The sequence below is a fragment of the Paeniglutamicibacter sp. ZC-3 genome (assembly GCF_025847175.2).
Lineage (GTDB): Bacteria > Actinomycetota > Actinomycetes > Actinomycetales > Micrococcaceae > Paeniglutamicibacter > Paeniglutamicibacter sulfureus.
In genome coordinates, this window is the sequence record NZ_JAOYTG010000018.1 from 1 (window position 1) to 57671 (window position 57671).

Genomic DNA, 57671 nt, shown 5'->3' on the forward strand with positions numbered 1-57671 from the left:
ATCGCGGACGGGTACGAGAAGCGGAGCCTAATCATCACGACAAACCTGGAGTTTTCGAGGTGGGGAACGGTGTTCGGCGATGACAACATGGCTGCCGCCGTCATCGATCGGTTGGTGCACCACGGGAGGCTGCTGCAGTTCCGCGGCGAGTCCTATCGGGTCAAGAATGCGCTCATGAAATAGGCCAAACGCCAACATGGCAGGAAATTGAGCCCAGGTGGCCTGATTCTAATCGCTTTAATGGCCGACTTAAAGTTGACGAAACACAGGAACGCGTTGGTCTGGCGCTGGGGATGCACCGCACCCCGCAGTTTTGTATAGGAGCCCATGGCCTCCCTGGCCCCATTCTGGAAGGGTACGAGACGGGTCTTTCCGCACTTAGATTCCCGGATCAGCAACGCTCAACAACCCAATCAGCGATTTGTATGTTGCCGCAGGCAGCCGCGGACCCAGTGCAAACCGAGACTGGGCCATCAACCCCGCGACGTACCGGGCCGAGTAGATGTAGGGAGGGTGCCACCGTCCCCGATGCGGGAGCAACCGACAGGAGGGACCCCCGTGCATCGGCTGGAGGGCAGGCACACCTGAGCACGTCCACGACGAGGTCAGGCCGAATAGGTTTTCGGGGGCTGGTTCGATCAGGAATACTTTCCTAGGTCCCGCGTGTCCGATGTCCGCGTTCCGTCGCAGGAACCCACCAACTTCTCCACCTCGGTGGCGTCAGTGAAACGGGCAGGCCGGCATCCCTCCATCCTGCGACCGACGACACTGAAATCGCCAGATCCAGCTCTGCCAGGTGGAGCAAGAGCGAACGAACCTCGGCCACGCGTCCGCGCGCGGAACCCAAACTCACCCGCCCGCTCTCGAGCAGCATGAACGCTGCCACGTCCGACCTCCGCAGGGCGGACGGTTGTGTCGAGGAACCGCCGCGCCAAATTGGCGTATCGAAGTATGGTCATTTCCGAGAGATCACGCTCAGCAGCCAGCCAGTGCCGATAACCCCGCAAGAAGGCTTTAGGGGCTGATGGCGGCTTGACGAGTGCGGCCGGGAGCACGTCCTGCTCGCGTAGGAAAGCCATCAGCAATGTGTAAACGCTCCGGTGCTTTTTCTGTCGATACCCGGCATCGTGCCGCTACTCATCGAGGGGTTCCACCCTGCGCTCGTTGAAGTCAGAGACCGTCAATCCCTCCAAGACAAGCCAGTTACCAACATTGCCAACCACCTTCAACATGCCCCCGGTCGTCCCAGGCGTGTAGCCCAACGACGACAGTCGTGATTCGAACTCCAAGATATTGGGCACCATCCGTCCCGGTTTCCGCCGCGTACCCACCATGATCCTGCCCTCCGTTCCGGACACCTTGTTCCTTGGAAAGCAGCATCAACCCCACCACGGGACCATGTCGATGGACGCCAGCGGTTTCCATCCCGTTTCTCATGTGGGCAAGGGTCGAGTCCGACGTTCCGTGAAGGGTATCGGCATAATCCCGACCTCGGCACAGGGCGATGACGTTCAACTGGTTCTTGGTCAGTGACGCGAGCTCCTTGTCCAGACGGTCCTCCTCCTTGGCAAGGCGCAGTATCACCACCAACGCGGAGGTGGTGAAGAACCTCGCCTGGATGCCCTGCCGGCACTCGGCGGCCACCAGTTCGGTGGCCATGTGCGTTTTATCCCGTGCCCATGTCTGCGTAAAGGAACCGGTCTTGGACTCTTTCGATGAAGTCCAGGGATTCCAAGGGATGGCCTCAGTAGTCCTCGGGGAACCTGACGTTGCTGTAGTCGAACCCGGTGAGGACTTTCATGGCCGGCAGCAGTGCGGCCTTCAGCAGTTCTTGCCGCCCCGATTCGCGTTCGGACACCAACACCCCGTGTAGGTAGTCACTTTGCTTCGGGGCGCCCTTCTCGGCCCATTCGGTCAGGACTGTGTCGGTGAGCGAGGCATGCTTGCCGGCCTCGAGCAGGTATTGGACGGTGATCGATCCATGCGGTTTCTCTGGTGGTCATATTCAGGGTGGAGAAGGTGTCGTAGAAGCTCAAGTCCACCTTGGCGGGACAGCATGGCCATGTCCAATTCGTGCCCATGCGCGATCAGGGTGTGGGCGGCCTTTATCGCGACCTTGAACCCGGTGGTCCCGGGCGCGGCATCCACCGCGTTGAACAACCATCGCCGGTCGGTGGCGGTGGTTTTGTCCAACCAGTCACGCCGGGTCGGTGACCAGAGTCCGCAACGGCGAATGGGCTCAGTTACCGGGCTTGATCACCAGCATCAGGACCAGGGACGCGGGGACGAAGATCGTCTCGGTGTGCTTCCCGAAGGCGCGCGGGCAGGTGCAGACCAGTGAGGAATGCTTGTCAAGAATCTGTACCACGTCGTGCCCGAGCACCACGGTGTTTTGGGGAAAGCTGGGGAGAGGCGCAATGGCTGAATAATCTGCTCGGAGTGCATGCGGGATCTTACTTCGGTACGGTTTCACGTGAAACATCTAGTTCCTATCGTTTGAGAAGGGAATCGAGACCTGGCCAAGATGTTGAGTGTTTCACGTGAAACACTCCGTAAGCGCGTAAGGCACCAACCGTGATCTACGGAGGCTGGCCGTGTTTGTTTCACGTGAAACAGTGCCCATGCCGCCCAACCTAGGGTCGAATCGTTCAGGATGAAACGGTCGGTATGCCGATCCCCGACCGCAGTAGATCACGGTCGTCGCGCGACTGGGGGAGCGGCGCACAGGAGCGCAGAAGCCGCGTACGCGCAGCTTCGGGGGAGTGGCGGCGCATGCAAGGCGCCTCGAACGGTAAGCCCTCCATTGTTGCAGTGACCCGCACGCGCCCAACGGATAATGAATTCGAACTAGCCCACGGCTTCAAGCCTGTCCAAACGGTACTACTGGCATGCTGAACATGGAGGGATGAGGGGCAGGATCGAAGGCCTTTCCCATGAAGGATCGATAAATGTAACCCAATCCTGTTCATCCCGTGGTGTGCATGAACCATCATGGATATGAGCGACATGCGGCCCGGGAGCCACACACCGGGGACAACGGTCGCTCATGACAGATGCCTGATGACCAATCGGCATCCGGGTTGGTTCGCGGAGATGCGAATGCGCCGGTCAAGATCATCCGTCACCGCCTGATTTCCTGTCGGGCGAAAATCGCGGGCAGTCACAAACTGCATGCACATGACCGGCGACCATCCAAGGCTCACATGCAAACTTGCCTCGCGAACTCAACGTCGAGGTGCCGTCGCTCGGGACAAATCACGCTTGATTAGAACGGAGAAAGAATTGCACACGCCGCACCGCCCGCTGGATACTCGACGGTGGGGTATCGCAGAGAGATTTGGTGGCTGCTTGGTGACGATTCATGGACGTCCTGAGCGTTGAGCGAATTTTGGTGATGAATATCTGACTCTAAGAGAGTCACCAATATTGCCGTTCAGAGCCACCAATTGCGCCTTGGAAGGCGTCAATACTGCGCGTGGGGACCATCCCGGGGAAACGGGAATAGTCTTCATGGGAACCGCTTTGCCGTCGACTTGGAGCAGGCCCTGCGAAATGAGTGAGTCGGTCCGGCCTCGACCGATTGCCCCGATTGCTCAGGACAACATGCTGCTGGGCACCGCGAAGCTCTGGAAATGCACTGCGGACTCCATTCTGCCGCCGATCCGCGGGCTGTTGCCGGAGCGCGCTACAGGGAAGGGGCTCTGCCTGCGGATCGAGTCTTGGGACCGCCGCTGCGGCTCAACCTCGCCGGTGCTCTGCAGGCAGTATCCGTAGAATGGCTACCGCCATCGACTCGGCTTCGGCGGCCACGCCGAAGCGAACATGGACCGGACCATTATCAACACCATCTGTAGCGAAACCGGAACGTACAACTTGCGCGAGAAGATCGATGCCGTCCAGGCCGGCGAGGAACCGTTGGAGGCCGGTGGCAATATCCGGTGGCTCTCAAACCTCCGGATATTCAGTCGACGTCGAACAGGCACGGCGGATGCTCTCCGCCAAGAGGTCTCACGGCTCCCCGCCCAAGAACATCGAGGGGTTGGGAACCGATGGGGAGCTGACAACGGCAAGCCTGGAACGGATGCGACCATTGAATTGCTCAGTCGGTGGATCGTGCACGCGCGTGCGTTGAACAACGAGGCATCGTCAGACCCAACACGAACCAAGCCTGAAGCCACGGATTCACTGTCGCGCAAAGGAAAACGTCTGCGTCAATCCTGGATATGGCGGGGCAGTGTGTGGGTGACGAGCTGCAGACCAGCGGTCCGTGAACTTCACGGACGGTCGGATTTGATCGGGCGTGTTGCCCGAACAGGGGCAAGTGTTTCGGCGCGGACTGACAGCGTTCCGTCATTGTTGCTGTTCGCGAAGCTTGAGGCTGCAAGCAAATGGCTGAGGTGTCGACAAGCCGGAGGCCATCTATGGCAGGTGTGTAGATCCTAGTGAGTTACGGAAACTAAAACCGGGCATCGATGCCGAGTCGAACAGGATCGACTACGTTTTCTAGGTAAACAAACAATTTCAATTGTATATGGACAGCACTTGTTCCAGAGCGTATCCATTGTCGTTCGATCGGGAGACGGACCCGAGGTAGGGCTTAAAAAAGCTCGGTGCATCCGGCCCGTGGGGCGGATGCACCGAGCTGGTGGATTCGAGGGCGCGTATTAGAGGTACGCGGCGAATTCCTTTTCCAGGACCGGCTTTGGCTTGGCGCCGATGGAGGTCGCGACATGTTCGCCGCCCTGGAAGACGTAGACGGCGGGGATGCTGGTGATCCCGTACTTGGCGGCGATGGCCGGGTTGTCATCGACGTTGACCTTGACCACGTCGACCTTCTCGGCGTGCTCGGCCGCGATCTGCTCGAGGATCGGGGTCAGCTGGCGGCAGGGGCCGCACCATTCGGCCCAGAAGTCCACGATGACGGGCTTGGCGGCCTCGAGGACATCGGCCTGGAACGTTGCGTCGGTGACGTCTTTGGTCTGGCTCATGGCCTGCACCTTTCGTTAAGGATTTCTTCCCAGTGCTTGGGAAGGGGATCTAGTTGGAGACGGAAACCGCTGCCGGGGTCGCGGCGTTGGAGTGGACGTCTGCGAGGTAGTGCTCGACGTCCAGGGCCGCGGCGCAGCCGGAGCCGGCGGCGGTGATGGCCTGGCGGTAAGAGGAATCGATGACGTCTCCTGCGGCGAAGACGCCGGGGAGGCTGGTCTTGGAGGTGCGGCCTTCGACGGCGATGGTTCCTTCGGCCGTGAGGGTCAGTACGTCCTTGACCAGGTCGGTGCGTGGGTCGTTGCCGATGGCTACGAACATGCCGGTGACCGGGACGTCCTGGCGGGCGTCGGTCTTGAGGTTGCGCAGCGTCATGCCGGTGACCTTCTGCTCGCCGGTGATGCCAACGACCTCGGAGTCCCAGATGAATTCGATCTTCGGGTGGGCCAGGGCGCGATCGGCCATGATCTTGGAGGCGCGCAGGGTATCGCGGCGGTGGACCACGGTGACCTTGGAGGCAAACTTGGTCAGGAAGAGTGCTTCTTCCATGGCCGAGTCGCCGCCGCCGATTACGGCGATTTCCTGTTCGCGGAAGAAGAAGCCGTCGCAGGTCGCGCACCAGGAGACGCCGTGTCCGGAAAGGCGCTTCTCGTCGGGCAGGCCGATCTCGCGGTAGGCCGAGCCGGTGGAGAGGATCACGGCGTGGGCGCGGTACACGGTGCCGTCGCCCAGGGTGACGACCTTGACGTCGCCGGCCAGATCGACGGCGGTGACGTCGTCGAAGAGGATCTCGGCACCGAAACGCTCGGCCTGCTTCTGCATGTTGTCCATGAGGTCCGGACCCATGATGCCCTCGGGGAAGCCGGGGAAGTTTTCCACGTCGGTGGTGTTCATGAGCTCGCCGCCGGCGGTCACCGAGCCGGCGATGACCAGGGGCTGCAGGTTCGCACGTGCCGTGTAAACGGCCGCGGTGTAGCCGGCGGGGCCCGAACCGATGATGATGACGTTGCGGATGGCGTCTTGTGCTTCTGTGGCCACGGGTCGGTGAACCTTTCATGAGTGCGGCCTGGTTCAAACACGCCGCGGGTAAGGGGGACTGTCCTGCATAACAGCCAATGCAGTGTTGGTATTCCCGGCCGGGTGGGGCTAGGAGACGCGGAACTCGCCGATTTGCAGGCCGTACGGGCGGGAGGCGTTGCCGCCCGAGGCGCGGCGCGGCAGTTCGGTGACGTTAAGGAACACGTATTGCCCCTTGGCAGCTGCACCGTTCTCGCCGCTGACCGGGACGCTTACAGTCGGTCCGGTGAAGGAACCGCTGGAAACCATCTTGGCATCGGAAAGGTCGTCTGTTTCACCGACGCGGATTTCGAAGGATCCACCGGTGCCGTTCAGACCCTCAAGCTGGATTTCCGTGACGTCGGAAACTTCTTCCAGCTCCGCGATGAGCACCATGTTCGATGCAAGTCCGCCGAACTGGGGGGACGTGTAGGAGTATGACCTGTAGAGGCTTGCCGGGTTGCCGTCGATCGCCTTGGAAAGGGTGCTGTCCGTCTCCGCGTTGAGGTCCTGGTTGCCAGGCACCATGCGCGAGAGGTCGGCGACCACGGGCTCGACAGGGGCGGCGCTCGGAGATTCCGAGGCCGGCTCGCTGCCGCCGCTGGTATCGGGGGCACTTTGCGTGGGGGAGTCGCTGGCCACGGGTTCGGGCGCGCGGCCGCCCAATGCGTTGAAGGCGAAGACGACGGCCAAGACCAGCACTGCACACAGCAACGCACCCACGAGCAGGCGCGTGGTCTTCTTTCGGCCTTCACCAGCTTCCTCGTCCTCGTCCTCGTCCTCGTAGTCCTCTTGCAGCGGCTCCGAGTACGACTGGGCTGCGACGGGGAAGCTGGAGGCCACGCGCTGGCCCGATTCGTCGACGTTGATACCACGGGACTTCTGCGCCGCTGCAAGGGCGGCAGCGGACGTCACGACGGGTTCCTCGGTGTGGTCAGTGGTTTCCATCCGAGTGACCTTGGGAGCAGGCTGGCCGACGGGCGGTGCCGTGGGCGCCGGGGGAGTGGTGGGGGTGGCCTGCGTCGCGGCAGGGGTTTCGCGTGGCGCGGGGGTCGGGGAGGAAGCCGCCGGGGCAGGGGCGGAGGGAGAGGACGCCGAAACGGCAGGAGCCTGCTCGGTGCTCGAACCCACCGATGCAGCGGGCAGAACCGGGGGGACCGACGGCGGGGTCTGCTTGCCGCGGCCGAAGCGGCCCTTGATGCTGTTTAGTTTCTCGTTGAGGCTGATTTCCGGCAGCCGGTCGAGCATGGATGGACGCTGCTCTTCCTGGGTGCGCTGGTCCTCGTAGTATTCGGCGTCGTCTTCGTAGCGTGCCGGCTCCTTTGAGCGGGTCACGCCGAAGATCTCGGTCCCCAGGGTGTCGGTGTAGAACGGCTCGACGTAGGGGGCATCGACCTGGACCACCAGATCCAGAAGGTCTGCGGGCTCCGCAAGGTTTGTCACCAGGTAGGTGTTGCCCTCGGAAATTCCCAGGTCCAGGACCTGGACCGCGGCATAGCGTTCGCCGGTGGCAATTTCGCGCGCGCTCGTGGCCAGCTGCGAGGCATTGGCCGTTGAACCGACCAGGATGCTGACAGGCCGGTTGAGCACCTGATCGATGCCACTGAGGACCTGGTCTCCGTCGGCTGAGGTCAAAACCAATTCGGTGACCTGGTAGCGGCCGCCAAGCATGGCGCCGGCGTCGATGGGCTGCGACACGATTCCCTCCCGGGATTACTTTGCGTTGCCGGCACCCTCGTGGGTGCCCCGTTCCATGTTACCGGGATGGGGACGGGATTTCTCGAAGTCCCAAGCCGAAGCCGGGGGCGCGCCGAGTCTCCCGAACCCGCCAGTTGCTCCGATTACCGCCGCAGTGAAGGGATTCGGCGGGCCAGCGGACCCAGGAAATCATCTAGCTCCTCCGAGCGCATCAGGCGCAGCAAAATGATGTAGACCAGGGCCATGACGGACCCGACGACGACAATCGAGACGACCGCGGCACCGATGGAACTCCAAGCAAATCCCCAGTCGTAGCCGCCCAGCAGCCACAGCACCACAGCCCCCACGGCACCGGAAATGGTGGCCATCATGCCGATGCGGATATACGCGGTCGCGACCCTGGCGCTGCCGTAGTCGCCATAGCGGCGGACGATCAGGAAGTGCGCGATCACCGCGGAGAGCACATTGGTGGCACCGTAGATCAGCGCCACGGCCCGGGCGATGTCCGTTGTAGGCAGGACCTGCACCGCGACGAAGGCCAATGCGACGGTGAGGCTGGCGACAACGGTCTGGATCAGCATGGGGGTCTTGGTGTCTTCCTCGGCGAAGAAGACACGGATCATGAAGAAGTGAATGGACTTGAATGGCAGCCCGAGCGTCGTGAGAAGCAACAACTGGCCGATGGCGGCGCCCTGCAACATCGCGGTGGAGGAGCTGCCGGCAAACAGCCGGCCCAACGGCCCGGCGAGCACGATGAAGGCCACCGAGGCGAAGACGATCGGAACCGCGCTGGTGCGCAGCCCGCGAGAGAGCAGTGGCGCTATGTCCTCGCGGCGTTTCTCATGGAAGGCCTTGGTGAACTCGTTGAAGAGCATTGTGGCCAAGGTGAGGGCAAAGATGGAGTGTGGCAGCACGGTGATCAGCTGGGAGGTGTTCAAGGCGTATTCGCCCGGAACCGTAGCCCCGCCGTCGGGCAGCAACAGACGTGCCGGAGCCGCAGCCGAGACGAACTTGGAGTTGATCAGTGAGGCGATGTTGCCCACCATCATCGACCCCAGCGTCCAGGCGGCCAGCTTGCCCACGTGCCGCAGGCCCATGCCGCGCCAGGAGAAATCCGGGCGCAAGTTCAGTCCGACGCGGCGCAAAGGCCAGAACAGGGCCAGCGCCTGGACCGCGATGCCCAGGGTGGCGCCGCCTGCCAGCAGGACGGTCTGCTCGGAGGTCCAGGCGGCCAGCTGGTCGCCGTCCCCGGAGTAGGCGCCAAAGAGGATGATGAAGGTTCCGATGGTGCAGATCTGCACCAGGTTGTTGGCCACCGGTGCCCACATATAGGCACCGAACCGGCTGTGGGCGTTGAGCACCTGGCCAATCACCGCGTAGACGCCGTAGAAGAAAATCTGTGGCAGGCACCAATACGCAAACGTGGTTCCCATGGCGATCATCGCCGGGGTCCAGTCCAGGGTCAGCACCTTGATCAGCGGTCCCGCCATGGAAACCAGCAGCACCGTGGCAAGGCCCATCACCACGATCGTGAGGGTCACGAGCTTGGAGGTGTACGCGGATCCGCGGTCGGACGCCTTCGAGGCCTTGATGAGCTGGGGAACCAGCACCACGTTGAAGATGCCGCCGGCCAGCAGCATGAAGATGATCGTCGGGATGACGTTCGCCTTCTCGAAGATGTCGGCCATCGTGGTGCTCGAGCCGATGGCAACAGCCAGCAGCGCGGTGCGGATGAAACCGAGTACGCGGGAGACCATGGTGCCCGACGCCATCAGCGCGTAGGCCTTGGACTGGCTGTGTGATTGCTTGGCCGGGGTCTGTGGAGGCGTGCTGGGACGCGCGGGGTGTTTAGATACCTGGGACATAGTTGGGGAGCACTTCACGCGCAAGATCGGCGATGCGCCGCTCATTGGGGAAGGACAGGCGCTTGCCGAGATCAAGCAGCGGGACCCACGCCACGTCCACGGCTTCGTGGTCCGGGTCGTTTTCGATGGTCAGTTCGCCGCCCGTTGCACGCAAGAGGAAATGGTGCACGGTCTTGTGGACGCGGTAGTTGGTGACGGTAAACCAGTAGTCGACCGAACCCAGCGGGGCAAGGATCTCGCCGGCGATGCCGGTTTCTTCCTCGATTTCGCGGACGGCTGCTTCTTCGTTGGTTTCGGCGCCCTCGGGGTGGCCCTTGGGCAGGCACCATTCAAGGCGTCCGCCGCGGTTGTACCTGGCGATAATGGCCACCGGCAGGCTGGGAAGCGACGTGTCGATGACGACGCCGCCGGCCGAGATTTCCTCCACAGTGGGCAACGGGTGGTGTCCGGTGCCCACCTGCGCCTGCGCATGCGCCATTGACGCAGTCAACGGCGTGCGCTTCGGGGCGCTGGGAACTGGATGAGCCATGGAAACCACTCTATCGGTTTTGCGTCACTTCGTGGCTTGCCCCGCCCGCTCGGCGCGTGATTCCATTCTTCGGTGCGAAGCGGCGGCATCAGGCGTGTGGAAGCTAACGCCGAATCGGGGAGGCCGGGAACATGTCACCGTCCCGAAAGTCTGGCACCCTTAAAGAACTATGCAGCAGCTACCGTCCCCACAGGTCCTCTCCGATATTTTGCCCCCCGTCATCTTTGAGCTGGGGCAGCGGTTTGTCGATTCCGGCTTTGAACTATCCCTGGTGGGGGGACCGGTGCGCGACCTCTTCCTGGGCCGAGTGTCCCCGGATCTTGACTTCACCACCAGTGCTTCCCCAGATGAAACCCTTGCGGTGGTGGCCGGATGGGCCGATGCCACCTGGGAGGTGGGCCGCGATTTCGGAACGATTGCGTTGCGCAAGGGCGAGCACACCATCGAGGTGACCACCTACAGGGCCGATGCGTACGACCCTTCCTCCCGCAAGCCCATCGTGGCCTTCGGCCGCAGGCTGGAAGACGATCTCTACCGCCGCGACTTCACCATGAACGCGATGGCGCTGCGCCTGCCGAGCCTGGAACTGGTGGATCCATACAACGGAGCCGCCGACCTGGCCGAGGGCGAGGTCCGCACGCCGGGTGCCCCGTCCATGTCCTTCTCCGACGACCCGTTGCGGATGATGCGTGCCGCGCGATTCGCCTCCCAGCTGGGCATTGGCGTGGCGGACGAGGTGCGCGCGGCCATGAAGGAAATGACTGAGCGGATCAAGATCATCTCCGCCGAGCGTGTCAGGGACGAACTGGTGAAGTTGATCAACGGTGTCGATCCGCGCGCCGGCATCGACCTGTTGGTGGATACGGGGCTGGCAGACATCGTGCTTCCGGAGGTTTCCGCCTTGCGCCTGGAACTCGACGAACACCATCGACACAAGGACGTCTACCAGCACTCGTTGACGGTGCTGGAGCAGGCCATGGAGCTGGAAAGTGATGCGGAGGGCCCGGTGCCGGGTCCCGACTTCGTGTTGCGCTTCGCCGCACTGATGCATGACATCGGCAAGCCGGCGACTCGCAAGTTTGAACCGAACGGTGCTGTCAGTTTCCGCCACCATGACGTCGTCGGTGCCAAGCAGGTCAAGGCCCGCATGCGCGCCCTGCGTTTCGACAATGACACCACCAAGGCGGTGGCCCGCCTGGTTGAACTGCATATGCGCTTCTATGGGTACGGAGATGCAGGGTGGAGCGACTCGGCGGTGCGTCGCTACGTTCACGACGCTGGCGACTTGCTGGAGCGGCTGCACCGGTTGACGCGGTCGGACGTGACCACGCGCAACCGCAAGAAGGCGGACAGGCTTGCCTTTGCCTACGACGACCTTGAGGCACGCATTGCAGAGATCAGCGGGAAAGAGGAAATGGCCGCCGTGCGGCCGGACCTCAACGGCCAGCAGATCATGGAGATCCTTGGGATCAAGCCCGGTCCCGTGGTGGGTCGCGCCTACAACTACCTGCTCGAGCGTCGCCTGGACAACGGGCCGATCGAAGAAGAGGAAGCAATTGCGGCGCTGCTCCAGTGGTGGCGGATTCAGCCCGAAGCAGCAGAGCAGTAGGCCAAGGAGTCTCCGGGGAACCTTGTCCCGGCGTGTCGCACCAAACACGCCGAGACGAGGTTCCCCGTTTTAAACTCTTGGAAAAATGAGTGGCGTAACCCTATCGCGGTGTGTATCGTGGAACCTGTGATTGAGAAGTCTCAATGAGACATCGAAATCCAATAGACAATGTTGGCGCCAGAATCTTCTGGCATGTTCTTCCAGAAAAGGAGGTGGGAATGATGATTACTTCAATGAATTTCGGCGGCTTCTATGTGCCCCGCCATGGCTTCGGCGGCCTTACCGCTCGAGCCACTTCCCCCGCCTCCGGAACGGCGCCCTGCTAGTACTTCCCTAGCTTTTCAAAGTTCCCGAGGCTGATGAGTCATTAATCGACCAAATCCTTGAGGAACTTTTATCATGTCTACCCAGATCTCATCGATCTCCACCCAGGTTGCTCGCTCCGCTGAACTAATCTTCACCGGGCCGGAAGCGCTGCGTGCCCGCAACTCGCGGCCCACGGAACAGGCCACCTTCCGCTCCTCCAACACCGTTGAGGGGAGGTAACCACCATGAGTGCAAAGGAACGCAAGCCAAAGAACAAGGCTTGGCTTCAGACGCAGTTCAACCCCGATGCAAGGGATCGCGAACTACGTCACCACCTTCCGATGGACATGATCTTCCGCGTGCGGTGAGTGAATTAGGACCAGGTCTCCACAAAGCCTGGCCCGGAATGCAAGTCACTCACCCACCCAGGAGCATGACCATGAACGAGTATGTAACCCACTGTGCAAAGCCCGCCGGCTTCACCGGCGGGCTTTGCCGGTTAAAGTTGGTTCCTGCCACTTGGCAATCGGAAGCGGGTGGCTGCTCAGTCGAGCTGCGCGCGCCAATGGCGGAGGAACGCCAATCCTGCATGGTCGTGGATGATGTCCTGTCCCAGACCTAGATCCCGCGCGGTAAGCACCGGGTAGGGTTTCCCTGCAGGAATGCCGTCGCCCGGGCGCACGTCGACGTGGCTGACCCGGTGCCCGTTTTGCGCCAGCCAGTCGGCCATGGCGTAGTCGGTGCGGGAATCGCCAACCGTGAACCACTCCGCGGGGAAGATGCCATCCGCCGCCAACAGCTCGAGGGTGCGTCTGGCACCGAGGTCCTTGCCCAGTTCCACCGACTCAATGTCCGTGGAGATGATGGTCGGGTCGACCCGGTAAGAAATTTCCTCATTCGCATCCGGTTGGCTTACCTCCAGTCGTTCAACGCCCAGACCACTGCGGGCCATCGCGTCCATGGCGGCCGAATCGAATTGCTCTTGGGCGCGCCGGTATTCATGGTTCGCTGCATCGATGTTTTGTTCCACCGAAACCATGGCGCGTTTGGTCTCGTCGAAGAACATGTGGTCGTCGAATTTGGAGGCCACCAGCTCTCGAATTTCATCCGAATAGTGCCCAGGGACAGCAAGCCCGTGGTCGATGTGGACTTCCCCGGCACCGGTTGAATCAAAGGTGAACCAAGTGGCTCCCTTTTCGCAGATGGCGTGGATTTTAAGGTTTTCGGGCATGCCCGACGTGATCATGGGGCCCATCACTTGGCGCTTGATGAACTCGTCGGAACGCCCGGTGTTGAAGACAACGGGGATTCCCGAGACGGCGAGTTCCAGGAGCAGGGAGATGACCTCCGGTGCGACATTGCGGGTCACCGGAGATGCGATGGGACCGTCGACATCGAGAAGCAAGGCAAATGGGGGAGTTGAGGACATGACTTCCATTCTCCCACTGCGCGGGAAAGGGACGGAAACCTCGAACCCTGGCACCCAAAGGGCACGGTCCCGCTCGCACTGGAGTTATCCACAGATTCGCCGGCACCGGTCAATCGCATGGGCGCAATTCCTAGGATGAGGGCATGGACAAGGGAAAACGGAAATATGCCGTTGCAGTCGTACTCTGTTGTGTCGGGCTGATGGTTGGTTCCTGCACGCCGGGACCGGAATCGGCCGGTGGAGCAATTTCGGGAACGGACGCGTTGGCGCCCGCTTCACCTGCGGTCGACGCGGCGGCGGAACTAGCCAATCGCCGAACCCGTATGGTCGAACCCTCATGGAGCGTGAAGATGAAGGTCTTGGACCGCCCCCGGGTGGTCAACGGGGTGGCGGTCGTGCTCGCCGAAGGGGCAAAAGGGCTGCAGCTGGTGGGGCTGAAGGAAACCACGGGCAAGAAACTCTGGGGCGTCACCGTTGTCCCGGGCTGGGTACCCAGCGGCGTCAACATGACGGTGGAACTGAGTGAGACGGCCAAGGGGAAGGACGTGGCGCTCTTCCTGGAGAAATCGAAACCACGCGATGGCTGGAGCGGAGGTGTCTGGACCAAGCCGGTGGCCGTGGACATCGCCTCGGGCAAGGTCGTCTACAAGGGGCCCGCGCAGCTGATCAGGTCCCGACCGTCCTCGTGCCCAGACAGCAAGGACATGTGCTATCTCTCGATCAACCCCTACATCAATGACGAGCAGCGGATGCGTGTCGACCTCGACCGGGGAACCCAGCGAACCCTCACGCCGCGGCACAAGGTGGGGGATTCCATCTTCCCAATCAGCGGCGGGGAACTCTACGGGCACTACACCGGAAACACGAGCAACCTCCTGCGGCTCAAGGGAAACAAGAAAGTGTGGGGAGTGTCCCTGGCCAAGGCCATGGGACCGGGCTACACACCCGGTCAGGGCTGGAACGTTGACTACTCGGAAAAGCTCGGAGTCTACTCCGGCTGGATCGGCCGAGAACACAAGGAAACCCAGGACAGCAAGGGAAACGTCGTCGCCCGCGATACGGACTTCCGCCAGGAAATGATGTTCGGCATAGATGCCGAAAACGGAAAGACGCTGTGGAAAGCCAAGGGGGCAGCCACTTACTGCCTGCCACCCATGGGCCGGAAACAGACTGTGCTGGAGGAGGGAAAAGCCTATCCAGTGAGATGCATCTTCGACTCCGGAAGATTTAAGGAAGCCAAGGGAACCAAGGGCAGATTCGAGGATGTCAAAGTCCATTTGGAAGGGTTCGACCCGAAAACCGGGAAGGTCATCTGGAAGACCAAAAGCTACCCAAGGGCTGCCAACCTGGATGTCGCCCACGCACCCGATGACGGCGGGGCAAGCCTCTTCCTGGCAGCGGAAGAGACGCCGACGTTGCTAGACACCCGTACCGGCAAGACCATCAATGTCGCCGCCGGGGAACGCTTCCTGTGCACCAAGGATGCCAAGTACACCAAGCCCGAGGATGGCAACGGCGGGACGCTGCTCTATCCCTGTGCGGCAGGCGGCAAGGAAGCCAGAGGTGTCAGTGTCGGCGCGCTCCAGGCACAGGATTCCGGTGAAAGCCATGTGGTTCTGGGCTTTGCCGGAGCGGTCGCTGCCTTTCCGGTGGATCCCTAAAAGGCCGAGACCTGCCGGTCACGGGGCCGGGCTTCTCCTTGTTCCGCTGATGCGGTGATAGCTTGAAGGTGTAGCGAGGACGGCCAGACTCCTTGAACGTCCTTAATCACCCCGCCACCGGGAATCCAGATAGGGGACACACTATGACAGCGATGCCGGAAGCCGACATGAGTGATCTGGCGATTGCTTCGCGGGCCGTGCTCAAGCCAATTTCCGAGATTGCCGCATCGGCCGGGATTCCGGAAGACGCGGTTGAGGCCTACGGTCGCTACAAGGCCAAGATCGATCCGGCACGCCTGAGAGCAAGCGGGGCGAAACTCGGAAAAGTGGTCTTGGTCAGCGGAGTATCCCCAACGCCCGCCGGGGAGGGGAAATCCACCATCACGGTGGGTCTGGGAGATGCCCTTGCGGCCGCCGGCGCCAAGACGATGATCGCCCTGCGCGAACCGTCGCTGGGGCCGATCTTCGGCATGAAGGGCGGGGCCACCGGTGGCGGTTACTCGCAGGTCCTGCCCATGGATGAGATCAACATGCATTTCACCGGGGATTTCCATGCCATCACCAGCGCCAACAACCTGCTGATGGCGCTACTCGACAACCATCTGCATCAGGGCAATGCCTTGGGAATTGACCCGCGCCGGATCACCTTCAAGCGCGTCATGGACATGAACGACCGAGCCCTGCGCAACATCGTGATCGGCCTTGGCGGCCCGACCGAAGGTGTTCCGCGCGAAACGGGATTTGAGATCACCGTGGCCTCGGAAGTCATGGCGGTCTTCTGCCTGGCAACCGGTCTCGATGACCTGCGGACTCGCCTGGGCCGGATGACGATCGGATACACCTACGCCAAGACCCCCGTCACCGTGGACGACCTAGGGGCGTCCGGCGCCATGACCATGTTGCTCAAGGACGCCATCAAGCCCAACCTCGTCCAGACCATGGCCGGAACGCCGGCGTTCATCCACGGAGGACCGTTCGCCAACATCGCCCACGGTTGCAACTCGGCTATCGCCACCAATACTGCCCGTTCGCTGGCCGACATCGTGGTCACCGAGGCCGGCTTCGGGGCGGATTTGGGCGCCGAGAAGTTCATGGACATCAAGGCCCGCTATGCCGGCTGCAATCCCGATGCGGTGGTCCTGGTGGCAACTATTCGTGCTCTTAAGATGCATGGCGGCGTGGCCAAAGACGCGTTGAAGAGCGAAAACGTCGAAGCGGTACGCGACGGCATGGCCAATCTGGTCCGGCACGCCCAAAACGTCAGGAAATTCGGGGTCCAGCCGGTTATCGGCATCAACAGGTTCACCGCGGACACCGAGGAAGAAATCGCGGTTGTCACCGAATGGGCAGCCGCCAACGGCATCGAATGCGCTGTGGCGGATGTCTGGGGACAGGGGGGAGAAGGGGCCGGTGAGCTGGCCTCCGCCGTGTTGCGGGCCATCGAGGCCCCGAACAATTTTGCCCCTCTCTACGACTTGGATCGTCCCGTCGAGGAGAAGATCCAGACGGTCGTGCGGGAGATCTACGGAGGCGCCGGAGTCGAGTATTCCGCAGCTGCCACGCGGATGCTCAAGCAAATCCATGACAACGGCTGGGACAATCTCCCGGTGTGCATGGCCAAGACCCAGTACTCGTTCTCCGACGACCCCACGCTGCTGGGCGCTCCCGAGGGGTTCACGCTGCACGTGCGGGATCTCATTCCCAAGACCGGTGCCGGGTTCATCGTGGCGATCACCGGGACCCTCATGACAATGCCGGGCCTGCCCAAGGTTCCGGCCTCGATGCGCATGGATGTTGACGAAAACGGGCGGGCCGTCGGCCTGTCGTAATCGCGCTGACCCGGCAATGATCGCGGGAAGGCGCAGGGACCCCCTGGTCGGGGATTAACCGTCGAAGCCACCACGGGCAACCGTGGTGGCTTCGACGGTTCGCACCCCTTACACGGGCGCGGCGTTGAGTCCTAGGCTTCGCCGCGGATGAAGGCCTCGACCTTTTCCTTGGCGATGTCGTCGTTGTACTGCTCCGGCGGCGACTTCATGAAGTACGAGGAAGCCGAGAGAATCGGTCCGCCGATGCCGCGGTCCAGGGCGATCTTGGCGGCGCGCACGGCATCGATGATGACGCCTGCGGAGTTGGGGGAGTCCCACACCTCAAGCTTGTATTCCAGGGACACCGGGGCATCACCGAAGTTGCGGCCTTCGAGGCGCACGAAGGCCCACTTGCGGTCATCGAGCCAGGCGACGTAGTCAGACGGGCCAATGTGCACGTCGTCGGCCTCCAGCACCGCGGTGGTGTTGGAGGTGACGGCCTGGGTCTTGGAGATCTTCTTGGACTCCAGGCGGTCGCGCTCGAGCATGTTCTTGAAGTCCATGTTGCCGCCGACATTGAGCTGGTAGGTACGGTCCAGGGTGACGCCGCGGTCTTCAAAGAGCTTGGCCATCACGCGGTGGGTGATGGTGGCGCCGATCTGGGACTTGATGTCGTCGCCGACGATCGGGACGCCGGCGGCGGTGAACTTGTCGGCCCACTCCTTGGTGCCGGCAATGAACACCGGCAGGGCGTTGACGAAGGCCACGCCGGCGTCGATGCATGCCTGTGCGTAGAACTTTGCGGCGGCGTCGGAGCCGACCGGCAGGTAGCAGACCAGGACGTCGACCTGTGCGGCTTTCAGCGTCTCAACCATGTCCACGGGCTCCGCGGAGGACTCGGTGATGGTCTCGCGGTAGTACTTGCCCAGGCCGTCGAGGGTGTGGCCGCGCTGCACCGTGACGCCCGAGGTCGGGACGTCGGCGATCTTGATGGTGTTGTTCTCGGAGGCGTGGATGGCGTCCGCCAGGTCCAGTCCGACCTTCTTGTCGTCCACGTCGAAGGCCGCCACGAATTGCACGTCATTGACGTGGTACTTGCCGAACTGGACGTGCATCAGGCCGGGAACCGTGGCCTGCGGGTCCGCGTCACGGTAGTACTCAACACCTTGCACCAATGACGTGGCGCAGTTGCCTACGCCAACAATTGCAACCCGAATCGGATTTTCCGACACCTTGTCTCCTCAAAATCAAAACTTCTGGGCAGGGGAAGGCCCACCGTCCAGCACATCTACAATGCTAAGTGAGAAAGCGGGACGGTTATTCCCAACGGGCTTCTTCAGTGGTACAAGCGGGCTGGCGGATCAGATCCGGGAGCCGCGTTCGCGCAGCCACCAGCGCCGTATCCGCAGCAACGCCTCGAGGGCCGGGCGTGGCAGCGAGGTGCGTACTCGCTGCCTGAAAGCGACGTCACGGACCATGGCCAGCTGCTCGTTCGAGGTGGTCAGCGCCTGGTTCTGGGCACGCTGGGCATAGTGGGAAAGCGCGGAGATGAATTCCGGGCCGCGGCGGTGGAAGTAGTTTTCCCGCAACCACGCGCGATTCGGGAAAGAAAAGTGCAATGTTGCCGCGTCATCAAGGGTTCCCAAGAGCCCGGAGCCTCGGAAGACTGAGTTGAGCATCTGGTCATTGAGGCCGAAATCGGTCATCACCAATACCGGCAGTCCACGATCCACCGCCTCCAACGCAGCCGTGGAGGAGACAGTGAGCAACGCGGAACCGGGAACCAGCACCCGGTCCATGGCTCCGGTCACGAACTCCACATGCCCGGCCCCGACCTTCCCCTCGGCCACCAGCTGCTCCCACAGGGCGTCGAAGGGGTGGGCCTCTGCATGGGTCTGTGGTTCCCCGGCACGGGCGCGGAGCTTGACCAGAACGCGCACGTCCGGGTTCAACCGCGCCACCCGTTCAAGGGCCAGCAGGATCTCCTCGCGTTCGGCGCGCTGGACCGGGACCTTGGCCTGGGAAGCAAACACCACGGTGTCGATGGGGGAGGTCTGGGGCTGCGGGAACCCGGCGGTCTTCAGGAAAGGAAGCTTCGAGACCAGGATGTCGGGGCTGTGGCCGGTCTCCATGTCGGCCAGGTGCGAGAATTCGCGGGCCTCGGCATGGGAATGCACGATAAACGCGTCCCCGCTTCGCCGGTAGGCCCAGCCCTTGGTGGTCGCCGGGTAGGCGACGCCGGGCAGCGCCGAGATCAGCGCAGCGGGGCGCGCCGAGTTGGTCTTGGAGCGCAGGAGCTTCGTGAAAAGCTCGCTGACCACCGGCCCGGTGGCAGCGGCAAAGATAATGTGTTCCTCGAGCGAGTCGTAATTCAGCGCGGCCCGCGGAATGACCGGAATGTCCTCGGCCTCGAAGCAGGTGCCGGCGGTCGCGGCGGCAATCTGTTCCGGGGTGGGGGCGATCGGGGTGCGCACCAACACCACGCGGCGGTCCCATTCCGGTCCGAGGGCCGAGAGGGTGGTGCAGGCCAGCTTCAGGTAGGAATCGGAGTCGGCCACGGCCACGATGCTGGGTCTGAATGAAAGATTGTTCACGGGGTCAACAGCTCCAGGGACGAGGACAAGTGGGAACGAAGTTCTGGGGTGGCGGCGGGTTTCCACCAGGCGGCAGGGATCCCTTGGCCCAGGATCCGCACCCCGCCCTCGCCCAGCAGCAGCCGCAGGGACGGCAGGGCAGTGGAGGGCAAGGCCCGCACGACCTGGCCGGGGCGCAGCGAGCGCAATCGCATTTCGATGGGGATGGTGTGCTCGCGGACCACGATTCGGTCGTGGTCCGCGAGCAGGGCCAGGAACTTCCCCGACTCGCGGCGGTGCGGGAAGTAGGCGACGGGCCCGTCGAGCGTCAGCGAATCCAGCCAGCGGAAGTACGGCTCCGCGTGGATGAGCCCGTCGGCGGCCATGGCCGAACCGACAACCACGGTGGGCTCGTTGATCCGCTCGGTCACCGGTTGGGTGTTCAGCCATTCGAAGCGGTGGGACTCCAGGTGCCCGCCCAGCTCCAGGAACCGCTGCGCGATGTCGGGCTCGACGGGAAGGGCAGTGAAGATCAGCAGGCGGCCCGCCCGGGCCAGGGCGCGCAGGCGGTACCAGCTGGCGATGCCCAACGCCCGGCGTGCCGGGTTCGTGCGGGAGCGCGGACGCACCAAGGGGGTCGGCTCGGCGGACACCAGCGCCTTGATGAGACCCAGCGTGGCCAGGCCGTCGTCGATGATCACCACTTCCTCCACGGCGATGTACCCCAGCATGGCGCGCTGGACCCTTCCCGAATACGCGTCGCCTATCACCCAGCGCCGGGCCCCGGCGGATCCCGGCGCGGGAGGGGCAGCGGTGGACGGCGCGAACTGCACGCCCGCCGGGGCCTGCGCGATGAGCGTGGCCAGGGTGGCGTCTAGCGTCGTGGTGCCCCCGCGCGGGTGGATGCGGCTGGTGGTTCCCAGCAGCCCGGCTCCGTGCGCCTCGATGGCGGAGAGCAGTTGCAGCGGGGATTCCACCCACACCTCGGCATGTCCGAAGCGGGGACGGGCGACGGCCGATTCAGCGGGATACACGGGAAGAGGTCTCCTGGAGCGTGCGTGCCAATTTTTCCAGGGAGCGGGAGCCGACGCGCAGGGCACGACGCTTGATGCTGCGTCCCCAGACCCGGCTGCGGTTGGCCCGCGAGGGGTGGGCCCAGGTCGGGGGCAGGTCCAGGGCGGCCAGCCGACGGCGCTTGAAATGCGCGGCAAAGGACGAGTAGTTCGACTCCAGGAACGCGGCGGCATCCTCGCGAAGCCCGGGCAGGTTGCGGTACTGCATGCAATAGGCCACGGCGCGCAGCAGTGGGGTGAGTTCGTCGTCGGGACCCGCCTCGGCGGGGGTTGCCAGCTCCTGGACGAGCAGGGCGTCGACGATCGAGACCGGGATGCGGTTGCTGTTCTGGTAGGGGCTCAGTTCCTGCAGCAAGTCCCCGGTGCCCACGGCGATGACGGGGGTGCCAAGCATGTACTTGGCGCTGATCAATGCCGTGGAGAAGCAGGAGATGACCACCAACGGGCTCATGAGCGTGATGACGGTTTCGGCCAGCAGGTCGGTGTGCAGGATCCGGAACTCCAGACCCAGGGACTCTGCGCGGGCACGCAGTTGCAGCGCGGCGGTCGGGCCGGCGCTGGGGTGCGGCTTAAACACCACGGAGTCCGCCCCGGCCTCCCTGGCTGCCAACAGCATGTGATGGTGCAGCTCCAGTTCCCTGGCCGTGTCGAGGATGCCCAGCGAGCCCAGGTACTGGCCCACCACCAGGGCTGCGCCTTGGGGCAGGTCGAGGCCGGCGGGCCCTGCCGCGGCTGCCAGCTCGGCAAAGACGGCGGCCAGCGGCTCGAGGTGCAGGACCTTGCGCTGTACCGGGGCCTCGAGCAGCAGCATGGGCTCCAGGCCCGGCACCAGGTCGATGTGGATCGTCTCGCGCAGGCGCTGGGTCATCTGCACGGACAGCTTGTTGCGCGTGGGGCCGTAGGACATCAACCCGTCCGAATGCACGGAGATCGGTGCGTCGAAGAAGATCCTGGCCAATGCCTGGGCCGGGTTCACCTGGATGGATTCGAGCACCAGCGACACCTGCCCCGCGCCGAGGTTCCAGCGGTGGCGCAACAGTTTCTCGAAGAGCGGGAGTTCCTCGTTCCGGGGATTGAACTGCCCCGGGCGGCGTGGCCACAGCAGCTCGCCCAGGTCCACCACGTCGTCGAAGCGCGCGGCCAGGGCCTCGAAGCCCGGGTTCCCGCGCAGCGGTGTGGTGATTTCGGGCATCTGGCTGCCGTTGGCCAGCACCAGGACGCGGCGCTCGGCCTCCGGGAGCAGGCCGGCATCGACCATCGCGGCCAGCGAGACGACCTGGAAGTAGGTGGACGCCTGGATGAGTTGGATCATTTGCTTTCCCTCTTGGCCGCGGCGGATCGCCGCAGGCCGGTCAATGTCTTGCGGCGCTTGGCGTCGAGTTGGGCCAGCCCGTCTTCCAGCAGCGGTGCCGGCACCATCGCCAGCCGGTCGGCGATGCGCAAGCGCAGGGCCTGGCGCAGGGCGGGCGGGAACTCGGCGGAGCGCTTGAGGTGGTGGCAGGAAACGGCGAGGAATTGCCGCAGTGCCTTGGGTGCGTGGGCCTCGTGCGCCGGATCGTCCAGCACCATGTCCAGGATCCCTGCATAGGCGTCCACGAAGTCCAGTTGCCGGTCGTCGAAGACCTGCGTGAGGGAGCCGGGAAGTCCGCGGCGGTAGAAAACCCCCGGCGCGTTCAGGACCGCGTAGCTTTTGGCGTTGAGGCACAGCTCCCACATCCAGGCCCTGTCCTCGCAGGTGCGCAGCTCCTCGTTGAAGCGCGGTGCAGCGGACTCCAGCACCTCGGCGCGGTACATGCCCGCCCAGACCAGGGGGTAGTCGATCATGGTCGCGGTGTGGATGGGGGAGATGTCGTCGGCCGGGTCCAACACGATGTTTCGGTTGGCCTGCGGAGCGTGGTGCAGGGTCCGGTTCGCGCCGGTGACCCGGACGTGGTCGCAGCGCACGAAGTCCACGTCCAGTGCCTCCAGCCCGTCGGCCAGCTGTGCCAGGTGGTTCGGGGCAAACCAGTCGTCGGGATCCAGGAAGACCACGAATTCGCCGCTGGCGTTTTCCAGCCCGGTGTTGCGGGCGGCGGACACCCCGCGGTTGGCATGGTGCGTGAGGATCTTCAGGCCGGGAATGCGTGTGCCGAACTCCGCGGTGATTGCCACGGTGGCATCGGTGGAGGCGTCATCGACAACCAGGACTTCCAGTTCCCTTCCCTTCAGTTGCTGGAGGGCCAGGGACGCCAGGGCGTCGCCAATGAAATCCTGCTGGTCCATCGCGGGGATGATGACGCTGATGCGGCCGGGGACGCGGGTCTTGACGGGGGGAAGTGTGGCTGTGGAGGGCATGGGGATCTCGGTGTGGTCCTTAGGTCTGGGAGGCTGGTCGACGGCATATGTGGCCACCTAGTCCCGTGGGGTGCCCGCCTGGTAGGCGGACACCCCACGGTGTTGAAGCTATGCGAAGAATGCTACTGGTTAGGCATCGACGCGGCGCAGCCGGGACAGCGGTGCCAGCTCGCCCGGGAAGACCTTCTTGACGCCGTCGCCCATGGCCTGCTCGAGGATGCGGATGTCGCGGATCAGTGCCTCGAAGCCCTTCGGCTCCAGCGAGGAGGCCTGGTCGGAGCCCCACATGGTGCGGTCAAGGGTGATGTGGCGCTCGACGGTGACGGCGCCCAGGGCGACTGCTGCCAGCGAGATCTGCAGGCCGCGCTCGTGGCCCGAGTAGCCGACCGGAACCTGGTAGCGCTCCTGCAGCGTGGTGATCATGCGCAGGTTGGCCTCTTCGGGAGGCAGCGGGTAGGTGGAGGTTGCGTGCATCATGACCAGCTTGTCGGTGCCGAGGGTCTCCACGGCCTTGTCGATCTGCTCGATGGTGGACATGCCGGTGGAGAGGATGATCGGCTTGCCGGTCTCGGCCAGGGCCTTGAGCAGCTCGATGTCGGTGACCGAGGCGGAGGCGACCTTGTGGGTCACTGCGCCCTGCTCTTCCATGAACTCGACCGAGGGGACGTCCCACGGGGAGGCGAAGGCGTGCAGGCCCTGTGCTGCGGCGTAGCGGATCAGTTCCTTGTACTGCGCTGCATCGAATTCGACGCGGTAGCGGTAGTCCAGGTAGGTCATGTCGCCCCACGGGGTGGAACGGATCTTGTCGCGCATGTCCATCGGGGTGGAGATGTCGGGGGTGCGCTTCTGGAACTTCACGGCGTTGGCGCCGGCCTTGGCGGAGACGTCGATGAGCTGCTTGGCGATCTCCATGTCACCGTTGTGGTTGATGCCGATCTCGCCGATGACATAAACCTGCTGGCCGGTGCCCAGGGTCTGCTCGCCGATGGCGACGGGTGCGGTTTCCGTGGTGGTGATAGTCATGGGGGACTTTCCTTTCGTTGATTGCCGGACCGTTCGGGTTGGTTATGTGAAGGTCACGGCGAGAATTGGTGGAAAACTGTGGGGGGCCTAGCGAACCAGTGAGGGTTCCAGTGGCCCGGATGCCGGGACGGTGGCTGTCACGGTGTTTTGGCTGGTGGTGCCGGCCAGGATGAGGTCGGCGGCTTCCCGCACCGCGCCGCGGCCGCCGGGCCGCGAAAGGCGGTGCCGGGCAGCGAGGTGTACGGAGTCTTGCGCGTCCGCCACCGTCAGTGGCCAGCCGACCTGGTTCATGGCGTCCAGGTCGTTCACGTCGTTGCCAAGGTAGGCGACGCGTTCCGGATCCAGGCCGAGGTCGGCGATCCATTGGTTCAGGACGGTGGCCTTGTCGCTCACGGCCTGGGCGACTTCCACGCCGAGCTTGGTGGCCCGGGCGGTGACCACGGGGTTGGTTTCCGTGGACAGGATCAGCAGGTGGATTCCTGCCTTCTTCAGCAGCGAGATGCCCATTCCGTCGGAACGGGAGACCCGTACCGATTCGCTTCCGTCCTGGCCGAGGTAGGCGGTGTCCGGGGTGTGCACGCCGTCGAAGTCGGTGACCAGCGCGTCAACGTCGATCCCGGCCACGGGCGTGTTGTGGGTCAGTCGCCATTGGGCCAAGGCCAGGTCGGCCTCGGTGTCGATGTCGATTCCGTGGTCCTCCGGCACCTGGGCCAGGGCCAGGGAGCCGAAGAAGCGATGTTCCGCCTCAAGGAATCCCGCGGTGTCCATGACGTAGAACGCCCCGGTTTCGCGGAACCGCGGTTCGCGGTCCTGCCGTCGCGGACGCCGTGCGGCATCGTGTCCGCTGGCCTGGGCGGCCCCGGTTTCGTCGCAGCTCCAGTGGAACCCGTGGTCGGGAACCACGGCAAAGCTGACGTCCGCCGCCCCGCTGGCAACCGTGGTGATGGCCGCCTGCAGGTCTGCCGGGTCAATGACCGGCGAGGTGCATTGGATGAAAACGGTGATTTGGGGGAGAACGTCCAGCGTGCCCAGGGCGTGCAACAACACCGATTCGCTGCTTGCTGTGTCACCGGCGATCTCTGCCGGGCGGTCGATGACTGTTGCGCCGTTTGCCAACGCCTCCGCCTTGATGTCCGGGTGATCCGTGCTGACCACGACGTCGAGAACTGACGGCGTGGCAAACGCGGATTCAATGGCCCGGGCCAGCAAGGTTTGGCCGCCGATCCTGCGCAGGTTCTTTAGCGGGATTCCCTTTGATCCCCCGCGGGCCGGGATGATGACCAGGGTCTTCGCTTCGCTGTTCGTACTCACAACCAAAGACGCTATCGGCGCAAGTCAACGAGCCGACCGCATTTAGGTTAACGGGAAGCGACAACTGGGAGACTATTGGGAAATGTCGATGATAACCCCTTGTCAGGACGCTTTTGCCATGGTTGAAATTAAGGATTGGGTATCGCCCGGGCAGCCGGGTTGCCCCAAGGGGAAGGTAAATGCAGGCCGGGCATGGGGGGCAGGGTTTCGTCGTGCGGCGGGTGCTGCACCGGGGCCGGAGTGCGAAGCCTGTCGGTGTCGGGGCCACCGTGGCCGGCGCGGGTGAGGGCGGCGTATCCGCGGGAGGGCACCGCCTCCGGCCCCAGTGCACGCGGGCTGCCTTCGGCCGGGACTCTCGCAACGGGAACTGTTTTCCGTACCTATGATGGATGGACGGAACCATCCACCAAAGCAGGGAACAAAGTGAGCGAAAAACCGCCGGTAGATCCGCTGGCGTTGGAGAACCAGGTTTGTTTTGCGCTGTCCTTGGCGTCGCGCAGCGTGGTCGCGGCCTATCGGCCGGTCCTTGAGCCGCTGGGGCTAACCCATCCCCAATACCTTGTCATGTTGACGCTCTGGGAGCATGAACCTCTGTCAATCAAGGGCCTGAGCAATCTGCTCCAATTGGACCCCGGAACACTGTCGCCGCTGGTGAAGCGAATTGAAGCTCTCGGCTATGTGCGGCGCAGCCGCAGTGCGGCCGATGAGCGGACCCTGGAGATAGTGCTGACCGAAAAAGGCAGGGACGCCCGGGAGCTTGCCCTGGAGGTGCCCACGGAGATGATGCGGCGACTGGATATGGACGGCGAAGAACTCATTGCCCTCCACGCGACCATGAAGAAGGTCATCGCGGCCGCCTCCAAGGCGCCCCACTAGGACCCTCCGCATTCACCGGAGGATGCCCCGGGGTAATTAGTTGGTGTACCAATCATTGGCTTACAATTGAACCGACGCAGCCCACCGGACGATCCGCCCGCAATCGGGTTGTTGTCCCACAGAAAGAGACTGGAAACCCATGAGTGACAAGAAATTGCCCATTGTCGAGGACACCACGGGATTGAGCCTCACCTACCGCGTTCTGTGGCGCCTGCAGTTCCTGGGGTTCACCGTCCTTGGCCCCGCAGACCAATTGCCGCACCGCGATCCGCGCGAGCGCCTGAAGCGCGACCGTGCCCGCAAGGTGCTGCGCGCCCACGAAGCGGCCGGAACCCAAGCGCCCGATGAGGTCATTGCGGCAGCAAACCGTTGATCCAGTGCCGCCCGGCCCTTCCATCGTTGCGATAAGGCCATGTCTCCCCGGGGGGCATTGCCTTTTGGTGAAGAGATGGGATTTAGCCGCGGCAGGCGCGTGATGCATTGAGTGAAACCGCCGTGCGAACAAGCCAGGGAACGGCGTATCCCCTGGCTTGGCGCAAGGACTTGTGGCTGGCGTTGAGGAAACACGCCAACGATCAAGGTTCCCGCAAGAACGGCTAAATCAAGCCTTGAGATGATTGCGGAAAGCTTGGCGGAAGTTTGCCGAAAAGTTAATCTCCATCTTGTGGTTCGACCTGCACAGTAGATGTTGCACCGGTCGCTGGGTCCGGTGCAGGACTTGTGAAGGACCAACACGATGAACAAGATGACGAAGGGTGCTCTTGCGACCGGCCTCGACGTGGCACTGCTGCTGGGAGGCGGCGGAACGCTCGCAGTTTGGAACAAATCAGTGGCCGAGCCGGCAGGAACCATTACCTCGGGCGATCTTGAGCTGACCGCGGGCACCGGAACCTGAACCAATGACGCCGGCACCGCGATCCAACTGGGTTCATACAAGGCAGTCCCGGGCGACGCGCTGCACTTCTCGCAACCAGTCACCGTGGCGCTTGCCGGCAACCTGATGAGCGCGTCGCTCACGCTGACCAATAATCTTGCCTCTTCGGTCTCTTACCTCCAGGTCGGCAGTGCGACCCTGAAGGATGCAAGCGGAACCGTCGTCACCGGGCCCCTTGATCCCAGTTCGTCCGGTAAGTACACCGCCTCGGTCAGTGTGAAATTCCTGGAATCAACCACCGGGACCGAGGGCACCAAGGCCACCAACGACCTGGGAAACATCGGTTTCAAGCTGGAACAGATCGCGCCTGCCGGCACCACCGAGCCGTAACGCGACCGCCGGTAAAACCAGGAACCACGAGGAACACCGCATGGGCACGAAAACGACGCTGAGGATGGTTGCGATCTTGGGGGCCGCAACCATCCTGGCGCTGTTCACGGTGCAGGGAACCCTTGCCGCGTGGAACCAAACGGAAACATCGACACGCCAGATCGTGACCGGCGCCGACTTCTCGTTGGCCGTCAAGGCATCCGGGGCAACGACCCAACAGCTCTCGGTTGCGGGGCAAACCGTGACGATTCCCGGGGTCACCGGGCTACTGCCCGGAGCCACCCGCACCACCGCCGTCACACTCACCAATTCGAGCAACGCCGGCAGCGGGACGTTCCGCATCAGAGTGGATCCGGGACTGCCAAAGGCAACAGGTGCGCTCGCGCCCTATCTCACCACCGTCCTCTACATGGTCCAGGGCGCCGATTGCTCGGTGATCCGCGTGTCAACGGCAGTGGAGCTGGGACAGGGCCAAAGTGGCACGCTCTGCCTGAGAGTCGCGCTGGCGGCCAATGCCCCGGCAACCCTTGGGGGAGCGGTTGCCGGCGTTGGCTTCAACCTCAACGCCACCCAACTCCAGTAAACCCACCTCCCAGAAAGGTATGGTCCCCCATGTCCCGGCATACGGCAGCACATTCATCCTTCACCCGCCACGCACTTGGCCGGGCCGGGACCGCCGTCAGTTTCGTCGCCCTGGTTGCTGCCTCGTTGGCAGCATTGGTGCTCATCGTGGTCCCCGCACTCACGGGGTCGCAGGCCTATTCGGTGCTGACCAGCTCCATGCTGCCGAACTATGGACCGGGAACGCTGCTGGTCGTCAAACCCGCCCCGTTTGAATCGTTGAACGTCGGCGACGTGGTGACCTACCAGCTTGAATCTGGCCGCCCGGAAGTCATCACCCACCGCATCGATTCACTCGCCGCGGACCAGTCGGGCATGCGCACGCTGGTCACTCGGGGAGACAACAACGATGTTGCCGATGAAACCCCTGTCACCGAGGTGCAGATGCGCGGGAAGCTGTTCTACGCGGTGCCGTACGCAGGATTCGCGGCCAATTGGCTAGGCAACCACGACCGCGGACTGGTGGGCAACCTTGCTGCAGCCGGGCTGATTGGCTACGGTGCCATCACCATGATCCGCGGACTTCTCGCACGGCGGCGTGCCGCGGCGACCCCCGGCCAGGACGACGAGGCCTCCCGGCAGGTGTCGGCGTGAGCGCGCGCGGCACCCGCGAGCGGTCGGGTTCGTGGCGCATCGCGGCGATTGTCTACGGCGTCATCGTGGTCCTTGGGCTCGGCGCCACCGGAGCACACGCGCTGTGGACGCTGAGCGGGTCGGTGGCCTCCACCGTGGTCGCCGGCGCGTGGGCACCGCAGGGCGTCAACCCCGCAACCGTGACCTGTACCCGCAAGGACGGGCCGCTGTTGGGCGATTCATACTCCGATCTGACCCTGAAATGGGGCGCAGTCGACGCCACCGGATACACGGTGCAAGCCGTGCGGAACTCGGTCACGACCACAAAAACCACATCGAACACAACGGCAACCTTGCGCCTGGACGGCGCGGCCCTGTTGGGCACCTACGTGTATGCCGTGACAATCACGCCCACGGCCTCGGGGCTTAGCGGCGCGCCGGCGCGCGTCACGGCGGAGCTGTCCAAGGTCCTGCTCGTGACCAGCGTGAAGTGCACCCCGGCCTCATAGCGGGCCGGGACGGCTACGCTCCGACGTAGGCTCCCAGGTGCTTGCCGGTCAGCGTGGAACCATCGGCCACCAGCTCCGCAGGGGTCCCCTCGAAAACGATGGTGCCCCCGTCGTGGCCGGCGCCCGGGCCGAGGTCGATGATCCAGTCGGCGTGGGCCATGACCGCCTGGTGGTGCTCGATCACGATGACCGACTTGCCCGACTCCACCAGCTTGTCCAGCAGGCCCAGCAGCTGCTGGACGTCGGCCAGGTGCAGGCCCGTGGTCGGCTCGTCCAGGATGAGGATGCCGCCGGATTCTCCCATGTGGGTGGCCAGTTTGAGGCGTTGGCGTTCGCCGCCCGAAAGTGTGGTCAGCGGCTGGCCGATGCCCAGGTAGCCCAGGCCCACGTCCGAGAGCCGGGAGAGGATCTTATGTGCTGCCGGCAGCTTCGCCTCGCCGGCGGCGAAGAATTCCTCGGCTTGCGCCACCGACATCGCCAGCACCTCGGAGATGTCCTTGCCGCCCAGATGGTAGTCGAGCACCATCGCGTCGAAGCGCTTGCCCTCGCACTCCTCGCAGGTGCTGGAGACCCCGGCCATCATGCCCAGGTCGGTGTAGATGACCCCGGCGCCGTTGCAGGTGGGGCAGGCGCCCTCGGAATTCGCGCTGAACAGTGCCGGCTTCACGCCGTTGGCCTTCGCGAAGGCCTTGCGGATCGGCTCCAGCAACCCGGTGTAGGTGGCGGGGTTGGAGCGCCGGGAGCCCTTGATGGAACCCTGGTCGATGCTGATGACGCCCTCGCGCCCGGCCACCGAACCGGTGACCAGCGAGCTTTTTCCGGACCCGGCGACGCCGGTGAGCACCGTGAGCACGCCCAGGGGGATGTCCACGTCGACGTTCTTCAGGTTGTTGGTGTTGGCACCGCGCACCTGAAGCGCCGAGGTGGAAGTGCGCACGGTCTCCTTCAGCGTCGCCCGGTCATCCAGGTGGCGCCCGGTAATGGTGTCGCTGGAGCGCAGGCCCTGCACGGAGCCCTCGTACATGATCTGCCCGCCGGCGGTGCCTGCCTTCGGGCCTAGGTCAACGACGTGGTCGGCGATGGCGATGGCCTCGGGCTTGTGCTCGACGACCAGCACGGTGTTTCCCTTGTCGCGCAGGGCAAGCAGCAGCTCGTTCATCTTGTCGATGTCGTGCGGGTGCAGCCCGATGGTCGGCTCGTCGAAGACGTAGGTGACGTCGGTGAGCGAGGAACCCAAGTGGCGGATCATCTTGGTGCGCTGCGCCTCGCCGCCCGAAAGCGTACCGGAGGGGCGGTCAAGGGAGAGGTAGCCCAGCCCGATGTCGACGAAGGAATCCAGCGTGTCTCCCAGGGCGCCGAGCAGCGGGGCGACCGAGGGTTCGCGAAGCCCGCGGACCCACGCTGCCAGGTCGCTGATCTGCATGGCGCAGGCGTCGGCGATCGACTTCCCGTCGATCTTGGAGTTTCGGGCGTGCTCGGCCAGGCGCGTACCGCCGCACTCGGGGCAGGCGGTGAACGTAATGGCGCGCTCCACGAAGGCGCGGATGTGCGGCTGCATGGCTTCGACGTCCTTGGCCAGGAAGGACTTCTGCATCTTGGGGATAATGCCTTCGTAGGTGAGGTTGATGCCCTCGACCTTGATCTTGGTGGGCTCCCGGTACAGCAGGTCATGCATTTCGGTCTTGGTGAATTTGGCCAGCTTCTTGTCCATGTCGAAGTAGCCGGATCCGGAGAAAATGCGCCCGTACCAGCCGTCCATGGAGTATCCGGGAACCGTCAGCGCCCCCTCGGAAAGTGACTTGGTCTCGTCGAACAGCGCGGTGAGGTCGAAGTCGTTGACCTTCCCGCGGCCCTCGCACTCCGGGCACATGCCGCCGGTGATGGAGAAGCTGCGCCGCTCCTTGATCTTCTTGCCGCCCTTTTCGAGGGTGACGGCGCCGGCGCCGGAGACCGAGGGGACGTTGAAGGAGTAGGCCTGCGGGGAGCCGATGTGCGGCTGCGCCAGTCGGGAGTAGACGATGCGCAGCATCGCGTTCGCGTCGGTGACGGTCCCGACGGTGGAGCGCGGGTTGGAGCCTAGGCGTTCCTGGTCCACCAGGATCGCGGTGGTCAGCCCCTCGAGCGTGTCGACCTCGGGGCGGGCCAGGGTGGGCATGAAGCCCTGTACGAACGCGGAGTACGTCTCGTTGATCATGCGCTGGGACTCGGCGGCAATGGTGCCGAAGACCAGCGAGGACTTGCCGGATCCGGAGACGCCGGTGAACACCGTGAGGCGGCGCTTGGGGATCTCGACGCTGATGTCCTTGAGGTTGTTCACCCGCGCGCCGCGCACGCGGATCACCTCGTGGCTGTCCGCGGCGTGCACCGATGCGGGCCTGTTGGTGGTCATCTCGCTGGTCATCGCTTTTCCCCTTCGTGCCGTTTCCGCGTCGGCGGAACTCCCGTGCCTACACTATCGCCCCGGTGCCGGCGTCGGCTTCTTGGAAACTGCGGCACCGCACCAAATCCTGCCCGCAGCCGGACCCAGCAGCTCAGCCAAGTTCCGGCAACCTGGAAAGCAATGCCCTGGCCGCCTCGGTCGGGTCGTCTGCGTCGGTGATCGCGCGCACCACCACGATGCGCGAGGCTCCGGCGGCGACGACCTGCTCCACGTTGGCGAGGTCGATCCCGCCGATGGCGAACCACGGCTTGGATGTTTGGAGGGCGGCGGCGTGTTCCACCATCTCCAGTCCGACGGCCGCGCGGCCGGGCTTGGTCGGGGTGGCCCACAGTGGGCCGACACAGAAGTAGTCGGTGTTGGGGTCTGCATCCGCCGCGGTGATCTGTTCGGGATCGTGGCTGGACAGCCCCACGATGGCCGAGGGGCCGAGCAAGGACCGTACACCCGGAAGCGGCAGGTCCTTTTGGCCCACGTGGAACACCGGTGCGCCGGAAAGCAGCGCGAGGTCGGCGCGATCGTTGACCGACCACAACTTGCCGAATTCCCCGGCCACATCGCGCAGCACCCGGAGCAGCTCGAGCTCCTGCCCGGCATCGAGGTTCTTGTCGCGCAGCTGGATGATGTCCACCCCGCCGGCATAGGCGGCACGCAGGAACTCGGCGAAATCCCCGCGGTCGGCCCGGGCATCGGTGCACAAGTACAGGCGTGCGGAGGCGAGGCCCGGGGCGCTTAAGACGGGAGTTGCTTCATCTTGGGTGGTGATCTGGCTCATGTCTCATAGACTAGTTCAGTACCGCGGGAGCCAGGAAAGCTGGCTGAGAGGGCGCCGATTGCGCCGACCGACAGACGCCATCCCCACACCGGGGCGGCGTGGAACCTGATCCGGCTCATACCGGCGTAGGGAAGGAGACCTCGATGTCGTGCACCGTGCCCGACCCCCTGTCCACCGGCATTGCCGTCATCGGCGGCGGAATCATCGGCCTGGGCATCGCCCTGGAAGCCCAGCGCGCCGGGCACCGGATCACGCTGATCGACCCGGACCCGGCCGCCGGTGCCACGTACGCCGCCGCCGGCATGCTGGCCCCGGTCAGCGAGCTGCACTACCAGGAAGAGGACCTGCTTTCCCTTACCCTGGCTTCCTCCGCCCGCTGGCCCGGCTTTGCCCGGACCCTGGCCGCCGAGACCGGGCTGGACATCGGATACCGCACCACCCCCACGCTGGCCCTCGCTGCCGACGCCGCCGACCGCGCCGCGCTGGGCGACCTGCGCGAGGCACAAACCCGGCAGGGACTTCAGGTGGACCGGGTGACCACCCGGGAGGCCAGGGTGCGCGAGCCGATGCTGTCCCCGAACATTTCCGCCGCCCATTTGATCACACAGGACCACCAGGTCGACCCGCGGGCCCTGGCCAAAGCCATCCTGACGCGCCTGGCCGCCGTGGGCCGCGAACGCGACGGGACCGAACCGTCCAAGACCCTCGTCCGCGCCCGGGCGACGGGCCTGCTGCACCAGGACCCCGCCGATTCCCGCTCCCCGGTCACCGGGGTGCTGCTTGCCGACGGCACCGAGATCCATGCCCGCGAGACGATCCTCGCCAACGGCCTGGGTGCCGCCGATTTCGCCGGACTGCCCGAATCCCTGGTGCTTCCGCTGCGCCCGGTGCACGGGGACATCCTGCGGTTGCGCGTGCCCGAGCACCTGCGTCCGCTGACCACCGCCACGCTGCGCGGGATGGTGCGCGGGCTGCCGGTGTACGTGGTCCCGCGCGAGGATGACACCGTGGTCATCGGAGCGACCGCCCGCGAGGACGGCAACCCGGGGGTCAGCGCCGGGGGAGTGCACCAGCTGCTGCGCGACGCGCAGGTGCTGCTGCCCGCGGTCGCCGAGCTCGAACTCATCGAAACCACCGCCCGCGCCCGCCCCGGGACCCCCGACAACGCGCCGCTGCTCGGACGCGTGGCGGCCTGGGATGGTGCGGATGTGCCGGGTCTGCTGATCGCCACCGGATTCTTCCGCCACGGCGTGCTGCTCACGCCGGTCGCCGCCCACATCGTCCTCGAGCTGGTCGCCGGCCGCAGCGACCCCGCCTGGGACCGCTTCCGACCCGACCGGTTCTCACCGGCATTGAAACCCAAGGAGTATGCATGAGCACCATCCAACTCAACGGCGCCCCCCGGCCGCTGGCCGCCGGAACCACCCTGGCCGAACTCGTCACCGCCGTCACCGGCCGCGAGCTGCTGCCCACCGGCAAGCCAGCCGACGGCGGACGCCTGGGCGTGGCCGTTGCCCGCAACTCCGGGATCGTGCCGCGCAGCCAGTGGTCGGTGACCGAGCTTGAGCAGCACGACGACATCGAGATCGTCACCGCCGTCCAGGGCGGCTAAGCACCTCCCTGCACCTCCGCCCCGCCCCCCTCTTGGAAGAAAGCGAAGGACCATGACACAAACACTCACGCAGGCCGAACCGCTGGTCATCGACGGCATCACCCTGGGCTCACGGCTCATCATGGGCACCGGCGGCGCCCCGAGCCTGGACGGGCTGGGTGCCGCGCTGATTGCTTCCGGCACCGAGCTGACCACGGTGGCCATGCGCCGCTACAGCGCTCCCGGCCCGGGGTCCACCGGCGGCACCAACCTCTTTGACCTGCTGTTGGAGAACAACATCCGCGTCCTGCCCAACACCGCCGGCTGCTTCACCGCCCGCGAGGCGGTCATGACCGCCGAGCTCGGACGCGAGGCCCTGGAAACCGACTGGGTCAAGCTCGAGGTGATCGCCGACGAGCACACGCTGCTGCCCGACGCGCTCGAACTCGTCGAGGCCACCGAGGCCCTGGTGGAGCGCGGCTTCAAGGTCTTCGCGTACACCAACGACGATCCGGTGCTTGCCCTGCGCCTGGAACAGCTTGGGGCCGCGGCCGTCATGCCGCTGGGCGCCCCGATCGGGACCGGGCTGGGAATCCTGAACCCGCACAACATCGAATTGATCGTCTCCCGGGCCTCGATCCCCGTCATCCTCGATGCCGGAATCGGCACCGCCTCCGATGCCGCGCTGGCCATGGAGCTGGGCTGCGATGCGGTTCTGCTGGCCTCCGCGGTGACCCGGGCACAGGACCCGGTGGCCATGGCACAGGCCTTTAGACATGCCGTCATTGGTGGCAGACTGGCGGCACAAGCAGGGCGCATCCCCAGGCGCACGCACGCCCTGGCCTCCTCCGCCATGGAGGGACGCCCGGATCTCTAGAACCGGAACCCGAAGGAGAGAACCATGCCCGCAAAAGACGTTCTGACACTCGAACAAGTCCAGGCGAATCTGCTGCAGCTGCCGCAGTGGCGCTATGGAATGGGAGCGCTGCGCACCGCGCTGAAGTGCCAGTCCTCGGCCTCGGCGCTGGCGCTGTTTTCCACCATCGGCGCCCTGGCGCAGGAAGCCAACCACCACCCGGACGTCGACTGGCGCTACGACACCTTGTTCATCACCCTGACCTCGCACGACGCAGGAGGCAGGGTGAGTGCGCGCGATGCGGCGCTGGCCAGGTCGATCTCCGCCCAGGCGCAGAACTCCGGCGCCGTGGCCAAGCCTGAACTGTTGCGCGTGGTGGAGATCGCCATCGACACCGACGACGAGGACGCCATCTCGGAAACCTGGCGCACGGCGCTGGGCTACAAGCGGCAGAAGGACGGCAGCCTGGCCGACCCCTTCGGCCGGGGACCGGCCCTGTGGTTCCAAAAGACCGCCACGCCCAACGCCAACCGTTTCCACCTGGACATCACGGTGCCGCACAGTGAAAGTTCGCCCATCCTCAGCGAGTTGGAAGCCACCGGCGCTGCCCTGGACCCCGAGGCCGCCCCCAGGTTTGTGGTGGCCACCGATGCGCAGGGCAACAGGCTATGCCTGTGCACCGAGGAAGGCCGCGAAATCGACGGCTCTCCCGTGGATGGCCAGTAGCCCCACTCCTTAAGGGTCATCCCCCAAAAGCGTTTCGCGGGGATGACCAACATTGTTCTGGTTGCAAACGGCAGATCATTTTTTGTTGTCCCTTTTGTCCCCCTAAGGCAGGTTTCATTGAGTCAGACGCTCGTCGAAAACAACATGGCAATGTTGCCGCCCCTCGTGGAACCGGGGCCGCCCCTGATCGCCGAGGAACTCGAACGCTACTCCCGCCATGCCCTCATGCCGGAGATCGGGCTCGAGGGACAGCGCCGGCTGCGCAACGCCAAGGTGCTGGTCATCGGCGCCGGCGGCCTGGGCTCGCCCGCGCTGCTGTATCTGGCCGCCGCCGGGGTGGGAACGCTGGGGATCGTCGATGACGACACCGTTGAACTGAGCAACTTGCAGCGCCAGGTGATCCACGGGGTCCACGACATCGGCCGCACCAAGCTGGAGTCCGCCCGCGAATCGATTGCAGCCATCAACCCCGGGGTGGAGATCGTGCTGCATCCGGTGCGGCTGGATTCGACCAATGTGCTGGAGATCTTCGCCGGCTACGACGTCATCCTGGACGGCGCGGACAACTTTGCCACGCGCTATCTGGTCAACGACGCCGCGGCGCTGCTGGGCAAGCCCTACGTCTGGGGTTCGATCCTGCGCTTCGATGGACAGGTGAGCGTCTTCTGGGCGAAGCACGGCCCGAATTACCGCGATCTCTATCCGGAGCCTCCGGCGGCGGGCACCGTCCCCTCCTGCGCGGAGGGCGGTGTCTTCGGGATGCTGTGTGCCTCGATCGGGGCCATGATGGTGACGGAGGCCGTCAAGCTCATCACCGGCGTGGGCGAGACCCTGCTGGGCCGGCTGCTGGTCTTCGATGCGCTCGGCGCACGCTGGCGCGAACTGCGCATCGCCCGGGACCCGGAGGCCTCCCCGATCACCGAACTCATCGACTACGGGAGCTTCTGCGGCATCTCCGCGCCCGGGAACCGGGAAGAGGCGGACGAGGCCCTGATCGGGGTCGGGGAGCTGGCCGACCGGTTGGCCGCCAGGGATACGGGGGCAGCGGACTTCCTGCTGCTCGATGTGCGCGAGCCGGTGGAATTCGAAATCTCCCGCATCCCCGGGTCCGTGCTGGTGCCCCTCGCGGGAATCAAGGACGGATCCGCGCTGGACGGGATTCCCCGCGGCGTGCCGCTGATCCTGCACTGCAAGTCCGGGGTCCGCTCCGGACAGGCGCTCGATGCCCTGCGCTCCGCCGGCTACGGAGACGTGGTGCACCTCAGTGGCGGGATCGATGCGTGGGCAACCATGGCTTGACCACCGCGCTCACGGGGCCGTTCGCGGTCACACGGTCCGCATCCATTACCGGGAGAAAACCATGAAACATGTACGCGCGGCCTCGCTGTTCGCGGCCGGGCTGGGGATCGCCGTCCTGCTGGGGGCCTGCACCCCGGCGCCACCGACCGGCCCGGGCCCCTCCACGCCCCCGCCTTCTCCGTCCCTCTCCGCATCCGGGACGGCCACCTCGGCACCGCTCCGGGATCCGGCGCCGGCGGGCACCCCGCGGGCGGTGGCCACGGGCCTGCAGGCGCCTTGGTCGGTGGTGTTCCGCAACGGAACCCCGCTTCTCAGCGAACGCGACTCCGCCCGCATCCTTGAACTTGCCGAGGACGGCACGACGCGCGAGATCGGAACCGTCCCCGGCGTCCGGCACGGCGGGGAGGGCGGTTTGCTGGGCCTTGCCGTCGATTCGCGGGACCGCCTGTACGTGTACTCGACCGCGGCCGGGGGCAACCGGATCCAGCGCTTCGAGCTGACCGGTGCGCCCGGGTCGCTGGCCCTGGGCAGCCCCGAGACAATCCTGGAGGGAATCCCCGCGGCAGGCGTCCACAACGGCGGGCGCCTGGCCTTCGGCCCCGACGGGATGCTCTACGCCACGGCGGGCGATGCCTCAGAGGGCGGCAGCGCGCAGGACCTGGACTCCCTGGGCGGCAAGATCCTGAGGATGACCGCCGAGGGAGCGGTGCCACCGGACAATCCGTTCCCCGGCTCGCTGGTCTACAGCTACGGGCACCGCAACCCGCAGGGCCTGGCCTGGGCGAAGGACGGCACCATGTTCGCCGCCGAATTCGGGCAAAACACCTGGGACGAACTGAACATCATCACCCCGGGCGCCAACTACGGCTGGCCGCGGGTCGAGGGCATCGCCGACGAGGAGGGCTTCACCAACCCCGTGCAGCAGTGGGAGCCCGGTGCCGCGAGCCCCAGCGGCATGGTGCACGTGGACGGGACGCTGTTCATCGCGAACCTGCGCGGTACGGTGCTGCGCCAGGTGCCCGTCGCCGACCCCTCCACTTCCACCGAACACTACAACGGCGAGTTCGGAAGGATCCGCGACGTGGCAGTGTCCCCGGACGGGGAACTCTGGATTCTCACCAACAACACCGACGGGCGGGGCAACCCCGGCCCCGACGACGACCGCATCCTGGGCGTTCGCCTGGACCGGGGGTAGGGATCCGCCCGCGTGCCGCCGCCGGGGGAGGCCGTGCGGAACCTAGGCCAGCGTTGCCGCGTCGATGACGAAGCGGTAGTGGACATCGGAGGCGAGCACGCGCTCGTAGGCCTTGTTGATGTCCTGGGCCGCGATGACCTCGACCTCGGCGGCGATCCGGTGCCCGGCGCAGAAGTCCAGCATTTCCTGGGTCTCGCGGATGCCGCCGATCATCGAACCGGCAAACGAGCGCCGGCCGGTAATCAGTGAAAACACGTTGACCGGCAGCGGCTCGGCCGGGGCGCCGACGTTGACCAGCGCGCCGTCAAGGGCCAGCAGCTGCAGGAAGGCGCTGATGTCGATACCGGCGCTGACGGTGTTGATGATCAGGTCGAAGGATCCGGCGAGCACCTCGAACGTCTCGGGGTTTTCCGTGGCGAAGTAGTTCCCGGCACCCAGCTTCAGGCCGTCTTCCTGCTTCTTGAGCGTCCGCGACAGCACGGTGACTTCCGCGCCCATGGCATGGGCGATCTTGACCGCCATGTGCCCGAGTCCGCCGAGCCCAATCACCGCGACCTTCTTGCCCGGTCCGGCGCCCCAGCGGCGCAGCGGGGAGTAGGTGGTGATGCCGGCGCACAGCAGGGGAGCGGCGACGTCGAGTTCCAGGGCGGCGGGGATGTTCACCACGAAGTCCTCGTTCACCACAACGGCCGTGGCGTAGCCGCCCTGGGTGATGGTTCCGTCGACATCCGTGGCGCCGTAGGTCCCGATGTTGCCCAACAGGCAGTACTGCTCCTCGCCGGCGCGGCAGTGGACGCATTCGCGGCAGGAGTTGACCATGCAGCCAACGCCCACGCGGTCGCCCACGGCGTGCCGGGTGACCGCGGCTCCGACCTCGGTGACGATGCCGGCGATCTCGTGGCCCGGGACCAGCGGGTACTGCTGTTCGCCCCATTCCCCGCGGACGGTGTGAATGTCCGAGTGGCAGATCCCGGAGTACTTGATACTGATCAGCACATCGTGCGCCCCGACCTCGCGGCGGTCGATGAGGGTGGGAACGAGGTCTTCCGTGGCGGACGGTGAGGCGTAGGCGTTGACTTGAAGCATGGTTCTCCGTTTTGCGATAGGAAGGTTTCACTGCGGGACGGATACAAAGAGGCGCAAGGCCGCCTGCCGCGAGACGGCAGGATTTCGGTCCGCACCACGTGGTGCGTCGATCCGTCCCAGTCAATCAAATCATCATGGGCAATCGCTGAGGGAGGCCCCGCCGAGGCGTGTACTGGCAGGGTATGCCCGGGTGCCGCCGCGACGGTCCGGTTCCGAGTCAGGCATCCGATGGTTATCCACGAACGCGGTTCCCTGACTCCAAGTACGTCACAGACAACCGGAAGCCGGCGCGTCTACAATGTCTTAGGCGCCGGAACACTCACTGCACCAAGCCGGTGGCCCGGGGATGGCATCCAAGGATGAATGCCGCCCCCAGCACAACCCCCTTCCAGGAGATCCCCCCTATGCAGCGCACCATGTTCAAGTCCAAGATCCACCGCGCCACGGTCACGCACGCGGACCTGCACTACGTCGGATCCATCACCATCGATGCCGACCTTTTGGACGCGGCTGACATCCTTCCCGGGGAACTGGTCTCGATCGTGGACGTCACCAACGGCGCCCGGCTGGAGACCTACACGATTGCCGGGGAGCGCGGTTCGGGGGTCATCGGCATCAACGGCGCCGCCGCCCACCTGGTCAACGTGGGGGACCTGGTCATCATCATCACGTACGCCTCCATGACCAACGCCGAGGCCCGCGCCTTCAAGCCGTCCGTGGTGCACGTGGACGAACACAACGCCATCCGCGCGCTGGGCACCGACCCCGCCGAGGCGCTCGCCGACGGCCTGGAAACCCCGCCCTTCGCCATCTTCGCCGACGCCTGAGAATCCGCCAGGTCTCTCCCCTGCCGTGAGAAGCGGCATGATGGAACCATGGAGAACACCGCCGCGCACCCTTGGACCAAGAACTACCAGCCGGGCGTCCCGGCCGAGATCGAGCTGCCCACCGAATCCCTGAGCGCGATGTTCGAGCGTTCCGTCGCCGAAGCCGGGGACAGTCCCGCCACCGAGTTCTTCGGGAAGCGCACCAGCTACCGCGAGCTCGGCGAGCAGGTGGAACGCGCCGCCGAGGGGCTGCGCCGACTCGGCGTGCGCGCCGGGGACAGGGTCGCGCTGATCCTGCCCAACTGTCCGCAACACGTTATTGCCTTCTACGCGGTGCTGCGGCTGGGCGCGGTGGTCGTTGAGCACAACCCGCTCTACACCTCGCGCGAACTGCGCCACCAATTCGAGGACCACCAGGCCCGCGTCGTCATCGCCTGGGACAAGGCGGCCGAATCGGTGCGTCAGTTCCCGAAGGACATGCGCATCGACACCGTGGTCTCGGTGAACCTGCTCGAAGCCTTCCCGGCCGTGAAGCGCATGGCGCTTAACCTGCCAGTGAAGAAGCTCCGCGCTTCCAAGGCCGCGCTGACCGCGCCCGCCCCCGGGACCATGGCCTTCAAGGACCTGCTCAAGGCCGAGCGGATCGATGCCGCCCATCCGCGCCCGGGCGTGGAGGACCTCGCGGTCATCCAATACACCTCCGGGACCACGGGAAGGCCCAAGGGTGCGATGCTCACCCACTTCAACCTGTACTCCAACGCCCTGCAGGGCGAGGCCTGGATGGCCGGGGCGCGGGAACGCCAGGAGATTCTCTACGCGATCCTGCCGATGTTCCACGCCTTCGGCATGACCCTGTACCTGACCTTCGGCGTGAAAAAGCAGGGTCTGCTGGTGCTCTTCCCCAAGTTCGACCCCGACCTGGTGCTTCAGGCCATGAAGAAGTCACCGGCCACCGTGTACTGCGCCGTCCCGCCAATCTACGAGCGCACGGCCCTGGCCGCGAAGGCCAAGGGCATCTCGCTGCGCTCGGCCAAGTACTGCATCTCCGGGGCCATGAACCTGCCCGATTCAGTCGTAGAGCTGTGGGAGTCGGTCTCCGGCGGCCTGCTGGTGGAGGGCTACGGGATGACCGAGTCCTCCCCGGTGGCCCTGGGCAACCCCTTCCACCCGACCCGGCGCACCGGGACCATCGGGGTGCCGTTCCCCTCGACGGACATGAAGGTCGTGGACTTGGATGACGCGTCGATCGAGGTGGCCCAGGGCGAGCCCGGCGAGTTGCTGCTAAAAGGCCCACAGGTGTTCGCCGGTTATTGGAACAACCCGGAGGAGACTGCCAAGACGCTCACCGCCGACGGCTGGTTGCGCACCGGGGACGTGGTGACGGTTGATGCCGAGGGCTTCACCACGATCGTGGACCGAGCCAAGGAACTGATCATCACCGGCGGCTTCAACGTCTCGCCGACCGAGGTCGAGTCCGTGCTGCGCGCCCACCCGGATGTGTTGGACGCCGCCGCGTTCGGCAAGGCGTTGGAACGCGGCGGGGAAATGGTGGTTGCCGCCGTGGAGCTGGAGCCCGGGACGGAATTGGACGAGGACGCGCTGCGCGAGCACTGCCGCGGACAGCTGGCGGGCTACAAGGTGCCCAAGCGGATCGTGGCCATCGATCAGATGCCGCGCTCCATGCTGGGCAAGATCCTGCGCAAACAGGTCCGCGAACAGGTCGCACCCGGACTGTAGGAACCCACGCGAAAGCCCCGGGACGAATGCGGCATCGGCCGCATCCGTCCCGGGGCCCTCTTGCTTTCGGGCCCTACTTCTTGGCGGTTCCGTCGGCGCCGACGGCGAATTCCACGACGTCGTCGTAGACGCGGCGTTCGGTCTTGACCAGGTTGTAGTCTTCGTCGAGGACCGGAAAGAGGTAGATGGGGCTGAGCTTGATCTTCGCCCCGTCGCCCTGCCGGGTGATGTCGATCTGCAGGTGGCCGTAGTGCAGGCCGCCGTCAAGAAGCTGCGGGGTTCCGTTCTCGTCGGTGGCCCAGGTCTCGGGCTGGTTGGCCGCGGCGGACCACTTCGAGTGGGTGTTGAAGCGCAGCGGCTCGTACTCGCCCTTCTCGTTTTTCACCTGCTGCTCGCCGCGCAGCCCGTCGGAGGCGACGCCCACGTCGTAGGAGTGGAAGCCCTGCCCGTCGCCGTCGCCGTCGACCCAGGAGCGCTCGAACATCTCGTCGTGGCCGGAGAGCACCGTGGCCACCCCGTACTTCTCAAAGAGCGGGGAGTAGGCGCGCATCGCGGTGCCGGACTGGTTGTCAGCGTGTTCGTGGTTCGGCGGCGTTCCGTGCACGCCCGAGGAGTAGGCGGCGTGGTGGAACTGGACGATCACGATCTGTCCCTGTTCGCGGGCCTCGGCCAGCTGCTTCTCGGCCCACTTCCACTGTTCGCCGCCGACCGACATGTTGGGCAGGTCGGAATCCTCCGCGGTGGTGCCCGCGAAGAGTTCGGTGTAGGCCTTGTCATAGTCGGCGTCGGTGAACTCGCCCTGGGTGTCGGTGGAGAGGTTCTCCGCCGTGAGGTTGGAATCGTCCCCGGAGAAGGGTTCGCCGGAGAGGGTGCCGGTCTTGGTGTTCTCGTCCGGTTCGCCGTTGGTCGAGTCCAGGGTCAGCACCGTCACCGGCCCGTGGTCGGTGCGGTAGTAGGAGCCCTTGGCCGCAGGGTTGGCGGCGTCCCCGTCGTTGTCGAAGTAGGAGAGGTACTTGTTCCGGGAAATGACCGCGGGCGACTGGTCGGCGGGCGAGCCGTAGCCGCCGTTAATCCCCGCATAGGTCTCCCAGTTGCCCAGCGCCGTCACCAGCGGGACGTTGGAGGCAAGGTCGCCGTGTTCGCCGGCGAAGTAGCCAAAGAATTCGTCCCAGGCAGGCTGGTAGCCCGCGCCCTGGACCAGGTCGCCGGCGATGAGCATCAAATCCGGGTCGGCCGCCTCGATCGCCGCCATGTTCTCGCGCATCGCGGTGTCCTGGCTGAGCGGGTAGCGAAGCGTGAAGTCGCCGTAGCGGGTGGTGGAGCCGAACTTCTGCGCCCAGTCGGAATCGCTTCCGGGACGCTGTTCGGAGTCGGGCGTGTAGCCGTTGACCGGGTTCAGTTCCCACTCGCGGTGCTCGACGCGGCCCATGGGTTCGGTCTCGGAGTCGGAGAACGCGATCAGCCGCAGGTCTTCCCAGGACTCGGCGTCGGGTGCGGTGGTGAAGGTGCCCTCATGGCGCTTGCCGCCCTGGGCGACGGTGTAGTTGTAGTCCTTGCCGGCCTTCAGTCCCTCGATGGTGAGCGTGTGCTTGTAGTTGGTGTTGGCCTTGAGCCAGGAACCCTTCACCAGACCGCTGATGCTTTGGTCCAGTTCCTTCTGGGTGTATTCCATCAGCGGCATGTACTTCGGGGTCGAGGTGAGCACCCGCTGGTTGCCCGCGCCCTGGCCCTTGCCGTTGCCGATGCCCGGACCGGTGACGCTCAGGGTTCCCGGGTCGGCGGTTTCGCTGATCCAGCTGATGGTCATGGCATCCGGCTTCGGGTTCTGCAGGTAGGGCAGCACGCGGAAGCCGGGCTGGGCGTCGCGGGTGCCGACGGTGCTGTTGGCCGGTGCGGTGGCGGCGCCGGCCGGCGTGGCCAGCAGGGGCGTGGCCAGAACGGCAAGTGCCAAGGCAGCGGACAGGGACTTCTTCATGTTTTGCCTCACGGTGCGGTGTTGGATTGGCGCGGCCGGGGGAGCGGCGCGCGAACCCATCCTCCCCGACCCTCACCAACCGAAGATGGCGCGCCGGTAAACATGCGGTGACCGCGGGGAGCCCTGTTGAGGTGGGCGTTCCGGCTCGACGTCCGCCTTGCCCCGGAGCTGCGATCTGTGAAAATCTGGGAAGAAGCCTCATGACAGGGGTTCCGGACGATGGGTGCCGTACCCGGTGTGCGACAAGACGGCCCGCGAGGAGTCAGTCATGTCTTGGTTTATTCTCATTGTTTCCGGTGTTCTCGAAGCCGTGTGGGCCACCGCGTTGGGTAAATCCGAAGGGTTAAGCCGGTTGGCGCCCACCGTTGTATTCGCCGTGGGACTGGTGTTGAGCATGGCCGGCCTGGCCTATGCGATGAAGGAACTGCCACTCGGTACCGCCTATGCGGTATGGGTCGGAATCGGTGCGACGCTGACGGTCGTTTACGCGATGGCCACTGGCACCGAGACGATCTCGATCCTGAAAGTGCTCTTTCTGCTGATGATCATCGGCGGCGTTGTTGGCCTCAAGTCCCTTCACGCCTGAGCTCGGTTCATCGCAACCTCGATGGGCCGGAAAGGGTCCGGCGGTTCCCATATGCTCGCCTGTTGTGAGATGTTTTCACGCATCCCTTGCCTGGTTCGCCAGGTGGAGCATAGGTTTGGGGGACTGTCGGGCGTTTCCTTGGGGGAGAAGCTATGGATCACTATGAATGCTTGGGGGTGGGACGTGCTGCATCGCCCCACCAAATCAATGTCGCTGCCAGGTTTGCCTTATGGCGCAATGGCACCAACGCTCTTGAATGTCGGCGGATCATGGCTGCATGGTTCGTCGTGGGGGACCCGAACCGACGGTTCGACTACGATTTCTGGCTAATGTGCAACCCTGGACCCAGGGAAACCTTCGTGCCTGTGGAACGAAAGAACGCCACGGAACAGGTGCCATGAATAGAACAACCCCCAGGCAGTGCCGGGCGTGGTGATTGTTGGCCGAGGGGCAGACAGCGTCTTGGATCGCGGCTAGGCTGGGCCGCAAACACCGGCAACCCGACGCGCACGGCGCTGGGGAGAGCGAGAGGACCACTGACATGGGCTACACGCACAGCATCACCGTTTCGCTGGACTGGGAGGAAGCAGTGGCCCGCACCAAGGATGCACTGGGGCGCCAGGGCTTTGGGGTGCTGACCGAAATCGATGTGCGCGCCGTCCTGACGGCAAAGATCAGCGCCGAATCGGCCGACCGGATCGGCGACTACCTGATACTTGGGGCCTGCAATCCGCATCTGGCCAATCGGGGATTGCTCACCGAGCCCGAACTTGGGGCCTTGTTGCCGTGCAACGTGGTGGTCCGCAGGGCACTGGACGCGACCGAAACCACGATAGAGACCATTGACGCGCAGGTCCTGTCCCGCATTAGTGGGAACCCTGCCATTCGCGAGGTAGCCGCCGATGCCGATACCCGCCTGAAGGCGGCGCTGGACCAGTTGCGCGGCACCTGAACGATCCAACTCCTGGTGTCGATTTAGAGTTGCGGAACGCAGGCGCAGGCGCCCAGTAGGGCAAGGCCCTCCCGGTCTCCTTCTGCCAGTGTTGTCCGGTCATTCCGGCCGCCGTACATCAGCTGGTCCGGTTCATTGACATGGTCGAGTCCCAGGACGTGCCCGAGTTCGTGGATGACGACCGCACGGACCAGTTCGGCACCTCCCGGATATCCCAGGATTGGGACCAGCCCCGGGGCATCCAGCATCACTTGTCCGGCCACGTAGACGAAGGGGTGCCCGGGCGTGTGGGCGTATTCGCTTCCGCCCAGGCCGCCCACATCCCCCGTCAATCCGGGTGTTTCCTCAGGGTCGGACCAGGTGAGCAGAACTGGCGCCCAGCGCTCCCCGTAGCGCCCGGGCTGGTACCTGTCCCGTTCCCTGCTTGGCCCCTCCGCCGTGGGGCCGTCATAAACGAAGCGCAGGCCGCTGGCTGCCGAAACCTCGGCGACCGCCTCGTGGATCAGGACCTCGCCGCCGACCGGGGAGTTCTCCGGACGAATCACGTAATGGACGGGGCGGCACGGATCGTAGGCGACGAAGTCCTGCCGGGGGTCCGGGGATTCCTGCAGCCGGAACGCGCCGGAACCGGTACCGGCCGGCGGCTTGCCCAGTGGTTCGGCGGCTGCCTCGACGCCCGGTGGCGGCACCTTTGACCAGGGAAGCAGGGGAACGAGCGCCGGCATGATGTGGCGGTCCAGGATCGCGGGGCTGTAGTAGAGCCCAACCAGCAGCGTGATGACCAGTCCGAGGTTCCATGTGCGGCGAACAGGTCTGGACCTGCGGCGTCTGGCGGGTCGTTTTCGCCCGGTGGCGCGGTTGCGGGGTTGTAGCGCTGCCGCCCGGCGCGCTTCCTGGTCAAGCACCCATGGTGGAACCCTCCCGCTCCGCGGGCGCTGATCCTGGTTTGCAGGCCAGGGATTGCGGTTCCATTTTTTCTCGCGTGGCATATAACCCCCAAGGTTTGTGCCTGTGCGGGGCTCCCCAGCCCCACACAACCCAGCATAGGCCGAAGACGCGACAAAGGGGGCGGGAAATTCTTCCCGCCCCCTTTGGCTTCCTTCCCGGCTACGCCGCGAGTGCAGCTTCCCGGCCGGCCGAAACGTGCAGGCCCGATTCGTCGGCTGTCACCGTCACGGTGCCTCCCGCGGCCAACTCATCGGAGACCAACAGGTCCGCGACCTTGTCGTCGAGCTCGCGCTGGATGACCCGGCGCAGTGGGCGGGCGCCGAACTCCGGCTCGTGGCCTTCGGCGGCGATCCAGGCGACAGCCGCCTCGTCCACCTCGAGGCCGATGCCGTTGGCGGCAAGCCGGGCCTCGGTGCGGCGCAACTGCAGCCGCACGATCCCGCGCAACTGCTCCGCCTCCAGCTTGCGGAACAGCACCGTCTCGTCGATCCTGTTCAGGAACTCCGGACGCATGGTCTCACGCAGCCGGCCCATGACCTTGGCGCGCAGCTCGCGCTCGGAGCCGGTGCCGGAATCGCTACCGAAGCCCAGCGGGGCGCCTCGGCTCGCCAGGAACTCGGATCCCAGGTTGGAGGTCATGATAATGACGGTGTTGCGGAAGTCGACGGTGCGGCCCTGCCCGTCGGTGAGCCGGCCGTCGTCGAGCACCTGCAGCAGCAGGTTGAACACGTCGGGGTGCGCCTTCTCCACCTCGTCCAGCAACACGACCGAGTAGGGGCGACGCCGGACGCGTTCGGTCAGTTGCCCCGCCTCGTCGTAGCCGACGTATCCCGGAGGGGCGCCGACCAGCCGCGAGACCGTGTGGCGCTCGCCGAACTCGCTCATGTCGAAGCGCACCATGGCGGACTCGTCGCCGAAGAGCGAGGCCGCCAGCGCCTTGGCCAGCTCGGTCTTGCCCACGCCCGTGGGGCCCAGGAAGAGGAAGCTGCCGACCGGGCGGTTTTCGTCGCCCATCCCGGTGCGGGAGCGGCGAACCGCCTTGGCAACGGCAGCCACAGCATCGTCCTGCCCGACGACCCTGTCGTGGAGCTCGTCCTCCAGACGGGCCAGGCGTTCCTTGTCGTCCTCCGTCAGCCGCGCGGCGGGGATGCCGGTGGCGCGGGCGATGACCTCGGCGATCTGGGCTTCGTCGACCACCGCGTCGGCGGTGCCGGTGCCGGACTCCTCGGTCTCGGCCAGCCGGGCAGAGATTTCCTCGGCCTCGTCGCGCAAACGCGAAGCGTCCTCGTAGCGTTCCTCTGCCACCGCGCGGTCCTTGGCGGCTGCGAGTTCGGCTATCCGCGACTTCAGCGCCACGGTGTCGATGCCCGGTCCGCGCTTGAGGCCCAGCCGGGCACCCGCGGTATCGATCAGGTCGATGGCCTTGTCCGGCAGGAACCTGTCGGTCACGTAGCGGGCCGACATTTCCACCGCGGCGCGGATCGCCTCGTCGGTGTAGGTGACCCGGTGGTGCTGCGCGTACCTTTCCTTCAATCCGTGCAGGATCGTTACGGCGTCCTCAATGGAGGGCTCGCCGATGGTCACAGGCTGGAAGCGGCGTTCCAAGGCGGGATCCTTCTCGACCTTGCGGTATTCGGCCAGCGTGGTGGCGCCGATGAGGTGAAGTTCGCCGCGGGCCAGCCGTGGCTTGAGGATGTTGCCGGCATCCATGGAGCCCTCGCCGCCTGAGCCGGCGCCCACCACGGTGTGCAGCTCGTCGATGAAGACGATCACTTCCCCGTCCTGCGCGGCGATCTCGTCCATGGTCTGGGTCAGGCGCTCCTCGAAGTCGCCGCGGTAGCGGGTGCCGGCGACCATGGCCGGCAAGTCGAGCGCGATGATGCGCTTGCCTGCCAGCTGATCCGGCACCTCGCCGGCGACGATGGCGCGGGCGAGGCCCTCGACAACGGCGGTTTTCCCGACGCCGGCCTCGCCGATCAGCACCGGGTTGTTCTTCGTGCGCCGGGCCAGGATCTCGATGGTCTGCTCGATCTCCTGCGTGCGGCCGATCACCGGGTCCAGCCCGTCCTCGGCGGCCCGGGCGGTCAGGTCCATGCCGAATTTCTCCAGCAGTGGCGTCTCACCCTTGGCGGGCTGGTTGGCCTCGGCGGATTTCCGCTGGGTCGGAGATGAACCGGAGCGTTGTTGTTCGGCACCCTCGGCGGCGGCCTGCAGGGTCTGCGGAGTGACTCCGGCGGCGCCGAGCACCTGCCCGGCCGGGGATTCGGTGTTGAGCACGAACGCCAGGAACAGGTGTTCGGGATCGATGTAGGTTGAGCCGAAGGCGCGGGCGACCTGGTAGGCGTCGAGCAGGGCGCGCTGGGCCGATGGGGTCAGCGCGGGAGCGGATTCGGAGTGTCGCGGCCCGGATTCGGGCAAGCGCTGTTCGGCGTCGCGGGCAATCGCTCCGGCGTCGGCCCCGGAGCGGCGCAGGGCCTCGTCGACGGGCTCGATCTCGAGCATCACGCGCAGCAAGTGCAGCGCGTCGATGTCGGTGTGGCCGTGTTCAACGGCGAATTGCGCGGCACGGGTCAGTACCTCGTGCGTGTGGCGGCTGAGCAGTCGGGTGATGTCGACGGGGCGCCCGAAGCGGCTGGTGCGCTGGCCTTGCAGGTAGCGCGCCAGGAAATCCTCGAAAGAGCCGTTGCCGGCGCCGGATGGGCCAAAGAATGCTGGCATGTTTCCTCCTATTGGATACTTGAGTGCTCTTGGCTCAAGTTAACGCGGATGCCAACAGGATATTCCCGGGCATGATTCCGGCGGGGCAATGTTCGCCGACGGCGAGATGCCGGGGGCGACGGCCTGGAGATGCTTTCAGCACGGCAGCACGGAATATGCCTGCTTCAGGGTGTCACCAGCCGCTTGCCCTTCAGGCAAGCGGCTGGTGGGGGACGGTGGTCCTTCTTGCCCGAGGCGTGGAGGTGCCAGTGTTCCCTTTTCCGCACGCCGAGACGCAGGCAGGTGATAGTCCTGTCCATCAACAAGGACTTCGCCGCGGCCACAATGTTCCCGTTAAGGAAGAAGGTCCAACCCAGGATGGATTTGCGGGTCTTCACCTACTGAACCTGCCGCATTATCCGCAACTGGTTGAAGGCGTGGTGATCCGCAATGGAGGGAATCAGCCCGACGACCGGCTTGGACTGCACCATCCGCGCCGCCGCAGAGCCCGGGCCCACCGTCTACTTGATCACATTTAAGCTACCGTCCCGGGGGAGCTCCTGACTATTGCCATCCAGATGGAATCCGGGCTGCTGGCGCAGCCCTACTATGACGCCATCCGACCGGGCTCCTAGTCACCATGGAAAGGGCCGGAAGTCCGCACTTGTGCGGGTATACGGGATCGAGGTAGCGAGAGCCATCGACCGGTGTCGGCATCCACGTATTTGTCCGCCGCATGGATTGATAACGGAATTGTAACTTTTGTATTTACCCTCGTAGGGTTTTACATCGGGTCGCATCTAGGCAACCCAGTCCCGATCCGGTTCGCCCAACCCTACCGGCGGATCGCGGAGTAAAAATTCCCGGTAGGGGCGGAGGACCCAATCAACCGATCCTGGTCTTGCACCATGGATCTCGGGGTGAAGTTGAGTCCACCTTGGTGGGCTCGGCCGAGTTAATCTCATGACTCGAATCCGACAGCTAACTTCGCAGGCGATACATGAGAGGTAATCATTTGACCCAGCACCATAATTCCGCGCGCCGCCGCGCGTCCGGCCCCGTTGATGCCAAGCCCGCCAACGCTTCCATGGAGCAAATCGCGAACGGCGAAAACACTTCCCGGCGGTCGGGCCGCCGCGCACTCGGCGCGGTCCCGGATTCCGCGCAATCCCCGAATGACACGGAGTATGCCGGCCGCCGATTCGTGGCAAGCCTCCGCTATGGAGCGGCCCCGGACGCTTCATCCATGGCCGCCGCCGAAGTCCCTTCCGCATCTGGTGCACAGTCGGTGCCCCTGCCGATGCCTGCGGAAGCCGGCAAACTGGACAGCGTTCGGAAGTTCGCCCCCCGGAACCGGCGCCCCCGCCTCGGGTTGGCGCACAAGCTCGCAGCAGTCGCCGCCGTGTCCGCCCTGGCATTCGCTGCCGCCCCCGCGCAGGAGGCCGAGGAGGTTGCCCCAGAGCCCCAGCGCGTCGCCCAGACCGCCGTCGCGGATGTCAAAGCCCCGGCCAGCGACAAGCTCACGGTCGATCGCGCCTCGGTGACCAGCAAGTTCATCAAGGTGGAAAAGAAGGAAAAGAAGCCGGCCCCTGTCACGACCGTTGCCGCCGCAAAGGTCGCCAAGGACGCCAAGCCGGCGCCCGCCGCCACCGCTGACACCGGAAAAGTCACCAAGCTCGCCCAGCCGGTGGACAGCATCCGGTTGACGTCGCGCTTTGGTTTCCGCAAGAACCCGACCGGTCCGGGGTACATGAACCACAACGGCCTGGACTACGCAGTTCCCATGGGTACGCCGATCAAGGCAAGCGCCGCCGGCACCGTCGTGCAGGCCGAATGGGCCGGCCACTCCGGCAACCGCGTCAAAATCGACCACGGCAACGGGCTGGAAACCAGCTACAACCACAACTCGGCCCTCAAGGTGTCCGTGGGACAAAAGGTCGGGCGCGGCGAGGTCGTCGCCCTGGCTGGCAGCACGGGCAACTCAACAGGCCCCCACCTGCACCTCGAGGTCATCGTCAACGGCAAGTGGGTCAATCCCGAGGGCTGGCTATAACGGCCAGGACTCGCCGATTTTTGGCGGACTTCATTTCGTATACCTCGAGAAGGCGTCCTGCAAAGCTGAAACGATCCAGATCACCACGGCAATGACCGCAAGAACGCCCACGATTCTCCCTACGCGGCCGCTTCCGAGCATCCAAGAATGTGTTGCTCGTCACGGCCGTGTGGGGAATCGAGATGCCCATTGCGTGGTTGACATTGATTGACGCATCAAGCAGCACCCCCCGAAAAAACAGGAGACTTCCTCTTATGGCAACCACCGTCCTGACCCTCGTCGGTTCCCTCCGCAACGGTTCCACCAACCAGCAGCTGGCCGAGGCCACCGTCGCGAACGCCCCTGAGGGCGTTGAGGTAAACCTTTACGCCGGCATCGAGGACATTCCGTTCTACAACGAGGACATCGACGTCGAGGGACAGGTTCCGGCTGCTGCCGTCGCGCTGCGCGAAGCCGCCGGTGCGGCCGACGCCCTGCTGCTGGTTTCCCCCGAGTACAACGGCACCATGCCTGCAGTGCTGAAGAACGCCATCGACTGGCTTTCCCGCCCGATGGGCGCCGGTGCCGTCTTCGGCAAGCCCGCCGCCGTCATCGGCACCGCCTACGGCCAGTTCGGTGGCGTGTGGGCCCAGGACGAGGCCCGCAAGGCCGTCGGCATCGCCGGCGCCACCGTGCTGGAAGACGTCAAGCTCTCCATCCCGGGTTCGCTGGTCCGCTTCGCCGAGACCCACCCGATGGACGACGCAGAGGTTGTCGGCCAGGTTTCGGCAGTGCTCGAGGGCATCCGCGCCGCCGCCGAAAGCAACTAGTCCAGAAATGGCATTGACCCTTCGGGGTCGAAGAGTGCACCTGTGGCCGGTACCTGTTTCGGGTGCCGGCCACAAGCGTCTGCTGCGGCGGCACATGGCTAGTATTGGCACATGAACGACGTGATGACGCTGCGCTTCCTGGCCGCACCGACCGATGTTTCCGAAGACGGGCTCACGGTCCAGGCCGGGCGCGTGCTCGAGTGGATCGACAAGGCCGGCTACGCCTGCGCCGTCGGCTACTCCGGGGGGTACTGCGTCACCGCCTACGTCGGGAACGTCCACTTCACCCGGCCCATCGAAAACGGCGACCTGATCGAGGTCACCGCCCGGATCGTGCACACCGGGCGCAGCAGCATGCAGGTGGTGGTCACCGTCGACGCCGCCGACGTGCGCGAACGCGTCTTCAAGCCCGCCATGGACTGCATCCTGGTCTTCGTGGCAATGGACGAGCAACGCCGCGCCAAGGTGGTCCCGCCCTGGAAGCCGGCCGATGCCGCAGCGGCCCAACTGGCACATGGGGCGGCCGACCGCGTGGCCGCGCGCGCCGAGATCCGCCAGGCCATGCTGGCGCAGGAGTACACGGAGGCCGGCACCGCGCCTCGCGAGAAGTTCAGGTTCCTGGCCTCCCCGACGGACGTGAACTGGGGAGGGAACGCACACGGCGGGATCGTGATGCGCTGGATCGACGAGGTCGCCCGGGCCTGCGCCATGGGGTGGTGCGGGGATGATGCGGTGGCCGTCTATTCCGGGGGCATCCACTTCACCAATCCCATCCACATCGGCGACGTCGTCGAGCTCGAGGCGCGGCTGATCCACACCGGACCGCATTCCATGCACATCGCCGTGCACGTGCGCGCCCGGGACCCCCGCGAAACTCAGTGGCGCGACACCACCCAGTGCATGACCATCTTCGTCGCCCGTGACGAGTCCGGCCGCGCTTCCGCGGTGCGGCAGCTGGTGCCCGTCAGCGAGGAGGACCGGCGGCTGGACGCACACGCCGTGGACCTGGTCCGGCGGCGGGCGGAACTGAGCCCCCTGCGATTCGCCACGGAGCGGGTGTACTGAGCCGGCGGCAAATACCGTACGGGGCAGGTGCGGCCGGGCATCGGACGGTGCCCGCGGTTGCCGGCAGGGCGGTGCCCTGGAGATCCCCGCCCCGTTTACGATTCCGGCGAATGCGTGTGGTCGCCGCGCGCCCGAAGCGAGGCAACCTCCACGGTGTCCAACCTCGGATGCATATGGTCCCCATCCCGGACCACCCCGGTGACCCAGCTGATTTCCAGTCCGTCGCCGGTGGCCTCAATGATGGCCAGGCAATTGTCGAACCACGGCCCCTTGATGCCGCTCCAGGCAAACGGGGGGTTGGGCACGTGCGCCTGGCTCGCCATCCAGGCCCCGAAGGGGACCGCGGGACCCAGCGCCAAGGCTGCGGCAAAGTACCGCAGGAACCGGGGCAGCGGGTTGCGGATCGGGGAACACACGGCCTGCAGGATTCTGCTGCCGCCCTGTCGTTCGACTTCGGAAACGTAGGAAAAGTGCACATCCCCGGAGAGGAACGTGACGGTCTGCGGGACCGGTCCGCGCTTGCCGTCGGCGACCTCCGTGGCAAACCGGGCGACCTCCTGGAAGCTGCTTTGGAAGGCCGCCCAATGTTCAAGGTCGAAGGTCCTGCGCAACCGCTCACCCAGCCAGCCCCGGAGGCTTCTGCGGCTCCCGCTGGAGATGGCCTCATCCCAGGATTCCACGTGGTGCAGGCCCATGGGCAGCAGGAAGGGCAACGAGGTGCCGATCAGCAGGTGGCGGAAGCCGCCGCGCATCCGCCCATCAAGCCAAGCAAGTTCAGTCGGGTCGAGCAGGGCACGCCGCCCGGGGTCCAAGGTGCGTGCTGCCCGGGAGTCAACCACGATCAGGCGCACCGCATCCCAGTCCCGGCAGTAGCTCCAACTGTGGCTTTCGGGTTCCGCGTCGACGCGCTCGGCGAATTCGTCCAGCTCGGCGGTCAGGTCCAGCTCGCCGGTTCCCGTGTGGGCAGCGATGCGCCGCCACAGCGGATCGGCAGCCCGCTGATCGGGGGAGAGGTTTCCGAGGTGCTGATAGATCCAGTACGAACCGATCCCGGAAACCATGCGTTCGTGCCACCAGCCGGTCTTCTGCATCTCACGTTTCCACTCCAGGGATGAGTTCCAGTCGTCGCGGATATCGTGGTCGTCGAACATCATGGCGCTGGGCAGCGTGGAGAGAAGCCAGCGGTTGGCCGGGTCCGACCAGGCCAGGCTATAGAGGTGGGCGTATTCCTCATAGTCCTTCAGCTCTTCCCCGGGGGCTTCCTTGATGTTGCGGCGTCTGCGGATGAACTCCTGCATTTCCAGGCTCGTGGAGTCCGCGTAGACCTGGTCGCCAAGGAACAATGCCAGGTCGGGCCAGCGGCCGTGCTCGAGCCCGGCCATGGAGAGGGCGTAGGCGCGCATTGCGTCGACCCCGTGCGTACGATTGCCCGCTTCGTCATGCGGGACACTGGTGCGACAGGATCCAAAGGCCAGCCGGGGTTCCTTGGCCGGATCCAGGGTGGCGATCATGGAGTCGGGGAACCCGTCCTCGATGGGCCAGACACGTTTTCCGTTCAGGTGCACGGTGTAGGGACGGACGGTTCCCGCCTTTAGCCCGGATACCTCGACCAGCGCGTAGTGGTGGCCGTGGGCACCGAACGTCGCTGCCTGCCAGGAGTCCGCGCCGCAGCGGACCTCGACGGTGCAGGCCATGGCGGTTTCGACCCAGATGCTGGCGGAGGTGTTGTCCACGTGGCGGAGCATGGGGCCGAGCAAAAGGCCCTGGGCGGTCTCCGGGCCGAGGCCGGCCGGTGTGGTTCCAGTGCTCATCGGAATTCTCCCTGGTGGTGCCGGTCAACCCAGAATGGCACACCGGAAACCTCCGGCATAGACCGGAATTCCACCAAAACCCGGACCCCGCCCTCTCGTCCTGGCCCGATGTGCCGCTGCGCGGTGCGGGCAGTGCATAGGATGGGCTGATGAGTCACTCCCGCTACCTGCAGACCCGCCGGCGCTTCATCCCCGCTGCTGCCCCGCACGAGGTCTTCGAGCTGCTCACGAATCCCGAAATGCACCCTGTCATCGACGGCTCCGGAACGGTGCGGGCCTCCAGCGGCCGGTCACAGCGACTGACCCTGGGCAGCGAATTCGGCATGCAGATGCGTCTGGGCGTTCCCTATCGCATCAGCAACACAGTGGTCGAATTCGAGCAGGACCGGACGATCGCATGGAGGCATTTCAGCGGACACCGCTGGCGCTATGAACTCGAACCCCAAGGGTCCGGGACACTGGTCAGCGAAACCTGGGACGCCAGCCGGCTGCGGCACCAGTGGATGCTTCGGCTCCTGGGCTTCACCCGGAGAACCGGGCCGAACATGGAACGGACGCTCGAGCGGCTCGCCGCGCAATTCCCCGGCCGCGCCGAGTAGGGCACTGCGGAAGGGCAAAACACCGAGCGCCACCGTGCGCCACCGCGCATCACGCACCTCCCGGCGCCGGGCACTAGGCTAAAAGCCATGAGCCAACCACCCGCCCCGGGCCCGACGAAGCCACGGCTCGCACCGATGCGCATCACCGTGCCCAGCCGCAGCGACGCCTTCCTGCGCAAGTTCACCGAGGTCATCGGCGGGCCATTGGGCAGGCACTCCAGCCCGGGGCGCATCGCCCCCGGGTTCTTCACCGTCGAACGCGTGCTGGTCATCCTCACGGTGATCGGTGCGTTGCTGGCGGTTCTGGCGAAGAATGCCTGCAGGCTCAATGGCTGGGGCGGCACCAACCCCTATGCGTGGGCGTGCTATTCGGACTGGACGGCACTCTTCCACGCCCGCGGCTTTGCCGAGAACGCGTTCGCCCCCTTCGCCGCCGGCGCCGAGTTCGAATATCCCGTGTTGATGTCAGTCATCGCCTCGCTCACCGCTGCCCTGGTGCCGGCCGGTGAATTCGACAGGTCGCTGGCCTTCTTCGACCTAAACCTCTTCCTGGTGGCGGGCCTGTGGCTCGTCGTCGTCGTGGCCACCGCACGGACCGCCGGGCGCCGCCCCTGGGACGCCGCCATGGTGGCACTGGCCCCGGGGATGGTCCTTGCCGCCTCGATCAACTGGGACATGTGGGCCGTGGCTTGCCTGGCCCTGGCGATGTTGGCCTTCTCGCGGCAAAACACTTTCCTGGCCGGGGTGCTCATCGGCGTGGGGACCGCGATCAAGGTCTTCCCGCTGCTCTTCTTCGGCGCCGTGATCGTGCTGGCCATCCGCACGGGCAGGTACAAGCCGCTCATCGTCTCGCTGGCCGGGGCGGTCCTGGCCTGGTTGGCGGCGAATCTGCCCATGGCCCTCGTGAACTTCGACGCGTGGAAGCACTTCTTCACCTTCACCGAGGACCGCGGGGCGGGGCTGTCCTCCTTCTGGCACATCTTCAACGTCACCGCCGGCGTCGTGCCGCAGATGGCGGAGCTGGATGCCGCCACCATCAATGCGCTGGCCCTGGGGCTCTTCGTGGCCAGTTGTGCCTTCATTGCCTATCTGGGCCTCAACGCCCCGGTGGCCCCGCGGCTGAGCCAGCTGGTGTTCCTCATCGTCGCCTCCTTCATCATGTTCAACAAGGTCTACTCGCCGCAATTCGTGGTGTGGCTGATCCCGCTGGCGGCACTGGCCTGGCCGAAGTGGAAGGACTTCCTCATCTGGCAACTCTTCGAGGTGCTGCACTTCTGGGCGATCTGGATGTACCTCTACGCCACCACCGCCGACATCCAGGCCTCCAACACGTTCCCCACCTCCTTCTACGTCTTTGCCGTGCTGGGGCACATGATCTCCACCGGGTACCTGATGTACCGGGTGGTCCAGTCGATGTACGACCCCGAGCTGGACCCGGTGCGCCGGGTGGGGCAGTCCGATCCGCAGGCAGGTGCCTTTGCCGGGGCGAAAGACCGGTTCGTTCTGGGAGCAAAGCATGGCGCATGACGTTGCGGTGATCGGTGCCGGGCCCAACGGGCTGGCCGCAGCCCTGACGATGGCCAGGGCGGGGCTTTCGGTGCGGCTCCTTGAGCGCAACGACACCGTGGGAGGTGCCGCGCGCACCAGGGGGCTGGGGTACCCCGGGGCAATCCACGACCTGGGCTCGGCGGTGCACCCGATGGCGCTGCTCTCGCCGTTCTTTGCGGAGATCGGCCTGCGGGACCGCGTCGACTTCGTGGTTCCGGAGATCTCCTTCGCCCACCCGTTTCCCGACGGCCGGGCCGGCATCGCCTGGCGGGACCTGGAACGGACCGTTCAGGCGCTGGGCGCGGACGGCAACGGCTACCGCAGAATCCTTGGGCCCGTCGTTGAGCGCATGGCAACAACCTCCGACTTGTTGCTGCATCCGCTGCTGCGGCTCCCGCGGCAACTCGGTGCACTCACGGTCTTCGGGCTGCGCGCGGCCCAACTCATGGTCCCGGGCCTGGGCACCGGCGAACTCGCCGCTGCGATGATTGCCGGGTGCGGCGCCCACACCGCAGGCGGCGGCCGCGGGCCCGCCACCGCAGGTGCCGGTCTCTTCCTCGCTGCCGCGGCGCACTCCGGGGGGTGGCCGATCCCCATCGGCGGCTCGCAGGCGATCTCGGATGCGTTGGCCGGCATGTTCGTTGAGGCCGGGGGGAGCATCGAGCTGGACACCGAGGTCACCGACCTGGCCCAGATCCCCGAAAAGACAGTCCTCTTCGACACCTCCCCGGAGGCACTGGCCTCCATTGCCGGGCGGGTGCTGCCGCAGAAATATAAGAACATCCTCACCGGCACGCGCCGGGCTCCGGGGTCCTGCCTCATCCACTATGTCCTCAACGCACCCGTGCCGTGGCGCAACACCGAGCTTGCCAATGCCGGCACCATCCATCTGGGTGGCACCGCCGCGCAGATTGGGAGGGAGGAGCGCCGGGTGCGCACCGATGTTTCGAGCGCGCCCTACGCGATCGTTTCCCAGCCCAGCCGCTTCGATGCAA

General features: G+C 65.2%; 50 protein-coding genes and 3 riboswitches (1 of these 53 running past the window's edge). Of the genes, 28 read left to right on the top strand and 22 right to left on the bottom strand.

Annotated elements, in window-relative coordinates; translation table 11 throughout:
• On the top strand, positions 1 to 183 hold a 183-nt coding region (locus OIU93_RS16000), incomplete at its 5' end, for an ATP-binding protein (protein WP_264271060.1).
• Between the two features lie 1020 nt (positions 184 to 1203).
• Here OIU93_RS16000 and OIU93_RS16005 read toward each other — a convergent pair.
• The 7 genes from OIU93_RS16005 to OIU93_RS16035 all read right to left on the bottom strand — a co-directional run bounded on the left by OIU93_RS16005 (position 1204) and on the right by OIU93_RS16035 (position 10134).
• On the bottom strand, positions 1204 to 1659 hold the full coding sequence (locus tag OIU93_RS16005) for a hypothetical protein (RefSeq protein ID WP_264271061.1): 456 nt from the start codon (positions 1657 to 1659) through the stop codon (positions 1204 to 1206).
• A 580-nt stretch (positions 1660 to 2239) separates the two neighbouring features.
• Entirely contained in the window at positions 2240 to 2368 is a 129-nt protein-coding gene (locus OIU93_RS16010; protein WP_264271062.1) for a hypothetical protein, read from the bottom strand.
• Between the two features lie 2296 nt (positions 2369 to 4664).
• Positions 4665 to 4988 carry a thioredoxin gene (gene trxA / locus OIU93_RS16015; RefSeq protein WP_264271063.1) on the bottom strand — a complete coding sequence of 108 codons (324 nt, stop codon included), beginning with the start codon at positions 4986 to 4988 and terminating at the stop codon, positions 4665 to 4667.
• A gap of 49 nt (positions 4989 to 5037) precedes the next feature.
• Positions 5038 to 6024, bottom strand: a complete 987-nt coding sequence (gene trxB, locus OIU93_RS16020) for a thioredoxin-disulfide reductase (protein WP_264271064.1) — start codon at positions 6022 to 6024, stop codon at positions 5038 to 5040.
• A gap of 108 nt (positions 6025 to 6132) precedes the next feature.
• Entirely contained in the window at positions 6133 to 7740 is a 1608-nt protein-coding gene (locus OIU93_RS16025) for a hypothetical protein (protein ID WP_264271065.1), read from the bottom strand.
• A 143-nt stretch (positions 7741 to 7883) separates the two neighbouring features.
• Complete coding sequence (gene murJ, locus OIU93_RS16030; RefSeq protein WP_264271066.1) at positions 7884 to 9605, bottom strand: murein biosynthesis integral membrane protein MurJ; 1722 nt, start codon at positions 9603 to 9605, stop codon at positions 7884 to 7886.
• Complete coding sequence (locus tag OIU93_RS16035) at positions 9589 to 10134, bottom strand: NUDIX hydrolase (RefSeq protein WP_264271067.1); 546 nt, start codon at positions 10132 to 10134, stop codon at positions 9589 to 9591. The genes murJ and OIU93_RS16035 overlap by 17 nt, the downstream gene beginning before the upstream one ends.
• A 169-nt stretch (positions 10135 to 10303) precedes the next feature.
• Here OIU93_RS16035 and OIU93_RS16040 point away from each other — a divergent pair, with 169 nt between their 5' ends.
• Positions 10304 to 11743, top strand: a complete 1440-nt coding sequence (locus tag OIU93_RS16040) for a CCA tRNA nucleotidyltransferase (RefSeq protein WP_264271068.1) — start codon at positions 10304 to 10306, stop codon at positions 11741 to 11743.
• A 399-nt stretch (positions 11744 to 12142) separates the two neighbouring features.
• A complete protein-coding gene (locus OIU93_RS16045; protein WP_264271069.1) occupies positions 12143 to 12289 on the top strand; it encodes a hypothetical protein in 147 nt (48 codons plus the stop codon).
• A gap of 304 nt (positions 12290 to 12593) precedes the next feature.
• On the opposite strand, the gene OIU93_RS16050 is transcribed toward OIU93_RS16045, so the two are convergent.
• Positions 12594 to 13478: a hypothetical protein gene (locus tag OIU93_RS16050; protein ID WP_264271070.1), complete on the bottom strand. Its 885-nt coding sequence runs from the start codon at positions 13476 to 13478 to the stop codon at positions 12594 to 12596.
• Between the two features lie 350 nt (positions 13479 to 13828).
• Between OIU93_RS16050 and OIU93_RS16055 the strand changes: the two genes are divergently transcribed.
• Both OIU93_RS16055 and OIU93_RS16060 read left to right on the top strand, forming a co-directional pair.
• Positions 13829 to 15139, top strand: a complete 1311-nt coding sequence (locus OIU93_RS16055) for a hypothetical protein (protein ID WP_264271071.1) — start codon at positions 13829 to 13831, stop codon at positions 15137 to 15139.
• A 143-nt stretch (positions 15140 to 15282) separates the two neighbouring features.
• Positions 15283 to 16968 (top strand): formate--tetrahydrofolate ligase, encoded by a 1686-nt coding sequence (locus OIU93_RS16060; RefSeq protein ID WP_264271072.1) that lies wholly within the window; start codon positions 15283 to 15285, stop codon positions 16966 to 16968.
• 131 nt (positions 16969 to 17099) lie between these two features.
• Here OIU93_RS16060 and OIU93_RS16065 read toward each other — a convergent pair whose 3' ends face one another.
• The 7 genes from OIU93_RS16065 to OIU93_RS16095 form a co-directional block, all read right to left on the bottom strand.
• Entirely contained in the window at positions 17100 to 18179 is a 1080-nt protein-coding gene (locus OIU93_RS16065) for an inositol-3-phosphate synthase (RefSeq protein ID WP_264271073.1), read from the bottom strand.
• A 129-nt stretch (positions 18180 to 18308) separates the two neighbouring features.
• On the bottom strand, positions 18309 to 19541 hold the full coding sequence (locus OIU93_RS16070; protein WP_264271074.1) for a DUF6716 putative glycosyltransferase: 1233 nt from the start codon (positions 19539 to 19541) through the stop codon (positions 18309 to 18311).
• Complete coding sequence (locus tag OIU93_RS16075) at positions 19538 to 20554, bottom strand: hypothetical protein (protein ID WP_264271075.1); 1017 nt, start codon at positions 20552 to 20554, stop codon at positions 19538 to 19540. Before OIU93_RS16075 ends, OIU93_RS16070 begins: the two co-directional genes overlap by 4 nt.
• Complete coding sequence (locus OIU93_RS16080) at positions 20541 to 21905, bottom strand: alpha-2,8-polysialyltransferase family protein (RefSeq protein WP_264271076.1); 1365 nt, start codon at positions 21903 to 21905, stop codon at positions 20541 to 20543. Before OIU93_RS16080 ends, OIU93_RS16075 begins: the two co-directional genes overlap by 14 nt.
• Positions 21902 to 22927, bottom strand: a complete 1026-nt coding sequence (locus OIU93_RS16085) for a glycosyltransferase family 2 protein (protein WP_264271077.1) — start codon at positions 22925 to 22927, stop codon at positions 21902 to 21904. The genes OIU93_RS16080 and OIU93_RS16085 overlap by 4 nt, the downstream gene beginning before the upstream one ends.
• A 129-nt stretch (positions 22928 to 23056) precedes the next feature.
• Complete coding sequence (locus tag OIU93_RS16090; protein WP_264271078.1) at positions 23057 to 23950, bottom strand: N-acetylneuraminate synthase family protein; 894 nt, start codon at positions 23948 to 23950, stop codon at positions 23057 to 23059.
• A gap of 87 nt (positions 23951 to 24037) precedes the next feature.
• Positions 24038 to 25261 carry an acylneuraminate cytidylyltransferase gene (locus OIU93_RS16095; protein ID WP_264271079.1) on the bottom strand — a complete coding sequence of 408 codons (1224 nt, stop codon included), beginning with the start codon at positions 25259 to 25261 and terminating at the stop codon, positions 24038 to 24040.
• A gap of 423 nt (positions 25262 to 25684) precedes the next feature.
• Here OIU93_RS16095 and OIU93_RS16100 point away from each other — a divergent pair, with 423 nt between their 5' ends.
• The 7 genes from OIU93_RS16100 (at position 25685) to OIU93_RS16130 (ending at position 29104) form a co-directional block, all read left to right on the top strand.
• Positions 25685 to 26137, top strand: coding sequence for a MarR family winged helix-turn-helix transcriptional regulator (locus tag OIU93_RS16100; protein WP_264271080.1), 453 nt, complete (start codon positions 25685 to 25687; stop codon positions 26135 to 26137).
• A 139-nt stretch (positions 26138 to 26276) separates the two neighbouring features.
• Positions 26277 to 26510, top strand: a complete 234-nt coding sequence (locus tag OIU93_RS16105; protein WP_264271081.1) for a hypothetical protein — start codon at positions 26277 to 26279, stop codon at positions 26508 to 26510.
• A gap of 363 nt (positions 26511 to 26873) precedes the next feature.
• The gene (locus tag OIU93_RS16110) at positions 26874 to 27032 is read left to right on the top strand and encodes an alternate-type signal peptide domain-containing protein (RefSeq protein ID WP_264271082.1); all 159 of its coding nucleotides are present in this window, start codon (positions 26874 to 26876) and stop codon (positions 27030 to 27032) included.
• 84 nt (positions 27033 to 27116) lie between these two features.
• Positions 27117 to 27401, top strand: a complete 285-nt coding sequence (locus tag OIU93_RS16115) for a hypothetical protein (RefSeq protein WP_264271083.1) — start codon at positions 27117 to 27119, stop codon at positions 27399 to 27401.
• Positions 27402 to 27441: 40 nt separating this feature from the next.
• On the top strand, positions 27442 to 27984 hold the full coding sequence (locus OIU93_RS16120; protein ID WP_264271084.1) for a SipW-dependent-type signal peptide-containing protein: 543 nt from the start codon (positions 27442 to 27444) through the stop codon (positions 27982 to 27984).
• Between the two features lie 29 nt (positions 27985 to 28013).
• Entirely contained in the window at positions 28014 to 28616 is a 603-nt protein-coding gene (locus OIU93_RS16125) for a signal peptidase I (RefSeq protein ID WP_264271085.1), read from the top strand.
• On the top strand, positions 28613 to 29104 hold the full coding sequence (locus tag OIU93_RS16130; RefSeq protein ID WP_264271086.1) for a hypothetical protein: 492 nt from the start codon (positions 28613 to 28615) through the stop codon (positions 29102 to 29104). The genes OIU93_RS16125 and OIU93_RS16130 overlap by 4 nt, the downstream gene beginning before the upstream one ends.
• A 13-nt stretch (positions 29105 to 29117) precedes the next feature.
• On the opposite strand, the gene OIU93_RS16135 is transcribed toward OIU93_RS16130, so the two are convergent.
• Together OIU93_RS16135 and thiE are read right to left on the bottom strand one after the other, a co-directional pair.
• Positions 29118 to 31505 carry an excinuclease ABC subunit UvrA gene (locus OIU93_RS16135; protein ID WP_264271087.1) on the bottom strand — a complete coding sequence of 796 codons (2388 nt, stop codon included), beginning with the start codon at positions 31503 to 31505 and terminating at the stop codon, positions 29118 to 29120.
• Between the two features lie 130 nt (positions 31506 to 31635).
• Positions 31636 to 32316 carry a thiamine phosphate synthase gene (gene thiE, locus OIU93_RS16140; RefSeq protein ID WP_264271088.1) on the bottom strand — a complete coding sequence of 227 codons (681 nt, stop codon included), beginning with the start codon at positions 32314 to 32316 and terminating at the stop codon, positions 31636 to 31638.
• A gap of 14 nt (positions 32317 to 32330) precedes the next feature.
• A riboswitch (TPP riboswitch) is annotated at positions 32331 to 32465 on the top strand.
• On the opposite strand from thiE, the gene thiO reads away from it, so the two are divergent.
• From thiO to OIU93_RS16170, 6 genes are all read left to right on the top strand, one after another.
• The gene (gene thiO, locus OIU93_RS16145) at positions 32460 to 33692 is read left to right on the top strand and encodes a glycine oxidase ThiO (RefSeq protein ID WP_264271089.1); all 1233 of its coding nucleotides are present in this window, start codon (positions 32460 to 32462) and stop codon (positions 33690 to 33692) included. It overlaps the preceding riboswitch by 6 nt.
• Complete coding sequence (gene thiS / locus OIU93_RS16150; protein WP_264271090.1) at positions 33689 to 33928, top strand: sulfur carrier protein ThiS; 240 nt, start codon at positions 33689 to 33691, stop codon at positions 33926 to 33928. The genes thiO and thiS overlap by 4 nt, the downstream gene beginning before the upstream one ends.
• Positions 33929 to 33980: 52 nt before the next feature.
• The gene (locus OIU93_RS16155) at positions 33981 to 34784 is read left to right on the top strand and encodes a thiazole synthase (RefSeq protein ID WP_264271091.1); all 804 of its coding nucleotides are present in this window, start codon (positions 33981 to 33983) and stop codon (positions 34782 to 34784) included.
• A 24-nt stretch (positions 34785 to 34808) separates the two neighbouring features.
• On the top strand, positions 34809 to 35489 hold the full coding sequence (locus OIU93_RS16160) for a 4a-hydroxytetrahydrobiopterin dehydratase (RefSeq protein ID WP_264271092.1): 681 nt from the start codon (positions 34809 to 34811) through the stop codon (positions 35487 to 35489).
• 144 nt (positions 35490 to 35633) lie between these two features.
• Positions 35634 to 36788, top strand: coding sequence for a molybdopterin-synthase adenylyltransferase MoeB (gene moeB, locus OIU93_RS16165; RefSeq protein ID WP_264271140.1), 1155 nt, complete (start codon positions 35634 to 35636; stop codon positions 36786 to 36788).
• Positions 36789 to 36849: 61 nt separating this feature from the next.
• Entirely contained in the window at positions 36850 to 37983 is a 1134-nt protein-coding gene (locus tag OIU93_RS16170) for a sorbosone dehydrogenase family protein (RefSeq protein WP_264271093.1), read from the top strand.
• 42 nt (positions 37984 to 38025) lie between these two features.
• Here OIU93_RS16170 and OIU93_RS16175 read toward each other — a convergent pair whose 3' ends face one another.
• The gene (locus OIU93_RS16175; protein WP_264271094.1) at positions 38026 to 39069 is read right to left on the bottom strand and encodes an NAD(P)-dependent alcohol dehydrogenase; all 1044 of its coding nucleotides are present in this window, start codon (positions 39067 to 39069) and stop codon (positions 38026 to 38028) included.
• A gap of 404 nt (positions 39070 to 39473) precedes the next feature.
• Here OIU93_RS16175 and panD point away from each other — a divergent pair, with 404 nt between their 5' ends.
• Together panD and OIU93_RS16185 are read left to right on the top strand one after the other, a co-directional pair.
• Positions 39474 to 39896, top strand: coding sequence for an aspartate 1-decarboxylase (gene panD, locus OIU93_RS16180; RefSeq protein WP_264271095.1), 423 nt, complete (start codon positions 39474 to 39476; stop codon positions 39894 to 39896).
• A gap of 48 nt (positions 39897 to 39944) precedes the next feature.
• Positions 39945 to 41633 (top strand): long-chain-fatty-acid--CoA ligase, encoded by a 1689-nt coding sequence (locus OIU93_RS16185; RefSeq protein ID WP_264271096.1) that lies wholly within the window; start codon positions 39945 to 39947, stop codon positions 41631 to 41633.
• A gap of 73 nt (positions 41634 to 41706) precedes the next feature.
• Here OIU93_RS16185 and OIU93_RS16190 read toward each other — a convergent pair whose 3' ends face one another.
• Positions 41707 to 43608, bottom strand: a complete 1902-nt coding sequence (locus tag OIU93_RS16190) for a metallophosphoesterase (RefSeq protein ID WP_264271097.1) — start codon at positions 43606 to 43608, stop codon at positions 41707 to 41709.
• Between the two features lie 191 nt (positions 43609 to 43799).
• A riboswitch (guanidine-III (ykkC-III) riboswitch) is annotated at positions 43800 to 43865 on the top strand.
• Between the two features lie 11 nt (positions 43866 to 43876).
• On the opposite strand from OIU93_RS16190, the gene OIU93_RS16195 reads away from it, so the two are divergent.
• The gene (locus tag OIU93_RS16195) at positions 43877 to 44194 is read left to right on the top strand and encodes a multidrug efflux SMR transporter (RefSeq protein ID WP_264271098.1); all 318 of its coding nucleotides are present in this window, start codon (positions 43877 to 43879) and stop codon (positions 44192 to 44194) included.
• Positions 44195 to 44735: 541 nt separating this feature from the next.
• On the top strand, positions 44736 to 45146 hold the full coding sequence (locus OIU93_RS16200) for a DUF302 domain-containing protein (protein ID WP_264271099.1): 411 nt from the start codon (positions 44736 to 44738) through the stop codon (positions 45144 to 45146).
• Positions 45147 to 45169: 23 nt separating this feature from the next.
• Here the strand turns inward: OIU93_RS16200 and OIU93_RS16205 are convergent, their stop codons facing one another.
• A complete protein-coding gene (locus OIU93_RS16205) occupies positions 45170 to 46051 on the bottom strand; it encodes a matrixin family metalloprotease (RefSeq protein WP_264271100.1) in 882 nt (293 codons plus the stop codon).
• A 202-nt stretch (positions 46052 to 46253) separates the two neighbouring features.
• On the bottom strand, positions 46254 to 48812 hold the full coding sequence (locus tag OIU93_RS16210) for an ATP-dependent Clp protease ATP-binding subunit (protein ID WP_264271101.1): 2559 nt from the start codon (positions 48810 to 48812) through the stop codon (positions 46254 to 46256).
• Positions 48813 to 49609: 797 nt separating this feature from the next.
• Positions 49610 to 49803: riboswitch (cyclic di-AMP (ydaO/yuaA leader) on the top strand.
• Between the two features lie 234 nt (positions 49804 to 50037).
• Between OIU93_RS16210 and OIU93_RS16215 the strand changes: the two genes are divergently transcribed.
• The 3 genes from OIU93_RS16215 (at position 50038) to OIU93_RS16225 (ending at position 52718) form a co-directional block, all read left to right on the top strand.
• A complete protein-coding gene (locus tag OIU93_RS16215) occupies positions 50038 to 50844 on the top strand; it encodes a M23 family metallopeptidase (RefSeq protein ID WP_264271102.1) in 807 nt (268 codons plus the stop codon).
• A 254-nt stretch (positions 50845 to 51098) separates the two neighbouring features.
• The gene (locus OIU93_RS16220) at positions 51099 to 51653 is read left to right on the top strand and encodes an NAD(P)H-dependent oxidoreductase (protein WP_264271103.1); all 555 of its coding nucleotides are present in this window, start codon (positions 51099 to 51101) and stop codon (positions 51651 to 51653) included.
• Positions 51654 to 51764: 111 nt separating this feature from the next.
• Positions 51765 to 52718 (top strand): acyl-CoA thioesterase, encoded by a 954-nt coding sequence (locus OIU93_RS16225; protein WP_264271104.1) that lies wholly within the window; start codon positions 51765 to 51767, stop codon positions 52716 to 52718.
• 95 nt (positions 52719 to 52813) lie between these two features.
• Here the strand turns inward: OIU93_RS16225 and OIU93_RS16230 are convergent, their stop codons facing one another.
• On the bottom strand, positions 52814 to 54529 hold the full coding sequence (locus OIU93_RS16230; protein ID WP_264271105.1) for an alkaline phosphatase D family protein: 1716 nt from the start codon (positions 54527 to 54529) through the stop codon (positions 52814 to 52816).
• Between the two features lie 149 nt (positions 54530 to 54678).
• Between OIU93_RS16230 and OIU93_RS16235 the strand changes: the two genes are divergently transcribed.
• From OIU93_RS16235 to OIU93_RS16245, 3 genes are all read left to right on the top strand, one after another.
• The gene (locus tag OIU93_RS16235) at positions 54679 to 55128 is read left to right on the top strand and encodes an SRPBCC family protein (protein ID WP_264271107.1); all 450 of its coding nucleotides are present in this window, start codon (positions 54679 to 54681) and stop codon (positions 55126 to 55128) included.
• Between the two features lie 87 nt (positions 55129 to 55215).
• Positions 55216 to 56655 (top strand): glycosyltransferase family 87 protein, encoded by a 1440-nt coding sequence (locus tag OIU93_RS16240; protein WP_264271108.1) that lies wholly within the window; start codon positions 55216 to 55218, stop codon positions 56653 to 56655.
• On the top strand, positions 56645 to 57671 hold the 5' portion of the coding sequence (locus OIU93_RS16245) for an NAD(P)/FAD-dependent oxidoreductase (protein ID WP_264271109.1). The gene runs 386 nt beyond the window's last position; 1027 of the gene's 1413 nt are visible here — the first part of the coding sequence; it begins with the start codon at positions 56645 to 56647; its stop codon lies beyond the right edge, outside the window. Before OIU93_RS16240 ends, OIU93_RS16245 begins: the two co-directional genes overlap by 11 nt.

Bases quoted from the DNA above. Each gene is read 5' to 3' on its own strand.
- OIU93_RS16005 (WP_264271061.1), bottom strand. From the start codon at position 1,659: ATGGCCACCGAACTGGTGGCCGCCGAGTGCCGGCAGGGCATCCAGGCG.
- trxA (WP_264271063.1), bottom strand. From the start codon at position 4,988: ATGAGCCAGACCAAAGACGTCACCGACGCAACGTTCCAGGCCGATGTC.
- murJ (WP_264271066.1), bottom strand. From the start codon at position 9,605: ATGTCCCAGGTATCTAAACACCCCGCGCGTCCCAGCACGCCTCCACAG.
- OIU93_RS16035 (WP_264271067.1), bottom strand. From the start codon at position 10,134: ATGGCTCATCCAGTTCCCAGCGCCCCGAAGCGCACGCCGTTGACTGCG.
- OIU93_RS16040 (WP_264271068.1), top strand. From the start codon at position 10,304: ATGCAGCAGCTACCGTCCCCACAGGTCCTCTCCGATATTTTGCCCCCC.
- OIU93_RS16045 (WP_264271069.1), top strand. From the start codon at position 12,143: ATGTCTACCCAGATCTCATCGATCTCCACCCAGGTTGCTCGCTCCGCT.
- OIU93_RS16050 (WP_264271070.1), bottom strand. From the start codon at position 13,478: ATGTCCTCAACTCCCCCATTTGCCTTGCTTCTCGATGTCGACGGTCCC.
- OIU93_RS16055 (WP_264271071.1), top strand. From the start codon at position 13,829: ATGAAGGTCTTGGACCGCCCCCGGGTGGTCAACGGGGTGGCGGTCGTG.
- OIU93_RS16060 (WP_264271072.1), top strand. From the start codon at position 15,283: ATGACAGCGATGCCGGAAGCCGACATGAGTGATCTGGCGATTGCTTCG.
- OIU93_RS16080 (WP_264271076.1), bottom strand. From the start codon at position 21,905: ATGATCCAACTCATCCAGGCGTCCACCTACTTCCAGGTCGTCTCGCTG.
- OIU93_RS16085 (WP_264271077.1), bottom strand. From the start codon at position 22,927: ATGCCCTCCACAGCCACACTTCCCCCCGTCAAGACCCGCGTCCCCGGC.
- OIU93_RS16090 (WP_264271078.1), bottom strand. From the start codon at position 23,950: ATGACTATCACCACCACGGAAACCGCACCCGTCGCCATCGGCGAGCAG.
- OIU93_RS16105 (WP_264271081.1), top strand. From the start codon at position 26,277: ATGAGTGACAAGAAATTGCCCATTGTCGAGGACACCACGGGATTGAGC.
- OIU93_RS16110 (WP_264271082.1), top strand. From the start codon at position 26,874: ATGAACAAGATGACGAAGGGTGCTCTTGCGACCGGCCTCGACGTGGCA.
- OIU93_RS16120 (WP_264271084.1), top strand. From the start codon at position 27,442: ATGGGCACGAAAACGACGCTGAGGATGGTTGCGATCTTGGGGGCCGCA.
- OIU93_RS16125 (WP_264271085.1), top strand. From the start codon at position 28,014: ATGTCCCGGCATACGGCAGCACATTCATCCTTCACCCGCCACGCACTT.
- OIU93_RS16135 (WP_264271087.1), bottom strand. From the start codon at position 31,505: ATGACCAGCGAGATGACCACCAACAGGCCCGCATCGGTGCACGCCGCG.
- thiE (WP_264271088.1), bottom strand. From the start codon at position 32,316: ATGAGCCAGATCACCACCCAAGATGAAGCAACTCCCGTCTTAAGCGCC.
- thiO (WP_264271089.1), top strand. From the start codon at position 32,460: ATGTCGTGCACCGTGCCCGACCCCCTGTCCACCGGCATTGCCGTCATC.
- thiS (WP_264271090.1), top strand. From the start codon at position 33,689: ATGAGCACCATCCAACTCAACGGCGCCCCCCGGCCGCTGGCCGCCGGA.
- OIU93_RS16155 (WP_264271091.1), top strand. From the start codon at position 33,981: ATGACACAAACACTCACGCAGGCCGAACCGCTGGTCATCGACGGCATC.
- OIU93_RS16160 (WP_264271092.1), top strand. From the start codon at position 34,809: ATGCCCGCAAAAGACGTTCTGACACTCGAACAAGTCCAGGCGAATCTG.
- moeB (WP_264271140.1), top strand. From the start codon at position 35,634: ATGGCAATGTTGCCGCCCCTCGTGGAACCGGGGCCGCCCCTGATCGCC.
- OIU93_RS16170 (WP_264271093.1), top strand. From the start codon at position 36,850: ATGAAACATGTACGCGCGGCCTCGCTGTTCGCGGCCGGGCTGGGGATC.
- OIU93_RS16175 (WP_264271094.1), bottom strand. From the start codon at position 39,069: ATGCTTCAAGTCAACGCCTACGCCTCACCGTCCGCCACGGAAGACCTC.
- panD (WP_264271095.1), top strand. From the start codon at position 39,474: ATGCAGCGCACCATGTTCAAGTCCAAGATCCACCGCGCCACGGTCACG.
- OIU93_RS16185 (WP_264271096.1), top strand. From the start codon at position 39,945: ATGGAGAACACCGCCGCGCACCCTTGGACCAAGAACTACCAGCCGGGC.
- OIU93_RS16190 (WP_264271097.1), bottom strand. From the start codon at position 43,608: ATGAAGAAGTCCCTGTCCGCTGCCTTGGCACTTGCCGTTCTGGCCACG.
- OIU93_RS16195 (WP_264271098.1), top strand. From the start codon at position 43,877: ATGTCTTGGTTTATTCTCATTGTTTCCGGTGTTCTCGAAGCCGTGTGG.
- OIU93_RS16200 (WP_264271099.1), top strand. From the start codon at position 44,736: ATGGGCTACACGCACAGCATCACCGTTTCGCTGGACTGGGAGGAAGCA.
- OIU93_RS16210 (WP_264271101.1), bottom strand. From the start codon at position 48,812: ATGCCAGCATTCTTTGGCCCATCCGGCGCCGGCAACGGCTCTTTCGAG.
- OIU93_RS16215 (WP_264271102.1), top strand. From the start codon at position 50,038: ATGGCCGCCGCCGAAGTCCCTTCCGCATCTGGTGCACAGTCGGTGCCC.
- OIU93_RS16220 (WP_264271103.1), top strand. From the start codon at position 51,099: ATGGCAACCACCGTCCTGACCCTCGTCGGTTCCCTCCGCAACGGTTCC.
- OIU93_RS16225 (WP_264271104.1), top strand. From the start codon at position 51,765: ATGAACGACGTGATGACGCTGCGCTTCCTGGCCGCACCGACCGATGTT.
- OIU93_RS16230 (WP_264271105.1), bottom strand. From the start codon at position 54,529: ATGAGCACTGGAACCACACCGGCCGGCCTCGGCCCGGAGACCGCCCAG.
- OIU93_RS16235 (WP_264271107.1), top strand. From the start codon at position 54,679: ATGAGTCACTCCCGCTACCTGCAGACCCGCCGGCGCTTCATCCCCGCT.
- OIU93_RS16240 (WP_264271108.1), top strand. From the start codon at position 55,216: ATGAGCCAACCACCCGCCCCGGGCCCGACGAAGCCACGGCTCGCACCG.